Source organism: Pseudomonas sp. OG7, from assembly GCF_014192825.1.
Taxonomy (GTDB): domain Bacteria; phylum Pseudomonadota; class Gammaproteobacteria; order Pseudomonadales; family Pseudomonadaceae; genus Aquipseudomonas; species Aquipseudomonas monteilii.
In genome coordinates this window covers 457442-513066 of sequence record NZ_JACHYK010000004.1, presented here as the reverse complement: position 1 = coordinate 513066, position 55625 = coordinate 457442, and the positions used below count along the sequence as shown (strand labels likewise).

Below are 55625 nucleotides of genomic sequence, written 5' to 3'. Positions count from 1 at the left end.
ATTCGTCTGAGCGAAGCCGCTCGAAATGGACAATCGCTCAGCTCTCAACGCAGCGGTGGCCAGATTGCACGCTTTCTGGACCAGGCCTGGGCTGAAAGCCTGATGCAGGCAGACGGCAAGAAAAGTGACTTCTACAAGGTGCGGGCCGCCAGCTTGGTCTGCCTGCTGGAAGGCATGCTGATGGCGTTCAAGGCGCGGGAGCTGCCCGACAGTGATGCGCGAGTGAAGACCGAACTCCTGGCGGCTGCGATGACCACGGCAGCAGCTGGCTTTGAAATCGGCGCCAGCTATGTGGATCAGGTGGCAACCCGATATGGCGCGAAAAGTGTGACCGGGAGAGGGGCTGCGGCAACCTTGGGGAGGTTGAAGTTGTGGGGGGCTGGTCTGGCTGGTTCTGGGGGGCTGGTATTGGCGTGGTGGGACTTTGCTGACGCAGCCGAGAACTTTAAATACCGCCAGCAGGAACCTTCTGGACAGGGCACGAAAAAAACCAGAACGTTGGCGTTAGCATACGCAATGCGCGCGCTGGCAACCATCACGCTCTCCCTGGCAGAAGCAGGAACAGCAATTGCTATAGCAAAACCTTTGTTTGATCATCTCGCTCATAGCGCTAAAAGCAAAGTTGTGAGGATGCTCGCCACCTCGATGGGTGAGCTTGCAAAAAAATTGGGAACACAAGCAGCTCGCCTGCTACTTGCGCGTTTAGTACTTGGCGCCTTTTGGGTAGGCCTCGCACTCACACTCATCATTTACTTCTTTGAAGATGATGCTCTAGAAAAGTGGTGCAAACGCAGCATCTTTCGGATCGAAAAAAACTCCAAGCCCCACGAAGAACAGGATGAGCTGAGCGCCCTACATTCAGCTTTCAGGGAGGCTTTATAATGTATCTGATCGAATGGGGCTTCTGGCAAATGGCAACTGAGTCAGAGCATGCTCGGAACGCGTATGAAGCCGAGAAGACGCCGGCAGAGAAGCGCACAAGGAGTAATTTTTATGAGGCTGACTTGGACGAAGAAATACATTTCCGTCAAGTCAGCAAAAACCCTCTGGTACGCGGCCCTGTTTATGCATTCAATGAAACATTCATGGAGATGCGCTGTGGCGGCTCGGAAGAGAAACGTGGCCTTATTACATTAGTCACGCTAGGCGGAGTGCTCCCCGGTATAGCGTTCGGTACTATCATATCTGCCGGATCTATTTGGCTTGACTTCACCCAGCCAGAATCCAGCTCCTTTTTGACAGTCATACTGGCTATTGCGTTGGCCTTGGCTTCAGGGTCAGCACTGTATTTCTATTCAAAGTACGGCATAAAAATCAGCCGACTGGAAATGCTTACCAGCCGCCATCTGCTCATTCGATTCAACCGAAAAACTCAGCAGGTCCACCTCCACCGCCCCGGCTACTGCGGCGGCATCGTAACCTTCCCATGGAAAGCAACCGGAAGTACGGGCATCAATCCAGAAGATGACTCACTTAGCGTGGGCATGCGACTCGGCCTGGTCTGGCACCCCAGCCGTACCGGCTTACCGCACATGGAAATGGCCTTCATCGGCAAACAAGGCCAAGGCGGCAGTGAACTCCGCGACGAGTGGGAGTTCATCCGCCGCTACATGGAAGAAGGCCCGCACGCCGTCCCCCGCCCTCGCCTGAGCACCCAGCTGCCCTCACCCATCCAGGCCTTCAGCGCCCAGTTCGAAGGCCTTGGTCGCTTCTTCCGCAAAAGCAGCTGGCTGTTCAAAGTCGTCCTGCTCATGATCTGGCCCGCGTTCGTCATCATCGGCACAGGCCATTGGCTCAGCCTGCTGCTGTGCTGGCGACCGCACTGGCCGAAAGTGATCCGCGAGGCCGGCATGCCCGGCAAGCCCGTGCCATCAGTGACGACGCTCAGCGACTACCCGTCAGCCATCCAGGAGCGCCTGCTCGCCAACGCCGACCGCTGGCAACTCAAGCCTGGCAGGCGCCCGGCGAAAAAATCGCGCAAGCGCAGCGCCCACCCATAAACCCTTCATGCCATCGCGACAGGTTACCGGCCCTGCGCTAACCTGCCCGCTTTGCCACAGGAAGGCGTGAAATGCAGGCGAACTTGGACATCCCCTCCCGCTTCATCATCCACGAAACCCGGCACTGGGTGCTGAACCACCGCATGAACAGCGCCCTGCCCGGTTACCTGATGCTCAGCGCACGGGCGCCGGTCAACTCACTGGCGGCCCTGCCCGTTGAGGCCCAGGCCGAGCTCGGCATTCTCATGGCGCGCACGCAGCAGGTGATGGAAGCGCAGCTGCAACCGGCGCGGTTGTACATGGGCCGGTATGGCCATGACGCGGGGTATGCCATCCACTTCCATTTCATCCCTGTTTACCCTTGGGTCGAAGCGCTGTTCTGGGCAGACGAGCGATACCGGGCGCTGCAGGCATTGGGCTGGACCGATAGCGTGCAGCCGCAAACCGACGGCGCCGAGTTGACGCTATACGTCTGGCGTGAGTTTTGTGAGCGCCCTGAACCACCGGCGATACAAGGGTATTCAGTGGACGAAGCCATTCCCCTGTTGCGCAGCGCATTCTTGGACGGCTGCGCGCCGTATTGACTGAAATGGAAGCCTCCATGCGCCCCAACAAGGCTTGCCCCGTAGTCCTTTCATCCTCGCTGCCTGCAAAGATCCTGCTGTTTCGCCACCCTCAGGCCAGCGGCGACTCCACCACCTGCAGGCCATCCCCCGGCTGCACCAGGCAGCTGGGCAGTACACCGATCAGGTCACTGCTGCGCAACACCTCCAGCAGCATCAGAAAGCTCGGCACCGACAGGCATACCCGCCGCGCCCTGCCGATACGCGCGAGCGCTTCATCGCTGACGCCGTGAACGGCACCGCTGCCCAGCGAGACGATTGCGTGCGCCAGCGTACAGAAGGTGTCGAGGTCCAGGTGCCCGGTGGCCCGATCGACATGCGCCGAGCAGTAGTCTGATCCCGTGCGATGCTCGCCTGATTCTGCAAATGATCGCGGCTAGAGCCCAATGGCCACCTCACGCTCGCCGCCCATGTACTGCGCCAGGCGACTGCGCAACCAGCGTTCGGCAGGGTCGCTGTCGGTGGTGCTCAACCAGACCATGGCCAGTTCCAGTGCAGCCGTCTCGAACGGCAACGTCTCGGCCTGAAGGTTGCCCCAGCGCTCCATGCCTTGCGCGGCATAATCCGGGCAGCAGGCCAGCAGGTCGGTGCCGGCCAGAATCGCCGGCAATGAACTGAACTGCGGCACCGACAACACCACCTTGCGTTCACGGCCGATTTCTTTCAGCCAGTCGTCGACCACGCCCTGCGTATTGGCGGTGGGCGAGACCTGAACGTGCGGGCGGGCGCAAAACTCATCCAGTGTCAGTGGGGTGGCTGACTTGTCGGCCCGCACCACCCTGCCCTGCAGGGTGCGCAGCACCTTGCGCTTGGCATTGGCTGGCAGCCCTCTGGTCTGGCTGATGCCAACCGTCACATCGCCTGCTGCCAGCAAATCCGGTATGCGCCAGTAATCCACATGCTGCACAACCACCACCACGTTCGGCGCCTCCACCCGCAGGGCCCGCAGCAGTGGCGGCAGCAAGCCCGACTCCACGTCATCGGACAAACCGATGCGAAACGTCATGTTGCTGGTCGCCGGGTCGAAGTCATGGGACAGGCTGAGGGCGATGGACATCGCATCCAGCGCCGGGGTGAGGTACTGGATCACCTCTTCGGCCCTGGCCGACGGTTCCATGCGGTTGCCCACACGGATCAGCAACGGGTCGTTGAACATCGCCCGTAACCTGGCCAGCGCGGCGCTGACCGTGGGCTGGGCGATGAACAGTTTTTCTGCCGCACGGGTGAGGTTGCGCTCCTGCATCAGGGCTTCGAACACCACCATCAGGTTGATATCGGCTTTGCGCAGTTCGTTTCGGTTCATTGGCGCTCCCGGGGCCATGCTTGTTTTGCGGGTCAATTGCAGCATTGACAGTAATCCTGACCCAGTCAAAGGTGCAGACTTGTATCGCCAGTGCTGGCAACCTACTTTCCAAAGCCCGAATCAGGCTGCGTTGCCCCAGACAACCCAATCCGGGTACCCTTCCCACTCTTCCCTTCCGGCTTCCCCTGCCGTGCACCGCCCAGGCGTTGATTCGCGAAGCGGTCATTCATGATGCCGCCCCTTGCATGGCCGCCAATCCCCGGCGTGCCCACCCGCCATCAATACATTCAGGATGACCTCATGATCATTCGCCAAGGCAATGTTGCCGACTACCCGCAGCTGCTCGACATCTGGCTGCGCGCCGTGCCCGCGACGCACCACTTTCTACAACCCGCCGACATCGACGCGTTGCTGCCACAGCTGCGCGACATCTACTTCCCGGCCGTCGAGCTGTGGGTAGCAGTCGACACAGATGACCAGCCGCTGGGCTTCATCGGCTTCAACGAGCAGCATGTGGAAATGCTCTTCGTCGACCCCGACCTTCATGGGCAAGGCATCGGCCGCGCGCTGCTGGACTTCGGCCGCCAATCGCGCCATTCAATGAGTGTCGACGTCAACGAGCAAAACCCGCAGGCTGTGGGCTTCTACCGGCATTACGGTTTCATCCAGACAGGCCGTTCGCCGCTGGATGGCGAGGGCCGGCCATTTCCGTTGCTGCACATGAGCTTGCCCATAGGGAGTGATTGAGACGCACGCATGGCAATGGGTCACCAGGTGCTTGCCGTTAGATATGCAACGCCTTCGAAATCGAGCGCCGCGCGGGCGGCGCTCGATCTCACAGACGCCGCATCAATTACGTCGAACAATAAGAAAAACAAGAAAAGCCCTGAACACCCACAATTATGTTTCTTAATTAATGCCAAACACGCGATCTAGACTCACTAATTCTCCCTTTACCCGCTGGGGGCGAGCCTGAGCGCCGACAGTGCCGACAACGTGATCATCCCGTCCACGGTGGTGCGTGGCATTGGCCAGCCGTTCATCATGGTGGCGTTGTCGGTGCTGGCGGTGGCCGGGCTGGACAAGCGCGAGCCCGGCTCGGCTTCGGCGGTGTTCTCCATGCTGCGCGCCCAGCGGGCCGCGTGAGGGGGCTGGTACACTGTGCCTCCACACACTGTGCCCGACAGACCAACCGTATGAACCCGACGCGCTACGCCATCGTGGCAAAGGACTTGATGCAAGGCATCGCCAGCGGCCGCTATCCGGTGGGCAGCCTGCTGCCGACCGAGTTCGAGCTGTGCGACCTGTACGGCGTAAGCCGGCACACGGTGCGTGCGGCCATCGACCAACTGCTCGGACAAGGGCTGGTTTCGCGGCGCAAACGCGTGGGCACCCGGGTGGAGGCCAGCAGCCCGCTCGGTGGCTATTCACAGTCGCTGGCCAGCGTGGCCGACCTTGCACACCTGGCCGAAACCCAGCAGCGGGAAATCCAGGATGTGAGGCACTTCGTCGCCGACCTGAGCGAGGCGACACGGTTAGGGTTGGTACCGGGGGAGCATTACTTCTGCGTGTCCAGCATCCGCATCGACCGCCTGCACAGTGCCGCACCGCTGTGCTGGACCGACGTGTATGCGCAGCGCGACTATGCCCAGGTCATCGAACTCGCCCGCGAGCACCCCGACCAGCTGATTGCCGGGTTGATCGAACAGCACTATGGCCGGGCGATCGCGGTGGTCGACCAGCAGGTGCGGGCGGTGTTACTGAGCGCAGAAATGGCCTGCGCGCTGAAAGCCGAGGCGGGCTCACCGGGGCTGAAGATCATTCGCCATTATCGCGAGGAAAACGGCGATTTGATGGCGGTTTCAGAGACGGTGCATCCGGATGACCGCTTTACCCTGGTCACCCAGATGCGCCGGGATCGCTCGCCTGTCTGATCCCAGGCACGCAAGGCCGCTCCTAGAGGGGCCGCAATTGCTGCTCGGCCTCGATCAATTGCTTGCTGCGCACCGACACCACCCGATGATCCCGCGCCAGCCACCCATACACCGTCGGCAGCACGAACAACGTGAACAAGGTGCCCACCAGCATCCCGCACACAATCACCACCCCCAGCCCGAAGCGGCTGTTGGCCCCGGCACCACTGGCGAACAGCAGCGGCAGCACGCCAAAGGTCATCGCCGCCGTGGTCATCAGCACAGGCCGTAAACGTATCTGCGCAGCGCGGACGATAGCCGCCGCCCGATCAAGGTTGTCGCGCACCTGGATCTCGTTGGCGAACGCCACCATCAGGATGCCGTGCTTGCTGATCAGGCCAATCAACGTCACCAGTCCGATCTGCGTGTAGATGTTCAACGTGGCCCAGCCCAGCGCCAGCGGCAGCAGCGCACCGCAGATCGACAGCGGCACGGTCACCAGAATGATCAGCGGATCCACCAGGCTTTCGTACTGCGCCGCCAGCACCAGGTAGATCACCACCAACGCGGCAATAAACGCCCACATCAGGGCAAAGCCCTCCTGCACGTACTGCCGTGATTCCGATTGCCAGTCGTGGCTGAAGCCAGGCGGCAACTCACTGGCCAGCTGCTCAAGAAATGCCACGGCATTGCCCATCGACACACCCGGCGCCAGTATCGCCTGCAAGGTGCTGGCATTTTGCTGATCGAATTGCAGCAAGCGATTAGGCGCAACCTCGATATCCAGGTGCACCACCGTGGCCAGCGGCACCAGGCTGTCGTCCTCGGCGCGCACATATTGGCGGTTCAACGCTGCAGGCGTCAGGCGCTGGTCCTGAATGCTCTGCGGAATCACGTCGTAGGAGCGTCCGAACAGGGCGAAACGGTTGAGGTACTGCTCGCCCACCAGCACACCCAGCGACTCGCCGATGGCCTGCATGCTGATGCCCAGGCTGGCTGCCTTGGCCCGGTCGATGCGCACCTTCACCACCGGGTTGTTGTAGTCCAGGTCACTGTCCACCACGGCGAACAAACCACTGTCGCGGGCACGCTGCTTGAGGGCTTCCATGGTCTGGTACAGCTCGGGGTAGTCATGGGCACTGCGCAGCACCATCTGCACCGGCAAGCCTCCGCTGGAACCCGGTAGCGAGGCCACCTGGAAGGCGAAAATGCTGCTGCCTTCGATGTCCGCTACCGCCTGTTGAAGCTGCGCCTGCACCTGTGCAGCAGAGCGCTCGCGGGCCTGCCAGGCACTGAGGTTGATGCCGCCGAAACTGGCGGCCGGGCCGTCGGTGCCGTTGATGATCCAGGTGTCGGTGGTTTCGGCAATGGACTTCATCACCTGGTCGAGCTTCTGCGCAAAGCGTTCCGCATAGTCCAGGCTGGCATGCTGCGGCGATTTGATAGCCGTGAGCACCGCCGCCTGGTCCTCGGGGGGTGCCAGTTCGCGCTGTGGCAGCAGGTACAGCCAGGGCAGGCTCAGGCACACCAGCAGTCCCACGCCGCCACTGATCCAGCGATGAGACAGGGTGTAAGCCAGCACCCGCCCGTAAGCCCCGGTCAGCGCCCCGAACAACCGGTCCGCCAGGTTGGCCAATGCGCCGTGCTGCTGACCGGGTTGCAGCAGCAGCGAGCTCATCACCGGCGACAAGGTAAGCGCCACCACCCCAGACACGATCACCGCCCCCGCCAGGGTCAGGGCGAACTCGCGGAACAGCGTGCCGGTCAGCCCGCCCATCAGCCCGATTGGTGCATACACCGCCGCCAGCGTGAGGGTCATGGCAATCACCGGCCCGGCAATTTCCCGCGCCCCGGCCAATGCTGCAGCAACCGGCGACTTGCCCTCCTCGATATGGCGGTGCACGTTCTCCACCACCACGATGGCATCGTCCACCACCAGGCCGATGGCCAATACCATCGCCAGCAAGGTCAGCAAGTTGAGGCTGAAGCCGAACAGCAACATCAGGCCTGCGGCGCCGAGCATCGACAACGGGATGGCCACCACCGCGATCAACACGCTGCGCAGCGACCCCAGGCACAGCCAGATCACCAGCACCACGATCAGCATCGCTTCTACCAGGGTGCGCAGCACCTCGTGGATCGAGGCGTCGATGAAGCGTGCGGTCTCGTAGGCCAACGCCACATGCACGCCCGGTGGCAGGGTCTGCTGAATCTGCGGTAGCAGCTGGCGAATGCCCTCGACAATCACCAGCGGGTTGCCGGTTGGCGTGGGGAACAAGCCCAGGTGCACGGCCGGTTTGCCATCCATGGTGGCACTGGTCTGGGTGGCCGCCGCACTCAGCTCGACGGTGCCGACATCGCGCAGGCGTACCAGGTCGGTGCCCGCGTTACGGATGATCAGTTCGCGAAAGTCCTCGACCCGGGTGAGGTCGGTGTCCACCTGGATGTCGGCCAGCACGTACTGGCCGCGCACCTGGCCAGGCGTCGCCTGGTAGTTGTTGGCACGCACTGCCTGCGCCACATCGGCTGCCGTCACCCCGCGCCCGGCCATCCGCTCGCTGTCCAGCCACAGGCGCATCGCCAGGCGCTGCCCGCCGAACGACTGCACCTTGGCCACGCCGTCGATGCCGGAGAACTGCGGCTCCACCACCCGCGACAGGTAATCGCTCAGCTCGGGTATCGACAAGGTATCACTGGCAAAGCCTACGTAGGCCACGGCAGTGGAGTCACCTGCCGACAGCTCCACCACCGGGTCGTAGGCTTTTTCCGGCAGGCGATAGCGCACCTGATTGACCTTGGCCATGGTCTCGGCCAGCGCCTGGGTCGAGTCGCGGTTCAGCACCATGCGCAGGGTAATCAGGCTGCGCCCCTGCTGCGATGACGAGGACAGGTAGTCGATGCCCTCCACCGAAGACACCGCCTGGGTAATCGGTTGGGTCACGAAGCCTTGCATCAGCTCGGCAGAGGCCCCGGGATACTCGGTGCTGATGGTGATGGTCGAGCTTTCCAGCAACGGGTACTGGCGGATCGGCAGTTTGCCCATGGCAAACAGCCCCAGCAGGATGATCAGGCTGCTGACCACCAGCGCCAACACCGGGCGGCGCACGAAGACGTCGGTGAACTTCACGATTGCCGCCCTCCCTGGCTGGCCTGCAGGCTGTCCTGGGCCACCGGCTCGACAGACATGCCATCGTTCAGTTTCAGCTGGCCAGAGACCACCACCTGATCACCCGGCACAAGGCCAGAGATCACCTCCACCAGCCCCTGCCAGCGCTCACCGGTGGTGACCTGCACCCGTTTCACACGGGTGCCTTGCTCCGCGTGCCGGGTGGCGACGAACACCGTCTGCCCATAGGCGGTGTAGGTAATTGCGGTTTCTGGTACGGCCAGCACCGTCGACGGCTGTGCCGCGTCCAGGCGTACGCTGGCGTACATGCCCGGCTGCAACTGCCCGTCCGGGTTCACCAAGGCGGCCTGCACCTGCACCAGGCGCGCCTTGCTGACAACCGGGTCGACCGCCACTACCTGGGCCTTTACGCCTCGGCCGCGCACGGCATCCACATCCAGTACCAGCACCTGCCCCACCTGCACGTCGGGCGCAGCCTGCTCGCCCAAGGAGAAGTTGACGTGCAACTGGCGGGTATCTGCCAGGCTGACGATGGTCTCGCCAGCGCCCAGGTATTGGCCCTGATGTACCCGGCGAATGCCCAGCTTGCCGGCGAACGGCGCACGGATGGCCTTCTGCGCGATCAACGCCTCGACGTGCTGCAACTCGCCACTGGCCACATCCACGGCAGTGGCGGCGTTATCGAACAGCTCCTGCGATACAGCATGCATAGCCAACAGTTTGCGGCTGCGCTGCAACACCACTTCGGCGTTACGCAGTTTGGCCCGCAACTGCTGGCGCTGGGCCTGCTCCGGGGCGTCATTGAGCTGCACCAGCACCTGCCCGGCGGTGACGGTCTGCCCAGACTCGAACGCGATACGGGTAATGCGCCCCGCCACCTCGGCCGCCACCTGCACCTGGTTGACCGCCTCCAGCTCCCCCGAGGCAAAGTTCTGCCGCGCCACCTGCACCTGCTCGGCCGTGGCCAACGCCACCTTGGTTGCCGGCCATGCGGCAGCAGCGGGTTGCATCGAGCTGTTGCCCACCAGCGCATAGGCGCCCGCCAGCACACCTGCCACAACGCCGGCACAGGCCAGTAACGTCCTTTTGTTCATGCAGTGCTCCGATCAATCAGGAAAGCGGTTGCGGGGAAGATCGGGCAGGACTATAAGAGCTCAACTTAACTTGAGGTCAACAGGCATGGCAGCGGACAACACGCGGATGCTCACGGTAGGCGAAGTGTCCAGGCGCAGCGGCGTGGCGGTGTCTGCGCTGCACTTCTACGAGTCCAAGGGGCTGATCGCCAGTGTCCGCACCGCCGGCAATCAGCGCCGCTTTCCCGCGCTGGTGCTGCGTACGCTGGCGATCATCAAGGTGGCGCAGCGCACCGGTATTGCGCTGGAGGAAATCAAACAGGCCTTCAGCCGTTATGCACCCAACAGCAAGCTCACGGCGGCGCAATGGGGCGAGATGTCCACGGCCTGGCGCGAAGACCTGAACGCCCGCATCCGCACGCTGGAGGCACTGCGCGACAGCCTGGACAACTGCATTGGTTGCGGTTGCCTGTCGCTGGAAGACTGCCCGCTGCGTAACCCCGAGGATGTGCTGGGCAAGGAAGGTAGCGGGGCGCGGATTCTCGAAAAGAAGGCCCGCTAGCCGCACGCGTGTCAGTCGCCTTTGCCCAGCACAAAGCGGTCAAAGTGCTCGATGTGCTCATCCAGGTTGTCTTCGAGCATCATCCGGTACTGCTCGCAGAAGTACTTCAGAATCTCTTCCCGGGCGGCTGCCAGCTCCGCGCCGCTCTTGAAGCTGCGGGCGCTCATCCAGGCACTGAAACGGGTCGCGCTGAAGGTGAGCGAGGCGCTGACCTTGCCCAGGTCTTCGAATTTTTCGATCTGCTGGTTGGCCAGGTCGATGTGCGCATCGGCGCGGTCGTAAAAGGCCTGATCGGTAGCTTGGGTCATTGCGGTTCACCTGGTAACGGAAGCCCAAGCCTTGCATGGCGGCGCGCATACGTGCAAGGCTGAAAAAGGATCACCCGCAATGAAAAGGGAAGCAAAGCACCTCATGCCAGGAATCACACGTATCCATCGCTACTTGCGCCCACTGCCTGCAAACCGGACTGCAGCCAGTGGGCGTGACCTCAAAGGCAAACGCGTCATCCACCTCGCCTCCAAACTCGCAACACTGCTCTGCACGCCCCGCTCTGCCCCGCCTTACCTCTGTGTCACGCCCGAGCGTGCACCTGCCAAACGCCTGCCCCCGACCTGACTGCCAACGCTGCAGCGCACAACGCCGTTCTCGCTTGCTACAGGCGGGATGTCTGACGCACTTACAGGGGCAACACTCATGCTTTTATTTCAAGGCAAACAGATTCACAGCGCCATCTTCGACATGGATGGCACCCTCTTCGACACCGAGCGCCTGCGCTTCAGAACGCTCAAGCAAGCCTCGCTGGAAATCTTCGGCAAGGCACTGGGCGAACACACACTGATCGGCTCGCTGGGCCTGAGCGCGAAAAAAGCCGAAGCCCTCGCCAAGGCGCACAACGGTGAAGACTTCCCTTATGCTGAAATCCGCAAACGCGCGGATGAACTTGAGCTGGAGTACGTGCGCAATCACGGCGTACCGATCAAGGCAGGCCTGCTGGAAGTGCTGGAGCGCCTGCGCAAGTCGGGCCTGACCATGGCGGTAGCCACGTCCAGCCGCCGTGCCATCGCCGAGGAATACCTGATCAACGCCAATGTGCTGAAGTACTTCGATATCACCGTGTGCGGCGATGAAGTCAGCCAGGGTAAACCCCACCCCGAGATTTTCCTGAAAGCCGCCCGCGCGCTCAATTGCGAGCCGGGCCAATGCTTCATGGTCGAGGACTCGGAGAACGGCATGCTCTCGGCAATGCGCGCTCAGGGGCAGGCGATCCTTATCGAAGATATCAAACCGCCGGCCCCCGAGATCAAGGCAGGCGCGCTCAAGGCCTACCGCAGCATGACCGAGTTCCTGGCCGATTTGAGCGAGTGCGTTCCCGACCTGGGCATGCCCGAATTGAACGACACCTTCCCGGCCTCCATGAACCAGTTCCGCGTGGGCATTCATGGTTTCGGCGCCATCGGGGGTGGCTACCTGACGCAGGTCTTTTCCCATTGGGATGGCTACACCCGGCCTTGTGAGATCATTGCCGCGACCCGCTCGCGCATGCTGCGTGAAAGCGTCAATGCCTTCGGCCGTTACAGCGTGCGCTACGGGGCCACTTCGTTCGACCAGACCATCGACAATGTGCGCATGATCGACATGGACGATGATGATGCACTGGTCCACATGTACACCGCTGCCGAAATTGTCGGCCTCAGCCTGCCCGAGCAGGCCATCCGCAACCAGGCGCAGGTGATTGCCAAAGGCCTGTTGAAGCGCTTCGAACGCCGTGGCCGTGAGCTGACGTTGCTGATCGTGCTGAACAAGGTGGGCGGCGCTGCGTTTGTGCGCCGCCATGTGCAAGCGGAGCTGGCATTGCTGTGCCCGCCAGCAATCGGCGAGCAAGTGCTGGAAAAGACCCACTTCGCCGAAACGGTGGTCAGCCGCATCGTCTCCAAGCTCAGCAACGACGCTCTGGTACGGCAACTGCGCATCAAGTCGCAGATGTTCCAGAACAGCCTGGAAGACGAGCCGGCGGTCGCCACAAAGGCATCGACGCCAGTGCCTGAATACGAACGACTGATCGGGCGCTTCAGGCCCTTTGCCCAGCCCAGCAGTGCGATGAGCCAGTTGCACCTGATCCTGTTCAACAGCGAACCCGACATGCCGCTGTATGTAGAGCATGGCAGCGACCTGCTCGAACGCCTGCGCCAGGTGAAGACGGTGCCTGACATCACCCAGATCCAGGTCATCAAGAACCGCTTGTGGAATGGCCCGCATGCCATCGTTGCCTGGTACGCCAGCCTGCTGGGCCATGACTCGGTAGGCCAAGGTATGGGCGATGCACAGGTGAGCGAACTGGCCGAGCGCCTGATTCACCAGGAAGTCGGCCCCGCGCTGGTGGCGGAGTACCCACAGATGGCGGAAGTGGTCAGCCGTTTTGCCGATACCTTCCTGGAGCGTTGCAAAACCTCGTTCAAAGACCCTTGTGCCCGGGTGGGGCGCGACCCGTTGCGCAAGCTTCAGCGCAACGAACGCATTTTCAGCAGCATCGAGCTGGCCCACAAGCATGGTATTCAGACCCCCGGGCTTGCGTTGGGTGTGGCGCTGGCCCTGCATCACGCCCTGCATGGCAAAGAAACCAAGGACCTCGAAGCCCAGGCGATCAGGCAGGTGTACCAGGCCAAAGACGCCAGTGTAGAAGCCGTGCTTACCCATGAGGGCGACTACAACGGTAAGCGTTTTCCAGGGTTGGACCCGGTCAGGGATGCGCAACTGATCACAGCAATTTCTGGTGCTTTCCGGCAACACATGCCAAAGGAAGTGATAACCGGACTGGACCAACCAAGCGTAGGCACCTGATGCCGTGATGCATCAAGGGCGTTGGCACCGCCACCCTGTGCGAGCGACTTTCTCGAGTAACCCTTGAATGCTGGGCACGACCACTGTGGGAGCGGGCGAAGCCCGTGCCATCTGCCGCATCGCCTGATTCGCGGGCATGCCCGCTCCCACAGTCACCGCGCCACTTTCAGATCCTGTAAAGAACCCAGGGCATGACACATCGCTTGCATATGACACTTTGTGTCATTAATATCGCGCTGTGTCCTGATGACAACAACCTGTCCATCAGCAACCCATCGCTCTTTCCCATGCAGGTACCGCCCATGACGACCACCATGCAGGCTCCCAAGGACCAACTGGTCAAACTCGCCCAGCAGCAAATGCTGACCGCGCTGGCCGACAACACCTACACCGCCCGGCAAAAGCTCGCCCTCACCTGCCGCATCCTCTTCGACGGCGGCCACGACTCAGGCCTCGCCGGGCAGATCACCGCCCGCGCGCAGGAGCCCGGCACCTACTACACCCAACAACTGGGCCTGGGCTTCGACGAAATCGCCGCCTCCAACCTGCTGGTGGTGGACGAGGACCTCACCGTGCTGCAAGGCCGCGGCATGGCCAACCCGGCCAACCGCTTCCACAGCTGGGTGTACCGCGCCCGCCCCGACGTCAACTGCATCATCCACACCCACCCGCTGCACAGCGCCGCGCTGTCAATGCTGGAAGTGCCGCTGGCCATCTCGCACATGGACCTGTGCCCACTGTTCGACGACTGCGCCTTCCTCAAGGAATGGCCCGGCGTGCCGGTGGGCAACGAAGAAGGCGAAATCATCGCGAAGGCAATTGGCGACAAACGCGCCATCCTGCTTTCCCACCACGGCCTGCTGATCGCCGGTGGCTCGATTGAAGAAGCCTGCGTGCTCGCCCTGCTGTTCGAGCGCGCGGCAAAGATGCAACTGCTGGCCATGGGCGCCGGTGACATACGCCCTATCCCCGAAGCACTGGGCAAAGAGGCCCACGACTGGATCTCCACCCCCAAACGTCATGGCGCCGCGTTCAGCTACTACGCACGCCGTGCCTTGCGTGCCCATGGCGACTGCCTGGGCTGATCGAAGCTGTACTCTTTCCTCAACAACGGCAAAGGTGCCTGGTCATGTCTACACCTGTAATTCGCGGCGTTATCGGCTACACCATCACTCCCTTCACGGCAGACGGCACGCTCGACCTGGATGCATTGGGCACGTCCATCGACAGCTTGATTGCAGGCGGTGTGCACGCCATCGCACCGCTGGGCAGCACCGGCGAAGGGGCCTACCTGTCCGACAGCGAATGGGAAACCGTGGTGCGCTTCAGCCAGGCACGCATCGCCGGGCGTGTGCCCAGCGTGGTCAGCGTCTCTGACCTGACCACTGCCCGCACCGTGCAGCGTGCCCGCCTGGCACAGGCCTGCGGCGCCACGGCAGTGATGGTGCTGCCCATCTCTTACTGGAAGCTCACCGAAGCCGAAGTGGTCGCCCACTACAAGGCGGTCGGCGCCGCCATCGACATCCCGATCATGCTTTACAACAACCCGGGCACCAGCGGCACCGACCTGTCGGTGGAGCTGATCCTGCGCATCCTGGGTGAAGTACCCAATGTGACCATGGTCAAGGAAAGCACCGGTGACATTCAGCGCATGCATCGCCTGTTCACCGCTACCGATGGCCAAGTGGCGTTCTATAACGGTTGCAACCCGCTGACCCTGGAAGCCTTGGTGGCCGGCGCTACCGGCTGGTGCACCGCCGCCCCCAACCTGATCCCGGCACTGAACCTGGCGCTGTGGGACGCCGTGCAGCAAGGCCAGCTGGCCGAAGCCCGCACGCTGTTCTACCGCCAGTACGAGCTGCTGGAGTACATCACCCGCCGAGGCCTGCCCACCACCATCAAGGCCGGTTTGAAACTGCTCGGCCAGGATGTCGGCGCCCCGCGCCTGCCCCTGCAGCCGCTGGATGCACAAGGCAGCGCTTACCTGAAAAACCTGCTGGTAGCGCTGGCCAGCTGACCCTGAAACCTGTCCGTCAGCCTGTGGCTGGCGGGCAGCGCATTTCTATAGAAGCAGCCTTGCGCTGTTCTACCTGATCTATACCAGAGGCAACCATGGACGCGCCTGTACAAAGCCCTTCAACCCCGTTTCGGGTGGCAGACATCCTTCACCCCGTTGTGGCAGGAATCGTTTCGGTCATCGTCAACTACGGTGGCACCTTCATCCTGGTGTTCCAGGCGGCCAAGGTTGCCGGGCTGAGCCCCGAGCTAACGTCGTCGTGGGTCTGGGCCGTGTCGATAGGCGTCGGCCTCAGCGGCCTGGCGCTGTCCTGGTACAGCCGCGCGCCGGTGATCACGGCCTGGTCCACGCCAGCCGCTGCGTTCCTGGTCACCGCCCTGGCCAACGTGCCCTACAGTGAAGCCATCGGCGCCTACCTGCTGTCGGCCGTCGGCTTCGTGGTGCTGGGGATTACCGGGTGCTTCGAGCGCCTGGTGCGGGTCGTCCCTGGCGGTGTTGCAGCCGGGCTTCTGGCCGGCATCCTGTTGCAGTTCGGTATGGGTGCCTTTGCCAGCCTGTCGGTGGACCCGGCCCTCGCCGGGCTGCTGATTGCGGCCTACGTGGCATTCAAGCGTTTTACCGCCCGCTACGCCGTGGTCGGCATTCTGCTACTGGGCCTCGGCTACTTACTGCTGCAAGGGCAAGTGGGCCTGACCACGTTCAAGCTGGAATTCGCCTCTCCGGTATTCACCGCGCCCACTTTCTCCCTCAACGCTACCCTCAGCGTGGCCCTGCCATTGTTCCTGATCACCCTCACCGGCCAGTACATGCCTGGCATGCTGGTACTGCGCAACGATGGCTTCACGACCAGCGCCAACCCGATCGTCGCGGTCACGGGCCTGGGGTCATTGCTGATGGCGCCGTTCGGTTCGCATGCCTTCAACATCGCCGCCATTACCGCAGCCATCTGCACCGGCAAGGAAGCCCATGAAGACCCAGACAAACGCTGGGTGGCAGGGATCGCCGCCGGTGTCTGCTACATCCTCGTGGGGGTGTTCGGGGTTACCCTGGCGAGTGTGTTCATGGCGCTCCCAGGCACGTTCATCACCACCCTGGCCGGCCTTGCCTTACTGGGTACCATCAGTGCCAGCCTGGCCAGCGCAATGGCCGATGCCCGTGCCCGCGAGGCGGCATTGATCACCTTTCTGGCGGCAGCTGCCAACATCAGCCTGTTCGGCATTGGCGGGGCCTTCTGGGGCCTGGTCATTGGCCTGCTGGCCCATGCTGCACTGAACGGCCGCCTCCCCGCTTTCAGCGGCAACTCCCGCTGAGCGGGCTTCCCTTCACCTTGCCGTGCGCCAGCGGCGCACGCCGTACAACAGGTATCGACATGCCCCAAGCTGGCCCCAAGTTGCTTACCCAAGTGGCTGCCGTGCACTTCGTCAGCCATGTGCACATCATGCTGATCCCGGCGTTATTGCCCGTGCTTCCCGGCCTGCTGGGGGTGGGCTTCGTCGAGCTCGGCGTTGCCTTGGCAGTATTCAACATCGTCTGCGCCCTGGTGCAGGCCCCGCTGGGTTACGCCGTCGACCACTATGGGGCGCGTAAAGTGCTCAAGGCCGGGCTGTTGCTGGGCAGCCTCAGTTTCCTGCTGCTGGCGGCCAGCCCGGGGTATGCGGTACTGCTGGTGGCGATGGCCATGGCTGGCCTGGCCAATGGTGTGTACCACCCGGCCGACTACGCACTGCTGGCCAACGGCATCGAGCCCGCACGCCTGGGGCGGTCGTTCTCGATTCATACCTTTGCCGGGTTCCTTGGCTCGGCGGTCACGCCGGCCGTGTTCCTCGGTATCGCCGCTGTGTTCGGCACGCGGGCGGCCCTGACGGCGGGCGCGGTAGTCGGGGTAGCGGCATTGCTGCTGATCTCGATACCAGGCAGTGGCGTGTACCGGGTCGCAGGGCCTGGCAACCAAACGGGCGCTGGCCCGGTCGCAGCGACAAGCCGCGTGCGTTTGTTCACACCCATGATCGGCGTGCTGACGGTGTTGTTCATCCTGCTCAACCTGAGCACCAGCGCCATTGAAAAGTTTTCCGTCGCCGCACTCGTACAAGGCCAAGGTCTGACCCTGGCCTGGGCCAACACCGCGCTCACCGCCTTCCTGCTGTGCAGCGCAGCGGGCGTGCTGTGCGGTGGTGCCTTGGCCGACCGTACCCGGCGCCATGGCCTGGTGGCTGCACTGGCTTTCGCGGCGGCGGCCGCGCTGACCGCGCTGGTGGCCCTGGGGCTGCTGCAGGGCTGGGCACTGGTGGTAGTACTGGGTGCCATCGGCCTGCTGACCGGGATCATCGCCCCGTCGCGGGACATGCTGGTCAAGGCGGCTGCACCGAAAGGCGCCGAAGGCAAAACGTTCGGGCTGGTGTCGACCGGGTTCAACATTGGTGGCGCCATCGGGCCGGTGGCGTTCGGCTGGATGCTCGACCAGCGCCTGCCAAACGGGATTTTCGTTGCATCGGTCGTGTTCATGGTGCTGACGGTGCTGCTGACCCTGGCGCAAGAGGCGTACCTGGCCAGGGCCCGCAACGCAGAACGACTGGCGCGCGCCGTGTAGGTGCGGCCTGGGCCTGTCATTTGGGTCGTTCAGGATGCCGGGTTGGCATGTACCACGCGCCCGCCTGCGGCCGGCCGATTGACGAACAACACATCCAGCACGCTGTTGCGCAAGCCCTTCAGCGCATTCCAGTTCGCCGAGGCATGCACATACTTCTCGCACAGCAGCCGCTGTTCAGCCTCGCTCAACCCCGGCTGGTCCGTTTCTCCCAAGGCAAACGCATGCAACTTGCGGCTGATCTCCAGCAAATCCTCCGGCAGCCTGTGCTCAGGCTGCTCGCCCAACGGCGCAAATGGCACGCCAGCCCGCACCGCCAGCGCTCGCATCACGCTCAAGTACACCCGGGACAACTGCCCCGCCACTTCCCGTTCACGGTACAACGCCGCATACACCTGCTTTTGCGCTTCATCTGGCCGGCCACCGGCAAGGGGCGCCTCCCAGCTCACGACCTGCGGCCTGGGCTCGCGGCTATCGGGATACGCCGACGCCAACAAGGCGCTTACCGTGGCGTGCGCACGGCTTTGCTCGGCACGCATGCCCACCGGTACACGCTGGGACTGCGGCTTGCACAGCAGCACCTGCTCCAGCATGGTTTCCGGGTAACCGCCCCCGATATTCGAATGCACCCCCGGCAACACAATGTCGTGACCACTGCCCACCAGCGGAAAGTTATGCCGCTGCTCATCCCCCGCCACCAGTTGCACCACCTGCCGGGCAATGCCTGCCCTGAGGCCAAGGCGCAGGCCGCCCTGGCGGCTATCGGCGGGATCGAAGTCGCCCTGCAACGGCGCGATGATCGCTGCCACGGTGTCGAACAGGCCGATAAAGTTGATGGAAGTGTCGCACGCTATCGGCAACAACCCACCCGCGCCATCCTGTAGCAGATTGGCCAGATGCCGTGCCGCCGCCGCCCCGCGGCTGAAACCGAACAGGTCGAACTCGACCCGCGCCACGGCTGCCTGCGGATGCGCCCGGCACCAGCCACGCAGTTGTTCGGCCATCCCCTGCAAAGCCTCGGCGACCCTCGCCTCAACCCCCGTGCGCCCACGACCGGTGGCCGCGGCATAGGTATGGTCCGCCTCACCTGCCAGGGTACCCACGCCTTCCACGTAGCGTTTCAGAAACACCAGGGTGCCATCGGCATCAGCCTCACCCGCCGGATACAGGGCATGCAACAGGGCCACATTGCTCAGGGCATTGCCATAGCTGCCGCGCGGTTCATCCACGGCCATGGCATTGTGCAGGTTGTTACCGGTGCCATCGAAAAACACGCCAACACGCAGGGTGGCAGGTGTGGGGATTGGCGTGCTACCGCTGCTCATTTTCATCATCGTGCCTTCTGCTTGCCTGAAAAGCACAAGCAGGCGCCAGCACGCCTTCACCGACCATCAGACAATGGCCAGCCTTACCTGGGACATTTCTGTACCGGCGAGCCCCGTAACGATAAATTTACCCGCCGCCATTGGTCGCCGCCCCCCCGGATAGATTAAAGTATCAGCCCTTGCCAGGGCCGCTACCGTCAGCCGCCTCAGGCCCCACACCAGGAACCGTCGCCGATGGAACACCGTGAAGCGCTGATCGCGCTGCGCACCTTTCTTTCTTCCCAGATCCTAGGCCAGGAGAAACTGGTCGAGCGGCTGTTGATCGTGCTGCTGGCCGACGGCCACATGCTGGTGGAAGGCGCACCGGGCCTGGCCAAAACCAAGGCCATCAAAGAACTTGCCGAAGGCATCGAAGCGCAGTTCCATCGCATCCAGTTCACCCCCGACCTGCTCCCGGCCGACATCACCGGCACCGAAATCTATCGCCCGGAAACCGGCAGCTTCGTATTCCAGCAGGGGCCGATCTTCCACAACCTGGTGCTGGCCGACGAAATCAACCGCGCCCCGGCCAAGGTGCAATCGGCACTGCTCGAAGCCATGGCCGAGCGCCAGGTCAGCGTGGGCCGCAGCACCTACGACCTGTCGCCGCTGTTCCTGGTCATGGCCACGCAGAACCCCATCGAGCAGGAAGGCACCTACCCGCTGCCCGAAGCCCAGCTCGACCGGTTCCTGATGCATGTAAAAATCGGCTTCCCCGACGCGGCGGTGGAGCGGCGCATCCTGGCGCAAGCCCGTGGCGAAGCCCTTGGCGGCGAGACCAAGCCCGAGCGCCGGGTCAGCCAGCAGGCCATCTTCGCCGCGCGCAAGGAAATCCTTGGCCTGTACATGGCCGACGCGGTAGAGGAATACCTGGTGCAGCTGGTCATGGCCACCCGCACCCCGGCCAAGTTCGACGCCGAGCTGGCCGACTGGATCGCCTACGGCGCCAGCCCGCGCGGCTCCATCTCGCTGGACCGCTGCGCGCGTGCCCACGCCTGGCTGGCCGGGCGCGACTTCGTCAGCCCCGAAGACATCCAGGCGGTGCTGTTCGACGTGCTGCGCCACCGCATCATCCTCTCGTTCGAGGCCGAGGCGGCGGGGATCGACCAGGACCGCGTGGTCCAGCGCATCCTCGACGTCGTCGCCGTTGCCTGAGCCCATGCCCACCGCGCAGCTGGCCGAGCCCGGTATCCGCATCGGCCTTGCCGAGCTGATCGACATGCGTCACCGCGTGCGCGAAATCCAGCTGTTTTCCAAGCCCGGCCAGCGCAGCCCGCTGGTGGGCCTGCACCATTCCAAGCTGCGCGGGCGCGGGGTGGACTTCGACCAGGTGCGCGTGTACCAGGCCGGCGACGATGTGCGCAATATCGACTGGCGGGTGACCGCGCGCACCCAGGAGCCGCACACCAAGCTGTTCCACGAAGAGCGCGAGCGGCCGATCTTCATCCTCGTCGAGCAAAGCCAGCGGCTGTTTTTCGGCTCGGGGCTGATGTTCAAGTCAGTGTTGGCAGCCCAGGCCGCTGCCCTGTTCGGTTGGGCCGCGCTCGGCCACAACGACCGCATTGGTGGTTTGGTGTTCGGCGATAACGAACACCACGAAATCAAACCTCGGCGCAGCAAGCAAAGCCTGCTGCAACTGCTCAACCGCCTGGCCAAGGTCAACCAGGCACTGCACACCGAAGCCACGCCCGGGGCCGACAGCCTAGGCCTGGCCCTGCGCCGCGCCCGCGAAGTGCTGCGCCCCGGCAGCCTGGCCATCGTGATTTGCGATGAACGCTCGCTTAGCGCCCAGGTGGAACAGCACCTGGCCATGCTTTCTCGCCATTGCGACCTGCTGTTGCTACCCGTGTCCGATCCACTCGACCATGCCCTGCCGGCCGCCGGCCTGCTGCGCTTCGCCCAGCGCAGCGCCCAGCTGGAGCTCGACACCCTCGATGCCAACCTCCGCCAGGCCTACCGCCAGCAGGCCGAAGCCCGCATCGAGCGCTGGGAACTGATGGCACAGAAGCTGCGCGTGGTCCTGATGCCACTGAGCACGCAAAGCGAAATGATCGAGCAACTGCGCGAATACCTGAACGCACAGCGGCCACGGAGCGCGTCATGAATCCTCTCGACCAGTTGCACCCGCTGATCGACCCGGCACCCATCGGTTTATGGCCACCGGCACCGGGCTGGTGGCTGTTGCTGGCGCTACTGCCGCTGCTGGGCTGGGGCCTGTGGCGGCTGCGCCGCTGGCGCCCGGGCAAACGCCGCATCGTGCGTGCCGAGCAACCGCTCGACCCGGTGCGCGTGGCCGCCCTGGCCGAGCTGGCCCTCCTGCCACGCCCCTACGATGGCGCACCGGCCGGCGCCTGGCTGCAACAGATCAACGCCCTGCTCAAGCGCCTGTGCCGCAACCACTACCCCGGTGCCAACAGCCACACCCTCAACGGCCGCCAATGGCTGGCGTTTCTCGACAACCGCTGCCCGGCCGCCGGCCTGACCCGCTGGATGGTGCTGGTCGAAGGCGCCTACAAACCCGAGTGCAAGCTCGACGACAAAGCCATCGCCGGGCTCAGCCAGGCCGTGGAAACCTGGATCCGCAAGCATGTTTGAACTGGCCTGGCCGTGGGTCTTCGCCCTGTTACCGCTGCCATGGCTGGCACGCCTGCTGCTGCCTGCAGCCGACAGCGGCGAGCCGGTGCTCAAGGTGGGCTTCCTCAACGAACTGGAAGGCCTGGCCGGGCGACGCGCGCGGCTCAACCTGCCGACCTGGCGCCAGCAGGCACCGTTCGTGGTCATCTGGCTGTTGCTGCTGTGCGCAGCTGCCCGCCCGCAGTGGCTGGGCGATCCGGTGCCGGTGGCCGCCAGCGGCCGCGACCTGCTGGTGGCGGTTGACGTGTCCGGGTCGATGGACTTCCCCGACATGCAGTGGAAGAACGAAGACATCAGCCGCCTCGACCTGGTCAAGGCGCTGATGGGCGACTTTCTGCAGGACCGCGAAGGTGACCGCGTGGGCCTGATCCTGTTCGGCAGCCAGGCCTACCTGCAGGCGCCGCTCACCTTTGACCGGCGCACCGTGCGCACCTTCCTCGACGAAGCACAAATCGGCATCGCCGGTAAAAACACCGCCATCGGCGACGCCATTGGCCTGGCAGTCAAACGCCTGCGCCAGCGCCCGGCACAAAGCCGGGTGCTGGTGCTGATCACCGACGGTGCCAACAACGGTGGGCAGATCCACCCACTGACCGCCGCCCGCCTGGCGGCCCAGGAAGGCGTGCGCATCTACACCATCGGCATCGGCGCCAACCCCGAAGCCAGTGGCACCCCTGGCCTGCTGGGCCTCAACCCGAGCCTGGACCTGGACGAAGCCGCGCTCAAGGAGATTGCCGACATCACCCACGGCGCCTACTTCCGCGCCCATGACGGCGCCGAACTGGTCGCCATCGGCGACACCCTCGACCAGCTGGAACCGGTGGCCCAGCAACCGACCCAGGCACGCACGGCCCAGGCCCTGTACGCCTGGCCCCTGGCGCTGGCGCTACTGCTTAGCGTGCTGCTGGTGGTGGCCGTGCAATGGCCCGACAACCTGCTGCAACGCCTGCTGCGCAAGCCGCGCTTTCTGCAACCGCACCCGGAATGGCGCCAGCGCCTGAAGCGCCTGCGTTTAAGGAGGCGGCGATGATCGACCTGTGGCCCCAATGGCTACGGCCGCTCTGGCTGCTGGCCGTGCCCCTGCTCGGCTGGCTGTTGTACAAGCTGTGGCACCGGCGCAAACGCGCCGGGCGCTGGCAGATGATTCTGCCGCCGGCGTTCCATGGCGTCTTGCTGGGCGGCGGTAGCGGCAGCACCAGCAAACTGCCATGGGTGGCGCTGGGCCTGGCCTGGGCGCTGGTGATCCTGGCCCTGCTCGGGCCCAGCTGGCAACGCGTCGAAGAAAACCGCCAACGCCCGGCCGACCCGCTGGTGATCCTGCTGGAGCTGACCCCGCAGATGCTTGCCGAAGACAGCCCGCCCAACCGCCTGGAGCAGGCTCGGCGCAAAATCCTCGACCTGCTCGAACACCGGCGCGACAGCCAGACGGCGCTGGTGGTGTATGCCGGTTCGGCACACACGCTGGTGCCGCTGTCCGATGACCTGGCCACCACCCGCAACCTGCTGGAGGCCATCGACCCGTCGATCATGCCGCAAGCGGGCCAACGCGCCGACCTGGCCGTGCAAAAGGGCCTGGCGCTGCTCGCCCAGAGTGGTTTGGGCCAAGGCCGTCTGCTGCTGATCGGCTCGTCGCTCAGTGCGCCGGAGCGCCAGGGCATCAGCCAGGCCCTCGGCCGCCAAGGCCCCAGCCTGTTGATGCTGGGCATCGGCAGCCGCGAAGGTGCCCCGGTGCGCCAGGCCAACGGCGAATTCCTGAAAGACAACCAAGGTGGCATCCTCTTGCCACGTCTGGAAAGCGCCAGTCTCAAGGGTTTCATCAGCGGTACCGGCGGGCGCTACCGGCATGCCCGCATCGACGACCTCGACCTGCGCGGCCTGGGCCTGTTCGACAACCCGCGTACCGCGCGCAATGACGGCCAGACCCTGCAACTGGACAGCTGGGCAGACCAAGGCTACTGGCTGCTGATCCCGCTGTTGCTGCTGGCAGCCTGCGCCGGCCGGCGAGGCTGGCTGTTCTGCCTGCCGCTGCTGCTGGCCTTGCCGCAGCCCAGCCAGGCCTTCGAGTTCAACGACCTGTGGCTGCGCCCCGACCAGCAAGGCCGGCGCCTGCTGGAACAAAACCGCCCGGCCAGCGCCGCGCGTCACTTCCAGGACCCACAGTGGCGCGGCATGGCGCTGTACCAGGCCGGCGACTATGCCGGTGCCGCCGAAGCGTTTTCTCAGGGCGACACGGCAGCTGCCCACTACAATCGAGGCAATGCCCTGGCCCGCAGCGGTGAACTGGAGGCCGCCCTGGACGCCTACGAGCAAGCCCTGGAGCGCCAGCCCGACCTGCAAGCGGCGCTGGACAACCAGGCGCTGGTGCAACAACTGTTGCAACAGCGCGAGGCCAAAGCCGAGGAACAACCGGCCAGCAGCGACGACCAAGGCACACCTGGCAGCGAAACCGAGGGCAACAGCAGCTCGGCCAGCAGCCCGGCCCAAGGCACGCCCGGCAACAACGAACAAGCCAGCGCCGAACAACCCGGCGAAGGCAGCAACAACAGCCAGGCCACGCCCGGTAACCAGGCGGGCAGTGACGACAGCGTGATCCAGCCGCCCCAGCGCCCGGTATCGACAAATCTCGATGCCGAGCAACGCCAGGCCCTGGAACAATGGCTGCGGGAGATCCCCGACAACCCGGCGGAGCTGCTGCGGCGCAAATTCTGGTATGAACAGCAATTGCATCAGGAAACCCCACGATGAGTCGCTTCGGCGTCTTGCTTCTCACCCTGCTGTGGGCCGTGCTGGCCCAGGCCGAACCGCTGCTGCAAGCCAGCGTCGACCGTACCCGCCTGGAAGCTGGCGAAAGCCTGGAACTGACCCTAGAAAGCCAGGACGTGACCCAGTTCGGCAAACCCGACCTGCGCGCCCTGGAAGGTGACTTCGAGGTACGCGGCACGCGCCAGCTGAACAGCCTGCACACCCTCGATGGCGAAACCCGCGCCAGCACCCGCTGGATCATTACCCTGCTGCCACGGCGCAGCGGCAGCCTGCGCATTCCTGAGCTGCAACTGGGCCAGTCGCACAGCCAGCCCATCGAGCTGCAAGTGCTGCAGGCTGATGCCAGCCGGCCCGACAGCGCCTCTCAGGTATTCATCGAGGCAACCCTCGACAGCACCGACGTCTATGTCCAGGCCCAGGCCATGCTGACCCTGCGCATCTACCACTCGGTAGCGCTGTACGACGACAGCAGCCTGAGCCCGTTGCAACTGGATAACGCCAAGGTCGAGCCGCTAGGCGAATCGCGCACCTATGAAAAGGAAATCAACGGCGTACGCCACGGCGTGATCGAAACCCGCTATGCCGTGTATGCCCAGCAAAGCGGCACCCTCGACATCCCGCCGTTGACCTTCACCGCCACGGCCGCTGCCAGCAGCGACGATAGCGCGCAGGCCAATGCCACGGCCCGCGCCGGCCACCAGGTGCAGGTGAGTTCACTGCCGCTGCGCCTGACCGTGCGCCCCATTCCGACAGCCTGGCCCGCCGGCGTACCTTGGTTGCCGGCGCGCAGCCTGACGCTGGAAGAGCACTGGAACCCCGACCCCGGCAACCAGCAGGTACAGATTGGCGACTCGCTGACCCGCAACATCACCTTGCGTGCCGAAGGTTTGTCCAGCACCCAGCTGCCGCCACTGCCGGCCACCGAAATCACCGGTTTGCGCCGCTACCCCGACCAGCCACTGCTACGCAACGAAATCAGCGACCGTGGCATGACCGCCAACCGCGAAGAGCGCGAAGCCTTGGTGCCCACCCACGCCGGCACGCTGGCCCTGCCGGCGCTGGAAGTGGCCTGGTGGAACACCCGCGAAGACCACCTGGAGCACACCAGCCTGCCAGCGCGCACCCTGAACGTGCAGGATAACCCGGCATTGGGCGCCGACACCCCGGTAGGTGACAACAGCAGCGCCAGTACCCTGCTGTGGCCCTGGCAGCTGGCCACCTTGGTGTTCGCCCTCACCACCGTGCTGGGCTTCGCCCTGTGGTGGCGCGCCCGCTCACAACCGGCGGTGCTGCGCGCCGCGCAGAACGGGCCAAGCCCACGCACCCTGCTGGACGACCTCAAGCGCGCCTGCCAGGCCAACGACCCTCAGGCCACGCGTCAGGCACTGGACGCCTGGGCCCGGCAGCAGCCGGAGACATTGGCCGAAATGGCGGCGCGCTTCGTGCCGTTGTCGGATGCGCTGGACGGGTTGAACGGGGCGCTGTACAGCGAGAGTGGCCAGTATTGGCAGGGTGAGGAATTGTGGCGGGCAATCGGCACCATCCCTCCGGCCGAGCAAGTGTTGTTGCCGGCCGGGGAGAATGGCGGGTTGCCGCCGCTTTATCCCAAGTAATGGGCTGCCTGAGCCGGCCTCTTCGCGGGTAAACCCGAGCCCACAGCTGCCCCGCGCTTGGGTTACCATACCGCCCTTTCCCCGCTTGCCCGACTCGACACCAACAGGTCATCCATGCGTCTGTTTCATACCTCCGACTGGCACCTGGGCCAAAGCCTGCACGGCCAGGAACGCGACTTCGAACACGCCTGCTTCCTCGACTGGTTGCTCGGCCAACTGCGCCTGCGCCAGCCCGATGCGCTGCTGATCGCCGGCGATATCTTCGACACGGTCAACCCGCCGGTCAAAGCCCAGGAACGCCTCTACGACTTCATCGTCCAGGCCCACGAGCAGCAGCCCAAGCTGGATATCGTGATGATCGCCGGCAACCACGACTCGGGCTCGCGCATCGAGTTGCCCGCCGCGTTGATGCGCCGCCTGCGTACCCATGCGCTGGGCCGTGTGCATTGGCTGGACGAAGGCCAGCTGGATGCCGAGCGCCTGTTGATTCCACTGACCAATGGCCGTGGCAAGGTCGCCGCCTGGTGCCTGGCCCTGCCCTTCCTGCGCCCGGCCGAAGTGACTGGCCCGCACCTGGGTGACGACTACCTGCAAGGCATTACTCAGGTACATCAGCAACTGATCGCCGCCGCGCAAAAAAAGCGCAAGAAAGACCAGGCGCTGATTGCCATCAGCCATGCGCACATGGCCGGTGGCGCGGTGTCGGAGGACTCCGAGCGCAGCCTGATCATCGGCAACGCCGAGGCGCTGCCGGCCAAGCTGTTCGACAAGGCCATCAGCTACGTTGCCTTGGGCCACCTGCACAAGCCGCAGAAGGTCAACCGCGAAGAACGTATCCGCTACAGCGGCTCGCCGATCCCGCTGTCGTTCGCTGAAATCAACTACCCGCACCAAGTGCTGGAAGTGGAGCTGGACGGTAGCGACCTGGTCAGCGTCGAGCCGCGGCCGGTACCGCGCGCCGTGGCCCTGCAACGGGTTGGCCCGGCACCGTTGGGCGAACTGCTGCAGCAACTGGCTGACTTGCCGGTAGTCGACCTGCTCGAAGACCCCAACCGTCAGCCCTGGCTGGAGGTGCGGGTGGTACTGGACGAGCCGCAACCCGACTTGCGCCAGCAGATCGAAACCGCCCTGGAAGGCAAAGCCGTGCGGCTGATCCGCATCAGCGCCGAATACGCCGGCCGCACCAACGCCGAAGACGATGACCTGGCCTTTGTCGAACTGGCCCAAATGACCCCGCAAGACCTGTTCAGCCGAGCCTGGGAACAGGCCTACGGCAACCCCGCCGACGAACAGGCCCTGGCCGACTTTGCCCTGCTGTTGCAGGACGTGCAGCAGGAAGAAGAGCAGCCATGAAGATTCTCGCCATCCGCCTGAAAAACCTGGCATCGCTGGCCGGCCCGATAGACATCGATTTCACCGCAGAACCCTTGGCCAGTGCCGGCCTGTTCGCCATCACCGGGCCGACCGGGGCCGGCAAAAGCACCCTGCTCGATGCCCTGTGCCTGGCGCTGTTCGGCACCGTGCCACGGCTCAATGACATCGGCCGCGAGGCCAAGGTGCCGGACGCTGAGGGCGAAATTCCCACGTCTGACCCGCGCAACCTGCTGCGCCGTGGCACCGGCAGTGGCTTTGCCGAGGTCGATTTCGTCGGCATCGATGGCCGCCGCTACCGCGCCCGCTGGGAAGCCAACCGCGCCCGCGACAAAGCCAACGGCAAACTTCAGCTTAGCCGCCAGAGTTTCTATGACCTGGACAGCGAGCAAGTGCTGGCAAGCGCCAAGAACGAGTACAAGCAACTGATCGAAGCCCGCCTCGGCCTGAACTTCGAGCAGTTCACCCGCGCCGTGATGCTGGCCCAGAGCGAGTTTGGCGCCTTCCTCAAGGCTGACGACAGAGAGCGCAGCGAACTGCTGGAAAAGCTCACCAACACCGCCATCTACACCCGCTTGGGCCAACGCGCCTTTAGCAAGGCCCGTGAAGCCGGTGAAGCCCACAACGCCCTGAAGGACCGCGCCAGCCACCTGCTGCCAATGGCCGCCGAAGCACGCGCCGAGCTAGACCAGCGCTTGGCGCAAGCCCAGCAGCAGTTCAAGGCCGACCAGGCCGACGAGCGCCAGCTGGAGCAGCAACGCAACTGGCTGAATGAACAACGCCAGCTGCAGGCCCAGTACGCCGAAGCCGGCACCGCGCTGCAGGCCGCCGAGCAGGACTGGCAGCAACTGGCCGAACCTCGCCTGGACCTCGTTCGCCTGGAGCGTTTGGCGCCGCAGCGTCACCAGTTCCATCGCCAGCAAACGCTGACCGCTCAACTGGCGCCAGTCGCAGCGACGATCGCTGAACAGCAACAGCAACAAACTGAGTTGCAACTGCGTACCCGTGAACTTGAACAGGCACTGGACAATGTCCGCCAAGCGCTGGTCGACAACCAGGCACGGCACGGTGAAAACGCCCCGCGCCTGCGCCAGGCCTTTGCCGCACAGGACAACCTGGCCCGCCTGGACCAGGAGCTGGCCGCGCAGCGCAGCAGCAGCGAACAGGCCGCACAGCACGTCGCCGACGGCCAGCAACAGTTGCAGCAGCTGGAGCACAACCAGCAACGCAGCGTGCAACAACTGGCCCAGATCGACACCGCGCTCGCCGACAGCCAGCACTTGGCGGGCCTGGCCGATGCCTGGCATGCCTACCTGCCGCAACTGAAGCAGGTGATGCTGATTGGCGGCCGTCTGGCCAAGGGCCGTGAGGAACTGCCTGGCCTGCAAGCCCTGGCCAGCCAGGCCAATGCGCACTTGCAGGCCGAACGCGACACCTACGACCTGCTGTTCCGCGAAGCCAAGGCCGAACCGCACGCCCTGGCGGAACAGATCGACCTGCTGGGCGGCATGCTGCAGGACAACCGCAAGCAGCAACGCGCCATTGAACAACTGTCGCGCCTGCATGGCCGCGAAATGGAGCTGCGCCAGCAGCTGGATGCCGTGCGCGAGCGGCAACAGCAAGCCATGCAGCAGCGCCAGCAACTGATTACCGAAGGCACCGCCGCCAAGGCCGAGCTGGAAACCGCCGAACAGGCACTTGACCTCACCCGTCAGCTGCTGGAGCGCCAGCGTCTGGCGCGCAATACCAGCGTTGAAGAATTGCGCGGCCAATTGCGCGATGGCGAACCCTGCCCGGTATGCGGCAGCGCCGAGCACCCGTTTCATCAACCCGAAGCGCTGCTGCAAAGCCTGGGACGTCACGACCAGGCTGAGGTAGACGCCGCGCAGAAGCAGGTGGAAACCCTCAACAGCAAACTGGTGGAGCTGCGCACCCAGTTGGGTGTGGTCAACGCCCAGCTCAAAGACTATCAGCAGCAACAACTGCACCTGGGCGAACAACTGCACGCCCAGGTGGCCGAAGTGCAGGCACATAGCCTGTGGCCTGCCCTCGCCCCGCAAGACGACAAGGCCCGCAGCACCTGGCTCGACAGCCAGTTGCGACGCCTGGACGAAGAAATCGGCCGGGACGAGAAGCGTCAGAGCGCCCTCCTCGCCCTGCAAAAAGATGCAGCCCGCCTCAATCAGCAACTGCAGGCCGCCCACGAAGCGCAACAGCAAGCCCAGCGCCACCTGGAGCAACAGCACCAGGCCCTGGCCAACGACGAGCAGCAACTGCAGCAAGGCCTCGACGACCTGGCCGGCGTATTGCCCGAAGAAGCCGTCAAGGCCTTGAACGACGACCCGGCCAATGCCTTCCTTGCCCTGGACCAGCAGATCGCCCAGCGCCTGCAACACCTGGAACAACGCAAGGACGAGCTGGAGGAACAGCAAGCCCGTCAGGCCCAACTGGACAAGCTGCGCGACCAGCAACAGGCACGTATACAAGGCCAGCAGCAGTTGCAGCAGAAGCTGGCCGCCCTCGACGAGCAACGCCAGCAGGCCCAGGCCTCCCTCGGCGAACTGCTTGGCGAGCACACCAGTGCCGAAGCCTGGCAGCAGCACATGGACACCACGCTGGAACAGGCCCGCGCCCTCGACGCCGACACCGCCCAACGCCTGCAAGCGCTGCGCACCCAGGGCGTGCAGCTGGCCAGCGAACTCAAAGCCAACATCCAGCAGCAACAGGCACTGAACACCGAGTGCCAGCAGCTACAGGGCCAGATCAGCCAGTGGCGCAGCGAGCACCCGGAGCTGGATGATGACGGGCTGGATCGCCTGCTGGCCATGGATGACGCGTACGTCCATGAGTTGCGCCAACGCCTGCAAGGCGCGGAAAAGGCCATCGAACAAGGCCGCGTACTGCTGCAGGAACGTGAGCAACGCCTGCAACAGCACGCCGCGCAGATGACCGTGGACACTTCGGCCGAAGCTCTGGAGCAAGCCCTGACCGAGCTGCGCGAACGCCTGGCCAACCACGAACAGCAGTGCGCCGAACTGCGCGCCCAGCAGGCTGACGACCAACGTCGCCAGCAGGCCCATCAGGCACTGGCGGCCGAAATCGAACAGGCTCACCAGCAGTGGCAACGCTGGGCCCGCCTGAACGCGTTGATCGGTTCGGCCTCGGGCGATGTGTTCCGCAAGATCGCCCAAGGCTACAACCTCGACTTGCTGCTGCACCACGCCAACGCCCAACTGCGTCAACTGGCCCGCCGTTACCGCCTCAAGCGTGGCGGCAGCGCCCTCGGCCTGCTGGTGCTGGACACCGAGATGGGCGATGAGCTGCGCTCGGTGCATTCGCTGTCGGGCGGGGAAACCTTCCTGGTGTCGCTGGCCCTGGCCTTGGGCCTGGCATCGATGGCCTCCAGCACCCTGCGCATCGAGTCGTTGTTCATCGACGAAGGCTTCGGCAGCCTGGACCCCGAGTCGCTGCAACTGGCGATGGATGCGCTCGACGGCCTGCAGGCCCAAGGCCGCAAGGTGGCAGTGATCTCCCATGTGCAGGAAATGCACGAGCGCATTCCGGTACAGATCCAGGTGCGGCGCCAAGGCAATGGCCTGAGTGACGTGGAGGTGTGCGGGTGATCCTCTACTCGTTCCGCCGCTGCCCGTGGGCCATGCGTGCGCGCCTGGCCCTGCGCTATGCCGGCTGTGAGGTAGACATCTGCGAGGTGGCGATGAAGAACAAGCCGGCAGAGCTGCTGGCCTTGTCGCCCAAGGGCACGGTGCCGGTGCTGGATACCGGTGCCGGGGTGCTGGAAGAGAGCCTGGACATCATGCGCTGGGCGCTGGCGCAAAACGACCCGCAGGACTGGCGCTTGCAGGCAGACCCTGCGGCGGCGCAGGTGGCTGACGGGCTGATTGCGCGTAACGACAGCACGTTCAAGGCGCAGGTGAACCTGTACAAGTATGCCGAGCGTTACCCGGAGTATTCCCGCGAGCATTACCGCCAGCAGGCCGAGGCCTGGCTGGCGGAGCTCGAAGGCCTGCTTGAAGGCCGGCCTTACCTGCTGGCTGATCACCCGAGCCTTGCCGATGCTGCGTTACTGCCCCTGATGCGCCAGTTTGCCGGGGTCGAACCACAGTGGTTCGCCGAGGCGGCTTATCCGCGGGTGCGGAGCTGGCTGGAGGGGTGGTTGGCTTCGGAACTCTTCAAATCGATAATGGCCAAGTGATCGGATCGAGTCAGGCTTGACTCAGTGATGCTGCTTGCCGCTAAGGGCCGCATGGAAGTTCGCGCTCTGGCGCAGGTACTGCTCGGTGTAGCTGTGGGTGGCAGCAGCCTTGCCGCTGCTGTCGGCATGGGCATGGGTCGGCAGTACGACCGAAGCGGAAATGGCGGATGCGGCAATGACCGGGAAGAGATTGAAGTTCATCTGGGCTGACCTCGACGGCGGTGGTTTGACGGTGGCCCGTTTGGGCCTTGGGTCAAACTTACGCCGCCAAGGCCGAACGCAAAAATTCATTGCGGCAGTATCGATTATCACGCCGATCGATATCACTCGATGAACTTCAGGTCCGATGGGGCATCCTGTTTCAGTGTCTGCACCGTCTCCAGCAGCTTGCCGCTGCGCGGATCGCGGCGTATGACCACGATCTGGTTGCTCTTCTGGTTGGCCACCAGCAGGAAGTTGTCACTCGGGTCCAGGGCAAACTCACGTGGGTGATCGCCCTCCACCGAGCGCCGCTGCAGGAAGGCCAGCTGGCCGTCCTGCTTGCCCACGCTGAACGCAACGACCTCGTTGGCCGTGCCACGGTTGCTCACGTACAAGAAGCGCCCGTCTGCCGACAAGTGCAAAGCACCCGCCGCCTTCGCTGCTGCCTCGTGACGTTCGGTCAGTGGCAGGCGCTGGCGTTCCACCAGGTTGCCATCCTGCACATCGAACACCACCACCTCGGCACTCATTTCCAGGGTGAGATAGGCGTGCAGGCCCTTGGCGTCAAACAGCAGGTGACGCGGCCCACTGCCCGGCGGCAACGCCACCGACGCGGGTATCGCCGGGGTCAGCGGGTGGTCCGCGCTGGCGCCGTCGTAGCGGTAGATGAACACCTTGTCGGCACCCAGGTCGCTGGCGTACAGGTGCCGGCCGTCCGGCGACAGCACCAGCGAATGCACATGGGCACCGGCCTGTCGCTCCGGGTTGACCCCGCTCGGCTTGTGCCGGGTCTGTTGCACCACGGGCTTGAGCTTGCCGTCCTTGGCCACCGGGATCACCACCAGGCTGCCCCCGGGCTCGGGGTTGACCGCGTAATTGGCCACGAACAGGAAGCGCTGGTCGCGGCTGAGGCTGGCGTGGGTTGGCTCGTCGCCCTGGCTGGCCACTTGGTTAAGTGGTTTGATTTCGCCTTTGGTGCTGATGCTGAAACTGCTGGCATGCCCCTGCGGGGTTTCATTTACCGCGAACAGCTGGCGCTGGTCAGCCGACAGCACCAGCCACGAAGGGCTGACGCTTTTCACCACTTGCAGGGGTGTGGGGTCGATATGGCCGGCCTTGTCGTCGAACTGATAACGGTAGATGCCCTGGCTGGCGCCATCGGTGTAGCTGCCCACCAGCAAGGTAGCGGCGTGGGCATGGAGTGTCAGGCTCATCAGGCTAGCGGTCAGCAGGCTCGTCCAGATCCGGTTCATCTTGGTCGTCGTCCGGGGCACGAAAGGCACTCATACAGACTAGACGATGCTCGCCATCGGCATCGTTGAGTTGCCATTCATCACCCGTGGCGATGGCGGCGGCGACTTGCTCGGGAGTGAAGGACCAGCGGCGCAGTTGGCGACCATCCATACATTCGACGGTGAGGCCGGACTCATCAGCGGTGAAGTCGAAGGCGTGCAGGCCGTCGATCAGGAGCATGTCGCAGGTTTGCAGGGCGGTGGCGAGGGGGGACATGGGGGTACCAATTTGAAATGAACCGGCATTATAGCTTGGGGCCGCCAAGCGGCCCCCAACTATTCAATGGGCGAAAATCGACCCACCCTCCTTGCCCACCATCTTCTCCGGTTTGATCAGGAACCGCGCCAGCGCCGGCAGCAACCACAACGCACCAAACATGTTCCACAACAACATGAAGGTCAGCATCAACCCCATGTCGGCCTGGAACTTGATCGCCGAGAAGATCCAGGTGCACACGCCAATGGCCAGGCACAGGCCGGTGAACAACACGGCTTTACCGGTCGAGCGCAGGGTCTGGTAATAGGCTTCCTGCAACGGCAGGCCGGCCCGCAAGAAGCTTTCCAGGCGGCTGTAGATGTAGATGCCGTAGTCCACGCCAATGCCCACGCCCAGCGCCACCACCGGCAAGGTCGCCACCTTCACCCCGATGCCCATGTAGGCCATCAGCGCGTTGCCCAGCACCGAGGTCAGCACCAGTGGCAGCACGATGCACAGGGTGGCGGCGAACGAGCGGAAGGTGATCAGGCACATCACCGCCACGCAGATGTACACCAGAATCAGGATGGTCAGCTCGGCCGACTTGATCACTTCGTTGGTCGCCGCCTCGATCCCGGCGTTACCCGCCGCCAGCAGGAACTGCAGGCCTTCCTTGTTGTGGCTGTCGGCAAACGCCTTGGCCACGGCAGTGACCCGCTCCAGGGTCTCGGCCTTGTGATCGTTGAGGAACACCAGCACCGGCGCCAGCGAGCAGTCGCCGTTGTACAGGCCGTCGGCACGGGCAATGGAGTTGTTGAGGATGTCCGGGTTACGCGACAGGGTCTCCCATTTCAGGCTGCCCTCGTTCATGCCCTTGATCACCTGCTTGGACACGGTCACCAGGGAAATCGCCGACTGCACGCCCGGGGTGTTCTGCATGGTCCACATCAGCTCGTCGATCGGTGCCATGGTCGAGTGGATCGAGCACTGCTCCGGTGGGGTCTTGACCATGATCACCAGCACGTCGGAGCTGGTGGAGTAGTTGCTGATGATGAAGCTGTTGTCCTGGTTGTAGCGCGAATCGGGGCGTAGCTCTGGCGCGCCCTGGTCGAGGTCGCCGATTTTCAGGTTCTGGCTGTACCACAGGCCACCGGCAAAGGCGACCAGCGCGAGTACCACCGACACCGGCGCCACCTTGGCACTGGCAAAGTTCGACAGCAGCCGCCAGAACGGGTGTTCGCGGGTGGCGTCCTTCTTGCTGCGCTCGATGGCCTTCTTGCTGATGCCAACGTAGGAAATGGCCACCGGCAGCAGGATCAGGTTGGTGAACACGATCACCGCCACGCCGATGGAGGCGCCGATGGCCAGCTCGCGGATCACGCCAATGTCGATGATCAGCAGGGTGATGAAGCCTACGGCGTCGGCGAGGATGGCGATCATGCCCGGCAGGAACAGCTGGCGGAAGGTGCGACGCGCCGCCGTAAGGGCGTTATCCGCGTCACTCGACTGCAAGGCGATGCCATTGATCTTCTGCACGCCGTGGGAAATCCCGATGGCGAAGATCAGGAACGGCACCAGCATCGAGTACGGGTCCAGGCCAAAGCCCACCGCATGCATCAACCCCAGCTGCCAGACCACTGCCACCAGGGTAGTGATGAGCACGGCGATGGTGCTGCGGATGCACCAGGTGAACCAGTACAACAGCACCCACGTGATCACCAGAGCGACGCCGAAGAACATTGCCACCATCACCAGGCCGTCGATCAGGTCGCCAACCTTCTTGGCGAAGCCGACGATGTGTACCTTCACGTTGGGGTTCTGGGCCTGGAACTTGTCACGGATCTTTTCTTCCAGCAGGTGCGAGAACTGCTGGTAGTCCAGCTTCACCTGCTTGCCTGGGTCTTGCGGGTCGGGGTAGCTCTCCAGCAGCGGCACATCGACGATGCTGGACTTGAAGTTGTTGCCCACCAGCCGCCCTACCTGGCCCGACTTGAGCACGTTGTCGCGCAGGGTGTCGAGGCTGTCCTGCGAACCGTTGTAGGTGTTGGGGATTACCTCGCCACCGGAAAAGCCCTCTTCGGTGACCTCACTCCAGCGCACGCTGGGGCTCCACAGCGATTTGAGCCCGGCACGGTCGACACCCGGGATGTAGAACACCTCGTCATGGACCTGGCGCAGGGTCTCCATGTAGTCCTTGTCGAAGATGTCGCCGTTCACTGCCTCGACCGAGATGCGCACGGTGTTGCCGAGGTTGGCCAGGTCGTTGCGGTGTTCCATCATCTGCTCGATGAACGGGTGTTGCAGCGGGATCATCTTCTCGAAGCTGGTGGACGGGCGAATCTGCGTGGCCTGCCAGAACAGGAAAATGCTCACCAGCACGCACAGGGCGATGACCACGGGGCGGTTGTTGAAGATCAGGCGTTCGAGCAGCGTGGCCTTGTCCTGGTGATGCGGGTGCATGGTAATGCTCTCCCTGCTGGTCATCGGCTTGCCCCCTCGGCCCCTTGGGCATCCGCCAGGTGTACACCGCCCTGCCCTACCAGCAGCAGCCCACCGTTGGCCAGGCCGCTGACGCCGGCCAGGGCGATACGGTCGGCACGGTTGTACACGCTGAAGGCCTGGCCGCCATCGGTACTGCGCAGCACGCTGCCGCCGTTGCCCACCAGCACCAAGGTGCCATCATCGAGAAGCGTAGCGCTTGCCAGGCCGAATTCGAGGTTGCCGCGCGCGGCCTTGAGTTCGATCGGCTGCCAGCTATCACCAAAATCGGTGGAACGGAACAGGTTGCCGCGCAGGCCGTAGGCCAGCAGGGTGTGCGGCTGGGCGGTGCCGATCACGCCGAACAGCGAGCCTTCGTAGGGGCCTTCGACCTTGGCCCAGGTCTGGCCGTTGTCGGCGGAGCGGAACATGCCGCCCTGCTCGCCCACGATGAACAGGCCGGCGTCACGCACTCGGGTAATGCCGTTCAGGTGAAGCTGGTCGGGGTTGTCCAGGCGCTCGGCCACGTCCTGCCAGTGCTGGCCGCCGTCGGTGGTTTCCAACAAGGCGCCGTAGGCCCCCACGGCAAAGCCGTGCCGCGCGTCGAGGAAAGCGACGTCAAGCAAGGGCGCTTCGCGGGCGAGATCTTCGAACTGCTTGGTCCAGGTCGCGCCGCCGTCGTTGCTGGCGAGGATTTGCGAATCGTGGCCGACGGCCCAGCCGCGCTTGTCGTCGAGGAAGAACACGGCGGTGAGCAGTTGCCGGGTGGGCACGCGGGCCTGGGTCCAGGTGCTGCCCTGGTCGTCGGAGAACAGGATGTGACCCCGATCGCCCACCACCACCAGGCGGCTGCCGGCATGGGTGGCGCCGATCAACAGGCTTTGGCTGGCCTTGGCCGATTCGGTGGAGTATTCGTCGGCGGCGGCGGCCTGGGCGCTGTCGGCCCACACCCCCAATGCCAGTGCCAGCACTGCGCTGGCTGCCCATGGCCAGGCACCGCGCCTGGCTGGCGCCTGTAGCTGTTCCCTCATGACTGCCCCCTGTTGTGTTCTTCTTGGTGGGTCAATGCACTGCAGGCACTGCGAGATGCCTGATCTAGAGGCCTGCAATAGCTTGAGGGGATCGTAGCGGGGATGTTTGCGGGATTACAACGGGCGGGGTGTTATGTTTTGTTGTCGGCTTGAAAAAGCAGGGGGCCGCTGTGCGGCCCCACTGGCCCTCAAGCCAGGCTCTTGCTCACCACTTCATACACATCACTGGACAGCTCACCCGAAGCCAGAATCCGCTCCAGCTCACCCTTCATCAGGGCCTGACGCGCGTCATCATACTTGCGCCAGCGGGTCAGCGGCGCCAGCTGGCGCGAGGCAATCTGCGGGTTCAGCGCATTCAGTTCGATCACCAGGTCCGCCAGGAAGCGATAACCCGAGCCATCCGCCGCATGGAAGTTGACCAGGTTCTGCCCGGCAAAGGCACCCACCAGCGCACGGACCTTGTTCGGGTTCTTCAGGGTGAACGCCGGGTGCTGCATCAGCGCCTTGACCCGCGCCAGCCCGCCCGGTAGCGCGCTGGCCGCCTGCACGCTGAACCACTGGTCCATGACCAGCGGGTTGTCCTTGAAGTGCTCGGCAAAGGTGTCCAGCGCCTTGGCGCGTTCAGCCTCGAACGGCGAATTGACCAGCACCGCCAACGCCGTCAGGCGCTCGGTCATGTTGTCGCACTGGTCAAACTGCTCAAGGGTCGCTTCCAGCACTTGCGGCTTGCCGCTCTGCATCAGGTACGACAGGGCGATGTTCTGCAGGCTACGGCGGGCAAAGTGTTCGGCAGAGGCCACGTAAGCGGTGCTGCGCGACACTTCGCGGTTGGCCTGGTAACGCGCCCACAGGGCGTCGAACAGCTGTTCGGCGATCTGCTGGCGGGCGAACTCGCGAGCGGCGTGGATGGCATCCACGTCGGCCACCTGGCTGATCTCGGTGAGGTAGGCCTCACCCGGCAGCGAAAGCATTTCGGCCACCATGGCCGGGTCCAGCGCTTCGTTACCCAGCACGGTGCCCAGAGCGGTGATCAGGCGCTGGTCGAGTTTGAGCGCCTCGCCGCGCTGGTGCTGGCCAATCAGCTCCTGCAACACTTGCACCGACAATTGCTGCCCCGCTTCCCAGCGGTTGAAGCCGTCGCTGTCGTGCTGCATCAGGAACATCAGCTGGTCGCGGTCGTACGGGAAGCTCAGCTTCACCGGGGCGCTGAAGCCTCGCAGCAGCGAGGGCAGCGGCTTGGCCGGAATGCCCTGGAAGGTGAAGGTTTGCTCGGCCTCGATCACCGACAGCACACGGCTGGTACCGCCAGCAGCCGCTTCACCGACAAGGCGCAGCGGCAGGTCATTGCCTTCGGCGTCCAGCAGGCCCAGTTCCACCGGGATCACGAACGGCAGTTTTTCGGCCTTGTCCGGCGTTTGCGGGCAGCTCTGGCGGAAGGTCAGGCTGTAGGTCTGCGCGGCAGCATCATAGGCTTCGCTGACCTCCAGGCGCGGGGTGCCGGCCTGGTTGTACCAGCGCTTGAACTGGGTGAAGTCGACACCGTTGGCGTCTTCCATGGCCTTGATGAAGTCGTCGGTGGTCACCGCCTGGCCATCATGGCGTTCGAAGTACAGGTCGCTGCCCTTGCGGAAACCTTCGGCGCCCAGCAGGGTGCGGACCATGCGCACCACTTCGGCGCCCTTCTCGTACACGGTCAGGGTGTAGAAGTTGGAGATTTCGATGAAGCTGTCCGGGCGCACCGGGTGGGCCATAGGGCCGGCGTCTTCGGCGAACTGGTGGGTACGCAGGTAGGCGACGTCTTCGATACGCTTGACCGTGCGCGAGTTCATGTCGGCACTGAACTCGGCATCGCGGAACACCGTGAAGCCTTCCTTCAACGACAGCTGGAACCAGTCACGGCAGGTGACGCGGTTGCCCGACCAGTTGTGGAAATACTCGTGGGCAACCACGCCTTCGACACGCTGGTGCGCGGCATCGGTGGCGGTTTCGGCACGGGCCAGCACACAGCTGGAGTTGAAAATGTTCAGGCCCTTGTTTTCCATGGCGCCCATGTTGAAGTCGTTGACCGCAACAATCATGAAGATGTCCAGGTCGTACTCACGGCCATAGACTTCTTCGTCCCAGCGCATGGACTTCTTCAGGCTGACCATGGCGTGGTCGCACTTGTCGATATTCTCGGGCTCGACGTAGATACGCAGGGTCACATCCCGGCCAGACTGGCGGGTAAAGGTGTCCTCGACGCACCACAAGTCACCGGCCACCAGCGCGAACAGGTAGGCCGGCTTCATGAACGGGTCTTCCCAGGTCGCCCAGTGGCGGCCATCTTCTGCCGGCCCGCTGCCGATCGGGTTACCGTTGGACAACAGCACCGGGTAACGATGCTGCTCGGCGATCACCGTGGTGGTGAAGGTGCTCATGACGTCCGGGCGGTCGAGGTAGTAGGTGATCTTGCGGAAGCCCTCAGCCTCGCACTGGGTGCAGAACATCTTGCCCGACTTGTACAGGCCCTCCAGCGCAGTGTTGCTTTCGGGGTGGATCTTCACGCTGGTGTCGAGGGTGAAGCGCTCGGCCTTGGGGTGCACGGTCAGGCTGTCGACGTCCAGCTGATAGTCAGCCGCGTGCAGTTCCTGGTCATCCAGCGAAGCGCGCAGCAACTCAAGTTGCTGGCCATCGAGCACCAGTGGCGGCAGCCCGGCACCGCGCGCCGGGTTGCGGCGCATCACCAGTTGCGCGTGAACCAGGGTGTGGTCCTCGAACAGCTCGAAGGTCAGGTGCGTCTCGTCGATCAGGTACTCGGGCGCCTGGTAATCCTTGAGGTAGATCACTTGCGGTTGTTCGGTACGCATGTAGAGGTCCTTTTACTGGAGCACGGCCAGCTGGTAGGCCGTGTACTTGCGAATATTGATCACACCGGTATCGAAGATCAGGTACTGGCCCTTTATACCCAGTAGCGTGCCTTCGGCCACCGGGTCTTTGTCGAGGTTGAAGCTGACGATCTTTTTCGGGTAGGCCTCGACCGGGTAATTCATCTGTACCACTTCGGCGTCGGGCAGCGGCTGAATCGCCTGCAAGCCGAAACGCGCTTGCAGCGCGCTCAAACCGTCGGCACAGGCATCGAAAATCTGCTCACGAATGGCCGGCAGGTCGAGCACTTCGGCATCGCCCTTGAGCAGCGCACGCCAGTTGGTGCGGTCCGGCACCTGGCTGCGCAGCACGTCTTCGACCAGGCCGGACTGCTGGCGGGTGGCCACGCGCATGATCGGCAGGGCCTGGCTGGCGCCCTGGTCGAGCCAACGGGTAGGCAGCTGGGTGGCGCGGGTGATGCCGACCTTGATCCCCGACGAGTTGGCCAGGTAGACCACATGGTCGGTCATGCAGAACTGTTCGCCCCACGAAGGCTCACGGCAGGTGCCGGCGTCGTAGTGGCATTTTTCCGGGGCCATGATGCACACGTCGCACTGGGCCAGCCTGGTCATGCACGGGTAGCAGTAACCTTGGCTGAAGCTGGTCTTGGTGCGCTTGCCGCAATGGCTGCAATGAATGGCGCCGAGGTATTCCAGGCGCAGGCGCTGGCCGATCAGCGGGTTGACCGGGACCTGCGTGTCATCAAGGCGGAAGCTGTACTGCACCACGGGTGCCTGCAGGCTTACCGCCATTTTGCTCAACGAGCCACGAGCGAGTTCGATCAATGTACCGAGTCCGACTTGAACAGAATGTTGGGGATCGGCGCGGACTTCGACGCACACTCTTGCGGGCCCATGTAGCCGGTGCGCTGGTCTTCAGGCAGGTTCTTGATCTCCCAGGCGATAACGGCCTGCAGCGACAGCTCTTTCTGCTCGGCGGTGAGCTTGCGGCCATCCGACCATTTGCCGATTTCCACGGCCAGTTTCAGGCTCTCGTAGATTTCCGGGGTAATGTTTTCGATCATTTGCGCGAAAGTGGACATAGTGTCTCCTGATTCAAGCCGACAGTTTACGCCGGGCCAGCGCCCCGCCCAAGAGCCCGGTCAGGCATCCGATGAGCAGCCCGCCCACGTGGGCGGCGTTGGCGATCTGGCCAAGGCCCAGGGTGCCGACCACGCCGGTGAGGCATACCACCAGCCAGATCAGCATCATTACCAGCACGCCCCTGGGCAGGTTGAAGTAACGGTTGGGCGCCAGCCACTGGAACAGCCATACATGCCCGAGCAGGCCATACAGCACGCCGGACAGGCCGCCGAACAGGCTCGGCCCGCTGGTGTAGTGCTGGGCCACGTTGGACACCAGGCTGAACAGCAGGGTCAGGCCCAGCAACATCCAGGGGCCTTGGCGCAATTCGATGCGTTTGCCCAGCTCCCAGTACCACAGGCTGTTCATGGCCAGGTGCAGTACACCGAAGTGCAGCAGCATGGGCGAAACCAGCCGCCACCATTGGCCTGCGTCCAGGGTTTGCGCCAGCGGGCTGAAGTACAGGTAATCGCCCTGGACGCGGAAGTCGAGGAAGGTGAACCAGCTGATGGTGGTGAAGTTGTCGCCCAGACTGGTGAGGCCGGCGACGATGAAGCACAGCAGCAGGGTGAGGGTGGTGACCTTGCAGGCTTTGGCTTGTTCTACCAGGGAGGGTTGTGTGGGGCTGTTCGCGGCGGTTCGGCGCCCCGACAAGCCCGCGCCCTCAGGTTCGTCGGTTGCCTGGATGTCTGCGTTGCCGTCAGGGTAGCGCTGGTAGAGTTGCAGCACGTCTTCGGCGAGGGTGTCGGGGGCCCAGAGCACCTGGGCATCGCCCTCCTCGCTCACCCGATGCGGCACCTGCAGGCGCTGCAACAGGTGGACGAAGCCGCTGAGGTCGACCGACAGCGGCAGGCGCATCACTTCGATAATGTTCATTGGTTGGCCTGTGGGCGGTCGACGTCGACCCAGACGAACTTGTGCGGGTCGATGCGGGTTTCATCATCCAGCCGGTAGGCGACCAGCTTGCCGTAGAGCACGGCGCTGTAGTCCAGGCAGGCCAGGTTGGCGCGGATCGGCGCCGGGCGGCCGCTACGCCAGTAATGGCCGACGAACAGCAGAGGCTCGTCTTCGTCGTAGCGCAACAAGGCGTTCTTCTGGCTGTGGCTGAGCGGGGTGCTGGCCACCTCTTCGGGCAGGGCATCGGGCTGGAACACGATGTCACCGTAGGTTTGCGGGTCTTCTTCCCAGAACTTGGTGCGGAAGAAGGCGCGTGTCAGGCCATCACCGCCCGTCAGGGTCAGGCCGTCCGGCAGGCGCATGTCGGTGCCGCGCAACAGGCGGTTGCACACGGTAGCAGCAAAGCTGTTGCTCACCGCCGAAGCCTGGATGAAGTGTTCATCGATGCGCCCGTCGGGGTACTGCTGGCGCAACGGCTCGATCAGTCGCGGGTCCCAGCAGGCATGCACCAGGCGGAAGCGCCCGGCATCGACGAACAGTGGCAGCTCGTAGAACCAGTTGACGAAGTCGTGCCAGTCGCCGGGGTGGTGAGCGAACTGGGTCAGGGTTTCGTCGATCAGCCGGGCGTGGCGTGGCGTGTGCTCGCGCACGTAGGCCTTGCCACTGCCGGGCAGCGCCGGGGTAACCCAACCCAGGGCGTTGTACTCGTGGTTGCCCATGATGCACAACGCCTGGCCGGCCTCGACCATGTCGTGGACGATATGCAGCGCCTCGCGGATGCGTGGCCCGCGGTCGACGATATCGCCCAGGAACAGCGCCATGCGCCGCGGGTGGCGCCATACGCCGGCCACGCGCTTGTAACCGAGGGCGTCGAGCAGGCGTTCAAGGGTCAGCGCACAACCGTGCACGTCACCGATGATGTCGAAACTTCGCGCCGGATCGAACATCAGTCGTCCCTGCTCCCCAGGCGGCTGCCCCAACCGAGCTTGGTGCGGCAGACCTCGTAGTAGTTGTGGTCCAGCGGGTGGATCAGGCGCAGCTTCTGCGGCTTCTTGCTGACCGTGATGGTGTCGCCGGGGGCGCAGGTGAAGTGGTTCTGGCCGTCACAGGACACTTGTGGGTAGATCTGCAGATCCTTCGACACCACGATCTTCAGCTCGCTGTTGCCATCGACCACGATCGGCCGGCCCGACAGGGTGTGCGGGTACATCGGCACGATGACGATGGCGTCCAGCTTGGGGTGCATGATCGGGCCACCGGCCGAGAGCGCATAGGCGGTGGAGCCGGTGGGGGTGGCGACGATCAGGCCGTCGGCCTTCTGGCTGCAGACGAACTGGCCGTCGATGTAGATCTCGAACTCGATCATGCGCGTGGACTTGCCGGGGTGCAGCACCACGTCGTTCAGCGCATCGCCCTGGCCAATGGCTTCGTGGTGGCGGCGCACTTCGGCCTGCAGCAGAAAACGGTTTTCCACCAGGTAGTGGCCGTCGAGCACCTCGGCGACTTTTTCTTCCAGTTCGTCGGGGCGGATGTCGGTGAGGAAGCCCAGGTTGCCACGGTTGATGCCCAGCACCGGAATGTTGTGACGGGCCAGGGCGCGGGCAGCGCCCAGCAGGCTGCCGTCGCCGCCGACCACGATGACCAGGTCGCAGACTTCGCCCAGCAGCTTGCGGGTGGAGGTTTGCAGACCATGACCGGGCAGCACCTCGGCGATGGTGTCCTCAAGGATCACATGCAGGTGGCGCTCGAGGAGGAATTTTTTCAGTCGGCGAATGGTGTCGAGCACCTGCGAGCTGCCAAGGCGACCGATGATACCGATATTGCGAAATTGCTCCATGGGGCTCCTGCAAGGCTCTGCGGCGGGTGACGATGGGCCGATTATGGGCGAAACCACCGGGTAGCGGCAAACCGGCTATGCTCGCTGCATGACGCCTTTCATGCATCTACATGACCTGCCCCGGCACCTGCGCCGCCCTGCGGTACGCGACTTGGCCTGGGCCCTACTGTCGCCGCCCCTGCTCAGCGCCCCGCCCTGCCCCCAGCGCCACCCGCTGGCGGGTAGCCTGTGGGCGCAGCAGCCGCAGCACCTTGAGCAGTGGTTGCGGGCGCTGGATGAAGATGACCGGCCATTGCAAGACTGGCTGGCGAAGCTGGGCAGCGGGCGGCTGGGGCATTACTACGAACGCCTGTGGCAATTCGCCCTGGGCCAGGCGCCGGGCATCGAGCTGCTGGCAGCCAACCTGGCGATCCGAGATGCCGGGCGCACGCTGGGCGAACTGGATATGGTGTTGCGCGACCGTGACGGCGTGCACCACCTGGAACTGGCGATCAAGCTGTACCTGGGGCCGGAAGGCGCCGGGCACGACCCGCATGCCTGGTTGGGGCCTGGGTGCCATGACCGGCTGGGGAGCAAGCTTGCGCACTTGGCGGGGCATCAGTTGCCCATGTCGAACGGGGCCCACAGCCGCGAGCTGTTGACCGGGTTGGGGGTTGGGCAGGTGCAGGCCCATGTATGGCTGGGGGGTTATCTGTTCTACCCATGGCCGGGGCATGCCGAGCCACCGACGGGCGCGAACCCGCAGCACTTGCGTGGGCGCTGGGTACGGAGGCGGGACTGGGTCATGGCTGAGGGTGAGCATTGGCAGCCATTGCAGCGGCATGCCTGGCTGGCACCGGCGCGGGTGGAGGCAGGTGAATGCTGGGCGGTGGAGCAGTTTGCGGCCTGGTTGCATGTGTTGGAGCGCCAGGCCCCGGCGCAGTTGCTGGTGAGGTTGGAGCCTGATGCTGATGGCGCCTGGCAGGAAAAGGAGCGGGTGTTTCTGGTGGCTGATAGTTGGCCATTTTCCCCCGAAGCATGAAGTCGCCCGCGAAAGGACCGGCACAGGCAACACAATTTTCACAGACCTAGCGCAAAGATTCGTTCCCGGTAGCCATTAAAGTAATACCTGAGCGCCAAAAAGAGCGCCATTCCGACCTGATGACGAGGACCGATCATGGTTTCATCCCCCCCCGCGAACCACTACGCGCGCCTGTCCATCGCCCTGCATTGGCTGATGCTGGTGCTGCTGGCCGCTGTCTACGCCCTTATCGAACTGCGCGGCCTGTTCCCTAAAGACAGCGTTGAACGCAACCTGATGAAAGACCTGCACTTCATGCTCGGGCTCAGTGTGTTCGTGCTGGTCTGGCTGCGCCTGGCCGTGCGCCTGAGCCGCCCGACCCCGCCGATCGTGCCCAAGCCGCCGGCTTGGCAAACCGGCCTTGCGCACCTGATGCACCTGGCGCTGTACTTGCTGATGATCGGCCTGCCGCTGGCCGGCTGGCTGATCCTCAGCGCCGCCGACAAACCGGTGCCGTTCTTCGGCCTGGAGCTGCCCCACCTGATTGGCCCGGACCCAGACCAGGCCAAGTTCATCAAGGGCTGGCATGAACGGGTTGGCAGCTGGGGTTACTGGCTGATCGGCCTGCACGCGCTGGCCGGGCTATACCACCACTATGTGCAGCGCGACAACACGCTGCTGCGCATGCTGCCTTACAAGTAACCGCGCCGGCCCTGCAGGCCACCGGTGTGCACGACGATCAGGCGGGTGCCGGGCGCGAACAGCCCGGCCCCGACCTGCTCACGCAAGGCCAGCAGGGCCTTGCCGGTGTACAGGGCTTCGAACGGTACGCCGCTGTGTTGCTCGCACTCGGCGATAAAGGCCAGCAGGTCATCGTCGAACTTGCCGAAGCCGCCACGGCAGGCATCGTGAAGCTGGTAGCCGTGGCCGCCAGCCAAGGCTGCCACCGTCTCGGGTACACCGTGGTCCCGGGGTACGGCCAACGCGCCATGCACGGCATGTGCGCCCGCCTCCGCCAGCACCAGGCCGGCCAACGTGGTACCGGTGCCAGCAGCCAGCCACCAGGCGTCATAATCCGACCAGCCCAGTACCGTGATTTGTGAGCGCGCCTGCTCCATGATCAGGGCACAACCTTGTGCACCGGCCAGCCCGCCGCCACCTTCGGGGATGCAGTGCCAGCCGGGGTAGCGTGCCTGCCACGGGGTCCAGAAGACTGGTTCGTTGCGCGCGCGGTAGCCACCATAGCCCAACCAGTGCAGTTCCATGCCCAATGCCTTCACGTCACGCACAGTGGGTGTGTCCTGGGCGTGACCCCGTAGCAGGCCGGCGGTGGCGAAGCCGAAGCGCTTGCCGGCGGCGGCCAGGGCATGCAGGTGGTTGGAATGGTTGCCACCTAGGCTGATAAGGCCCGGGGCTTTGCTGGTTCTGGCGTGCTGCAGGTGATGGCGCAGCTTGAACCACTTGTTACCGCTGATCAGTGGGTCGATCAGGTCCAGGCGCAGGATGGCGGCTTTGACCTGAGCTTGTTGCAGCCAAGGGAGGTTCAGGGGTTGCAGAGGGGCTTGGGGGAGGTCGAAGAACATGTTGCGAGTTTACCAGTGAAACCCCGGGGCCGCTGTGCGGCCCCGGAGATTTTCAGAGCTCAGCCGCCAACCTTGAGCCTTGGTTGATCGCCCGCTTGGCATCCAGCTCGGCGGCCACATCGGCGCCGCCAATCAGGTGCACCGACTGCCCTGCCGCCACCAACCCGTCCTGCAACTCACGCAGCGGATCCTGTCCGGCGCAGATCACCACGTTATCCACCGGCAACACCTGCGGCTCGCCATCCGCCACACGAATGTGCAGGCCGGCATCGTCGATACCCAGGTACTCAACGCTATTGAGCATCTGCACCCGCTTGTTCTTCAGCCCGGTGCGGTGAATCCAGCCGGTAGTCTTGCCCAGGCCATCACCCACCTTGGACTTCTTGCGCTGCAACAGGTACACCTGCCGCGCCGGGGCATGCGGCTCGGCCTTGACCCCGGCCACACCACCGCGTGCTTCCAGGTGGGTATCGATGCCCCATTCCCTCCAGAACGCCTCACGGTCCTGGCTGGTGGCCACCCCCTGATGCACCAGGTACTCGGACACATCGAAGCCGATGCCACCCGCGCCAATCACCGCAACCGATTGGCCCACCGGCTTGCGCTCAAGCAGTACGTCGAGATAGCTGAGCACCTTGGCATGTTCGACACCGGGAATGGCCGGGGTGCGTGGGGCAATACCGGTGGCCAGGATGATGTCGTCGTAGCCACCGTCCACCAATGCCTGCACATCGACACGGGTATTCAGGCGCAGGTCCACGCCTGTGCTTTTCACCTTGTTGCGGAAGTAGCGCAGGGTTTCATGGAACTCCTCCTTGCCTGGCACCCGCTTGGCGACGTTGAACTGCCCGCCAATCTCGCTGGCAGCGTCGAACAGGGTGACCGAATGGCCACGCTCAGCTGCCACGGTGGCCGCTGCCAGACCCGCCGGGCCGGCCCCCACCACGGCAATGCGCTTCACGGCCCGTACAGGCAGGTAATTGAGCTCGGTTTCGTGGCAGGCACGGGGGTTGACCAGGCAGCTGGTCAGCTTGCCACCAAAGGTGTGGTCCAGGCAGGCCTGGTTGCAACCGATGCAGGTGTTGATCTCGTCGGCACGCCCGGCTGCCGCCTTGTTGACGAAATCCGGGTCGGCGAGGAATGGCCGGGCCATCGAGACCATGTCGGCATCGCCCTCGGCCAATACGGCCTCGGCCACCTCCGGGGTATTGATACGGTTGGTGGTGATCAGCGGAATGCTCACCGCACCACGTAGCTTGGCGGTGACCTTGCTGAAGGCTGCACGCGGCACCTTGGTGGCGATGGTCGGGATACGCGCTTCGTGCCAGCCGATGCCGGTGTTGATCAGGGTCGCGCCAGCCTGCTCGATGGCCTTGGCCAATAGTTCGATCTCGTCCCAGGTGCTGCCACCTTCCACCAGGTCGAGCATCGACAGGCGGAAGATGATGATGAAGTTCGGCCCTACCGCACCACGCACCCGGCTGACGATGTCCACCGCCAGGCGCATACGGTTTTCATAACTCCCCCCCCAACGGTCGGTACGGTGGTTGGTATGGGCAGCGAGGAACTGGTTGATGAAGTAGCCTTCCGAACCCATGATTTCGACGCCGTCGTAACCGGCACGCTGGGCCAGTACCGCGCAGTTGACGAAGTCTGCGATCTGCTTCTCGATGCCCGCCTCGTCCAGCTCTTTGGGCTTGAACGGGTTGATCGGCGCCTGGATCGCACTGGGTGCCACTTGCCGTGGGCTGTAGGCATAGCGCCCGGCATGCAGGATCTGCAGGCAGATCTTGCCCCCCGCGGCATGTACCGCTTCGGTGACGATACGGTGCTTGTCGGCCTCCTCCTCGGTGCTGAGCTTGGCCGCACCGGAGTACACCCCGCCTTCATCGTTGGGCGCAATGCCGCCCGTTACCATCAGGCCAACGCCACCACGGGCGCGCTCGGCAAAGTACGCCGCCATTCGCTCGAACCCCCCGGGACGCTCTTCGAGGCCGGTGTGCATCGAGCCCATCAGGGTGCGGTTGCGCAAGGTGGTGAAGCCTAGGTCCAGCGGGGCAAGCAGGTGCGGGTAGCGGTCGGCGGCCATGGAAAGGTCCCCTGGTGGCGTGATCACGGTATGCAGGCACCTCACCGGTCAGCGGGGCCTGTCGTTTGTCTGTCAGCGACATTAAACAGCCGTTTGAATTGGCTCAATGATCGAAACTGACAAGTTATTGATCCTGGCATACAGCGGGACTACCCTAAGGAACCCTCGTAACCAAGGCGCAGCCCTGCTTCATGCGAAAACTGCTTGCTGGCGCCCTGGCGCTGGTCTTCCTCGCCGCCCTCTGTGGTTATGGCTTCTGGACCCAACAGCGCCCGGAAGGCCACTACCTGTCCGACCTGCGCATCGAGCTGGCACTGAACCATGGCGTGCCAGGCGAACACGGCAACCTGCTGGGCGTCGAGCCGCTGCTGTACCCCGGTGACTACCAGAACCTGCAGCGCCTGCACCGCAAGCTCGCCGCTTACCTCGAACAGGCCCGCGCACAAGGACTGATAAACCCGCGCACGGTAGTGGTGCTGCCGGAGCACATCGGCACCTGGCTGTGGGCGCGCGGTGAGAAAAACGAACTGTATCAGGTGACCCAGAGCCGCGAGGCCCTGCAATGGCTGGAGCTGAGCAACCCGCTACGCTATGGCCTGGCCATGCTCGGCGCCGACGGCGATGACTGGCGCGCCGATGCGCACCTGCGCATGAAGGCTGAGCAAATGGCCGCAGACTATCAGCAGTTGTTCGGCGGCCTGGCCAAGGAATTCGGCGTTACCCTGGTGGCCGGCTCCATCGTGCTGCCTGCACCTTACGTGAAACAGGGCGTGCTGCACGCCGGTAGTGGCCCGCTGTTCAATAGCAGCATGGTGTTTGCTGGCGACGGCTCGCTACTGAGCGAGCCACAACACCAGCAGTTCCCTGACAGCGAAATGCGCCGCTATGTGCACAATGGGCGCAAGCACCCGTTGCAGGTCGTGCAAACACCTGCCGGGCGGCTGGGGGTGCTGATAGGCAGTGACAGCTGGTACCCGGAAAACCATCGGCAATTGGCGCAACAAGCGGTACAACTGGTCGCCAACCCGGCGTTTCTCAGCGGCAAGAGCAGCTGGGAAGCGCCATGGCGTGGCAACCGCCACCAGCACGCCGCCGCCGGTCTGCCCTTGAAGCGTGGCGAAGTCAGCGAACAGACCGCCTGGCAACGCCTGACCGAGGCGGCCGGGGCCAGTGTCAGCAGCATGAGCGTGTTCATGCGTGGGCAGTTCTGGGAGCAAGGCAGTGATGGCCAAGGCTTCGCCCACCAGGCGGGTGAGTTGCTGGTGGGCACCCCAAGCCCAGGTGCCCGCCTGCTGAACCTGTGGCTGTAACACCATGGCCCGCCCCCGCGTGCGCCTGGGTGACCTGTCGGTTGGCTTTGTTCAACCGCTGAGCGAGGCCCTGCGCGAGCTTGGCCACGCCCCCGAACCGCTGCTGCTGCGCTATGGCCTGGATGGGCCGCGCCTGGCTGAAGCCGGCGCGCGCTTGTCGATCTCCCGCTACATGCACCTTGGCCACGCCGCCATCGAACTGTGCGGCGAGCCCGCCCTGGGCCTGCACATGGGGCGCCTGAGCCGCCTGGCTCATGCCGGCCTGGCCGGGGTCACCGCCGCCCAGGCCCCTACCCTGGGCGAGGCAGCGCGCACCCTGCTGCACTTCGAACCGCTGTACGCGGCCAACTACCGTGGCCACTCCAGCTTTCACGAAGACGCCCAGGGCGCCTGGCTGCGCTTCTACTCCATCAGCCCCTATAACGCCTACAACCGCTTTGTGGTCGACTCGCTGCTCGCGGGTTGGCTAGCCCAGCTAGCCGACCTTGCAGGCACCCCGGTGCAGGCCGAACGCCTGGACATCGAATTTGCCGCACCCGCGTATGCCGCGCGCTACCAACCACTTTGCAGCACACCCGTGCAGTTCGCCGCCGACGGCAACCGTCTGCGCCTGAGCCGCGCCACCCTGCAACTGGCCAACCCCAGGCATTGCCCAAGCACCTGGCAGCACCTGCTGCAGCTGTGTGAGGCAGAGATGCAGCAGCGCACGCGGGTGCGCAGCCTGGGTGAGCGCATCACCCATCTGCTGGGACCACTGCTCAATGGCGGCCGCGAACCCGACCTGGAAGAAGTGGCGCTGCACCTGCAGTTGCCAACCTGGACACTGCGCCGCAAGCTGGCCGAGGAAGGCACACGCTTTCGCGACTTGCTCAATGAAACACGGCGCGACCTGGCCGAGACCTACATCCGCGATACGGAGCTGGCCTTTGGCGAGATTGCCTATCTGTTGGGGTTTGCATCGGCAGAGGCCTTCCAGCGCGCGTTCAAGCGCTGGACGGGCCTAACACCGGGGGAGTTCCGCCGCAGCCAGCGGCGGGCGGGCTAAAGCTCGGTGGCGTCGTCAGCCGGTTCCGGGGTGTCCAGTTCGTAAGCCTGGGTTTCGAGTAGTTCTTCCTGGTATTCGTCCATAGCCCTGCGTCCTCTTTACTCATTTTGTATTCGTCGGTGTCACCTTCAACCTAAGCAGGTTGGATGAAGGAATCATGACAAGCTTATGAGTGGTAAACGTAGCAGGTGTTCAGGAAGTTATCGCAGTGCGTCTGTAACAGGGGATGTGCACGGCCTGTACCTGCGAAAGGGCCGGTACAGGCGACCATTCAAAGGGAAGGCGAAGCGGCCTCGGCAGGCTGTGCATCCTGCTGCACCTGAATCGGCGCAGCCTCCACCGGCGGTGCCACCGGCTGCGAGCCCTGGCTGTCATTCACCACTGGTGCTGCCACCGCCTCATTGGCCGGGGCAACGGCCTCAGGCGCGGGCGCAACCTCAGCCGCCGGTGCGGGTGTCGGGGCCACAGGATTAGCCGCAGCCTGCTCCGGCAACCCCAGGTCAACCGCCGGCTTTTCAACCTTGGGCGCTTCGGCCTTGGCCTTGCTCACCTTCTTCGGCTTGGGCAGGTAACTCTCCACCAGGGCAAAGTAGCGGTCATAGAACTGCGCTGCCGTCACCGTCTCGCTGGCCACTTTGACCATTGAATCGTCACTGGAGCCAATCGGCATCGACACCGAACCCAGCACGCCCACCCCCAGGCTGGCAGAGGTGTTGGATTTTTTCAGCGCATAACGGTCCTGCAGGGCGTTGGCGAACATGGTCGAGCGCTGCTCGTCGCTCACATCCGGTGCACAGGTAACGTTGAAACTGATTTGCAGGTGGTTCTCGCTGTTCTGCTGGAAGCTCTTGTTACCCACCACCTGGTTGGCGCCACTGCTGGTGATGATATACCCCTGGCTGAGCAAGGCACGCCGGGCGGCCTCGCAAGAGCCGGCATCGCTCACAGGGAAGCTGCGCGAGAAAGTGCCCGAGTCGTCGAAGTTCTCGTGCTCGTAGATGGCGGCCTTTTTCGAGGAACAACCGGTCACGCCCGCCAGCACCAGGGCCAGCCCGAGCGCACCAAAGACGGAAGATCTGGTCATTGCGAATTCCGGGTATGTCGAGAAGGTGCCTATTGTGCAACACAGCAGGCAGGCACAGGAACCACTGGTCGGTGAAGAACCTGTCAGGTTGGTGTAAATGTGGGTAAAGGTCGGAATTCTTGCCCGCAGAAACGAAAAAAGCGACCCGAAGGTCGCTTTTCTGTACTTCAAGGCGTTCAAGGGGCCTTGAGGCGAAGATGGCGCAGCGGACGGGACTCGAACCCGCGACCCCCGGCGTGACAGGCCGGTATTCTAACCGACTGAACTACCGCTGCGTATCATTCAGGCTTGCGCCCGATTGAAACCTGGGTCTACCCTTCCGGCGCATTGGCCTCAGGGCAGGCACAAAAAAAGCGATAACATGATCGCTTCTCTTGTGTTGCTTCAAGGTGTTCTAGGGACCTTGAAACGAAGATGGCGCAGCGGACGGGACTCGAACCCGCGACCCCCGGCGTGACAGGCCGGTATTCTAACCGACTGAACTACCGCTGCGTATCGTTCAGGCTTGCGCCCGATTGAAACTGGGATCAGCCCAAGGTTTTTGCCTTGTGGCTTCAGACCGGTGCCAGGCACCCATCTGTTACTGAAAAATGGCGCAGCGGACGGGACTCGAACCCGCGACCCCCGGCGTGACAGGCCGGTATTCTAACCGACTGAACTACCGCTGCGCAGTGCGCTCCTCTCTGGCTTTTGGCTTCTTGCGAAACCTGAAGCGTCAGGAACATCTCAGGAAGTGGTGGGTGATGACGGGATCGAACCGCCGACCCTCTGCTTGTAAGGCAGATGCTCTCCCGGCTGAGCTAATCACCCTCGCGATGTTGCTTGTTGCGTTTGCTTCGCTGAGGCCGCGAAATTTACGCAGATGGCGAAGCTAAGTCAATAGCCCCATTGAATTTTTTTCAAAAAAGGTAAAAACAGAAAAGAGACCTTTCGGTCCCCGTTCCTGGAACACCGGTCTCAGGTGTAGATCATCTTGCGAGTCATACCGCCATCGACCACAAACTCCTGGCCAGTCACGAACGCCGCCTGGCGTGACAGCAGCCAGGCAACCATTGCCGCCACATCTTCTACCGTCCCTACCCTGCCCGTCGGGTGCTGGGCATGGTCGGCTTCGGTCAGCGGTTCGGCACGGCGCTGCGACGGGTCACGGGCATCGATCCAGCCCGGGCTCACCGCATTGACGCGAATCTCCGGGCCCAGGCTCATGGCCAAGGCATGGGTCAAGGCCACCAGGCCACCCTTGCTCGCGGCGTAGGCCTCGGTATCGGGCTCGGACTGCCGCGCCCGGGTAGAGGTGAGGTTGACGATCGCCCCATTGTGCGCACGCAAGTACGGCGCGCAATGCTTGGCCAGCAGCATCGGCCCGTTGAGGTTGACCGCCAGTACCCGATTCCACTGCGCCAGGCTCAGGCTTTCCAGCGTCTGGTTGTGCGGATTGGCAATCGCCGCATTGCACACCAATGCGTCCAGCCGACCAAACTGCCCCAACACCTCGGACACCCCGGCACTGACCTGAGCCTCGTCGGCAACGTCCATTGTGATGAACCAGGCGTTGTCACCCAGGGCCTTGGCCACCTTTGCACCGCGCTGGCGGTCAAGGTCGCTGAGTACCACCTGCCAACCTTCGCAGATCAGCCAGGCGGCAATGCCCAGGCCGATGCCGCGCGCGGCACCGGTTACCAGGGCTACCCGGCCGTTGTGGCCTGGCACACTGCCGCCGATTTCGATCACAGCGCCGCCAGCCCGCGCGCCAGGTCTGCCTGCAGGTCGGCCACGTCTTCCAGGCCCACGGCAACGCGGATCAGGCTGTCGCGGATGCCTGCAGCTTCACGCTCCTGCGGCGACAGGCGGCCGTGGGAGGTGGTGGCCGGATGGGCGATGGTAGTCTTGCTGTCCCCCAGGTTGGTGGTGATGGAAATCACCCGGGTCGCATCGATGAAGCGCCAGGCGCCCTCTTTGCCGCCCTTGACCTCGAAGCTGACCACCGCACCAAAGCCGCTCATCTGACGCTTGGCCAGTGCGTGCTGCGGGTGGCTAGGCAGGCCGGCGTAATGCACCTTCTCCACGCCATCCTGCTGCTCCAGCCATTCGGCCAGGGCCTGGGCGCTTTCACAGTGCGCACGCATACGCAGGCGCAGCGTTTCCAGGCCTTTGGTGAAGATCCAGGCGTTGAATGGGCTGAGGGTCGGGCCTGCAGTCCGCAGGAAGCCCACCACTTCCTTCATCTGCTCGGCGCGGCCGGCCACCACGCCCCCCATGCAACGACCCTGGCCGTCGATGAACTTGGTGGCCGAGTGGAACACGATGTCGGCACCCAGCTTCAGCGGCTGCTGCAGCGCGGGGGTGCTGAAGCAGTTGTCCACCACCAGCATGGCACCGTGGGCATGGGCGATTTCGCTGAGCGCGGTGATATCGACCAGCTCGGCCAGCGGGTTGGACGGCGATTCGACGATCAGCAACCTGGTATTGGCCTTGATGGCCTTTTCCCAGCCAGCAAGGTCGACCAGTGGCACGTAGTCCACCTGAACGCCAAAGCGCTTGAAGTACTTCTCGAACAGGCTGATGGTCGAGCCGAATACGCTCTGCGACACCAGCACATGGTCACCGGCGCTGCACAGCGACATCACCACGGCCAGGATCGCCGCCATGCCGGTGGACGTACCCACGGCCTGCTCGGCACCTTCCATCGCCGCCAGGCGCTCCTCGAAGGCACGTACCGACGGGTTGGTGTAGCGCGAGTAAACGTTACCCGGCGTTTCACCGGCAAAGCGCGCAGCAGCATCGGCCGCCGTGCGGAACACGTAGCTGGAGGTCAGGAACAGCGCTTCGCTGTGCTCGCCCTCGGGTGTACGGTGTTGACCGGCGCGAACCGCCAGGGTGTCGAAACCGACACCCTCGAGGTCACTGTCCAGTCGTCCGGCATCCCATTGATCCGTCATGCCGTCGCTCCCTGAATCAGTTGTTGTAGAGGTCGATGATCGCGCTGACGGCCTGGTTCTTGACCTTGGCCAGGTCATTACGGGCCTGCTCGATGCGGTCGAGGTAGGCCGCGTCGATATCGCCGGTGACGTACTCACCGTTGAATACCGCGCAATCGAAGTGATCGATCTTGATCTTGCCGCCACCGACCGAATCGATCAGGTCAGGCAGGTCCTGATAGACCAACCAGTCGGCGCCAATCAACTCGGCCACCTGTTCGGTGGTACGGTTGTGGGCGATCAGCTCGTGAACACTCGGCATGTCGATGCCGTAGACGTTGGGGTAGCGCACTGCAGGGGCTGCGGAGCAGAAATAGACATTCTTGGCACCGGCTTCGCGGGCCATCTGGATGATCTGCTTGCAGGTGGTGCCGCGCACGATCGAGTCGTCCACCAGCATCACGTTCTTGCCGCGGAACTCCAGCTCGATGGCGTTGAGCTTCTGGCGAACCGACTTCTTGCGCGCAGCCTGGCCGGGCATGATGAAGGTACGGCCGATGTAACGGTTCTTGACGAAACCTTCGCGGAACTTGACGCCCAGACGGTTGGCCAGCTCCAGCGCGGCGGTACGGCTGGTGTCCGGAATCGGGATGACCACGTCGATATCGTGCTCAGGGCGC

General features: G+C 63.9%; 45 protein-coding genes, 4 tRNA genes and 2 pseudogenes (1 of these 51 cut by a window edge). 25 read left to right on the top strand and 26 right to left on the bottom strand.

Features of this window, described 5'->3' with window-relative positions; translation table 11 throughout:
- The 3 genes and pseudogenes from FHW75_RS13150 to FHW75_RS13140 form a co-directional block, all read left to right on the top strand.
- Nucleotides 1-882: pseudogene (locus tag FHW75_RS13150) on the top strand (hypothetical protein); the annotation flags it as partial.
- Nucleotides 882-2000, top strand: a complete 1119-nt coding sequence (locus FHW75_RS13145; protein ID WP_159266041.1) for a DUF6708 domain-containing protein — start codon at nt 882-884, stop codon at nt 1998-2000. The pseudogene FHW75_RS13150 and the gene FHW75_RS13145, both read left to right, overlap by 1 nt.
- A gap of 71 nt (nt 2001-2071) precedes the next feature.
- Nucleotides 2072-2584 carry an HIT family protein gene (locus FHW75_RS13140; protein WP_174244668.1) on the top strand — a complete coding sequence of 171 codons (513 nt, stop codon included), beginning with the start codon at nt 2072-2074 and terminating at the stop codon, nt 2582-2584.
- Between the two features lie 415 nt (nt 2585-2999).
- Here the strand turns inward: FHW75_RS13140 and FHW75_RS13135 are convergent, their stop codons facing one another.
- Nucleotides 3000-3926 carry a LysR substrate-binding domain-containing protein gene (locus FHW75_RS13135; RefSeq protein ID WP_159266040.1) on the bottom strand — a complete coding sequence of 309 codons (927 nt, stop codon included), beginning with the start codon at nt 3924-3926 and terminating at the stop codon, nt 3000-3002.
- 300 nt (nt 3927-4226) lie between these two features.
- Between FHW75_RS13135 and FHW75_RS13130 the strand changes: the two genes are divergently transcribed.
- The 3 genes and pseudogenes from FHW75_RS13130 to FHW75_RS13120 all read left to right on the top strand — a co-directional run bounded on the left by FHW75_RS13130 (nt 4227) and on the right by FHW75_RS13120 (nt 5860).
- A complete protein-coding gene (locus FHW75_RS13130; RefSeq protein ID WP_183673855.1) occupies nt 4227-4673 on the top strand; it encodes an acetyltransferase in 447 nt (148 codons plus the stop codon).
- A 213-nt stretch (nt 4674-4886) separates the two neighbouring features.
- Nucleotides 4887-5054 (top strand): annotated as a pseudogene (locus tag FHW75_RS13125) (EmrB/QacA family drug resistance transporter); the annotation flags it as partial.
- A gap of 68 nt (nt 5055-5122) precedes the next feature.
- A complete protein-coding gene (locus FHW75_RS13120; protein ID WP_027609526.1) occupies nt 5123-5860 on the top strand; it encodes a GntR family transcriptional regulator in 738 nt (245 codons plus the stop codon).
- A 22-nt stretch (nt 5861-5882) separates the two neighbouring features.
- Here the strand turns inward: FHW75_RS13120 and FHW75_RS13115 are convergent, their stop codons facing one another.
- Nucleotides 5883-8966 carry a MexW/MexI family multidrug efflux RND transporter permease subunit gene (locus tag FHW75_RS13115; protein ID WP_025754930.1) on the bottom strand — a complete coding sequence of 1028 codons (3084 nt, stop codon included), beginning with the start codon at nt 8964-8966 and terminating at the stop codon, nt 5883-5885.
- On the bottom strand, nt 8963-10060 hold the full coding sequence (locus FHW75_RS13110; RefSeq protein WP_159266039.1) for an efflux RND transporter periplasmic adaptor subunit: 1098 nt from the start codon (nt 10058-10060) through the stop codon (nt 8963-8965). Before FHW75_RS13110 ends, FHW75_RS13115 begins: the two co-directional genes overlap by 4 nt.
- Before the next feature lie 85 nt (nt 10061-10145).
- Here FHW75_RS13110 and soxR point away from each other — a divergent pair, with 85 nt between their 5' ends.
- Nucleotides 10146-10601 (top strand): redox-sensitive transcriptional activator SoxR, encoded by a 456-nt coding sequence (gene soxR / locus FHW75_RS13105; protein ID WP_019097014.1) that lies wholly within the window; start codon nt 10146-10148, stop codon nt 10599-10601.
- 11 nt (nt 10602-10612) lie between these two features.
- On the opposite strand, the gene FHW75_RS13100 is transcribed toward soxR, so the two are convergent.
- Nucleotides 10613-10909: a DUF3144 domain-containing protein gene (locus tag FHW75_RS13100; protein ID WP_019097013.1), complete on the bottom strand. Its 297-nt coding sequence runs from the start codon at nt 10907-10909 to the stop codon at nt 10613-10615.
- Between the two features lie 385 nt (nt 10910-11294).
- On the opposite strand from FHW75_RS13100, the gene mtlD reads away from it, so the two are divergent.
- From mtlD to FHW75_RS13075, 5 genes are all read left to right on the top strand, one after another.
- Nucleotides 11295-13439, top strand: a complete 2145-nt coding sequence (gene mtlD / locus FHW75_RS13095) for a bifunctional mannitol-1-phosphate dehydrogenase/phosphatase (protein WP_159266038.1) — start codon at nt 11295-11297, stop codon at nt 13437-13439.
- 302 nt (nt 13440-13741) lie between these two features.
- Nucleotides 13742-14524, top strand: a complete 783-nt coding sequence (locus FHW75_RS13090) for an aldolase (RefSeq protein ID WP_159266037.1) — start codon at nt 13742-13744, stop codon at nt 14522-14524.
- Between the two features lie 44 nt (nt 14525-14568).
- Nucleotides 14569-15456 carry a dihydrodipicolinate synthase family protein gene (locus tag FHW75_RS13085; protein WP_019097009.1) on the top strand — a complete coding sequence of 296 codons (888 nt, stop codon included), beginning with the start codon at nt 14569-14571 and terminating at the stop codon, nt 15454-15456.
- Between the two features lie 95 nt (nt 15457-15551).
- Entirely contained in the window at nt 15552-16766 is a 1215-nt protein-coding gene (locus FHW75_RS13080; RefSeq protein WP_019097008.1) for a benzoate/H(+) symporter BenE family transporter, read from the top strand.
- Between the two features lie 59 nt (nt 16767-16825).
- Nucleotides 16826-18043, top strand: coding sequence for an MFS transporter (locus FHW75_RS13075; RefSeq protein ID WP_016714826.1), 1218 nt, complete (start codon nt 16826-16828; stop codon nt 18041-18043).
- A gap of 29 nt (nt 18044-18072) precedes the next feature.
- Here FHW75_RS13075 and FHW75_RS13070 read toward each other — a convergent pair whose 3' ends face one another.
- Nucleotides 18073-19374, bottom strand: a complete 1302-nt coding sequence (locus FHW75_RS13070; RefSeq protein ID WP_016714825.1) for a DUF2235 domain-containing protein — start codon at nt 19372-19374, stop codon at nt 18073-18075.
- Between the two features lie 225 nt (nt 19375-19599).
- On the opposite strand from FHW75_RS13070, the gene FHW75_RS13065 reads away from it, so the two are divergent.
- From FHW75_RS13065 to FHW75_RS13025, 9 genes are all read left to right on the top strand, one after another.
- Complete coding sequence (locus tag FHW75_RS13065; RefSeq protein WP_016714824.1) at nt 19600-20559, top strand: MoxR family ATPase; 960 nt, start codon at nt 19600-19602, stop codon at nt 20557-20559.
- Nucleotides 20560-20563: 4 nt separating this feature from the next.
- A complete protein-coding gene (locus FHW75_RS13060) occupies nt 20564-21508 on the top strand; it encodes a DUF58 domain-containing protein (protein WP_016714823.1) in 945 nt (314 codons plus the stop codon).
- Nucleotides 21505-21999 carry a DUF4381 domain-containing protein gene (locus FHW75_RS13055; protein ID WP_016714822.1) on the top strand — a complete coding sequence of 165 codons (495 nt, stop codon included), beginning with the start codon at nt 21505-21507 and terminating at the stop codon, nt 21997-21999. Before FHW75_RS13060 ends, FHW75_RS13055 begins: the two co-directional genes overlap by 4 nt.
- Entirely contained in the window at nt 21992-23068 is a 1077-nt protein-coding gene (locus FHW75_RS13050) for a VWA domain-containing protein (RefSeq protein WP_016714821.1), read from the top strand. The genes FHW75_RS13055 and FHW75_RS13050 overlap by 8 nt, the downstream gene beginning before the upstream one ends.
- Nucleotides 23065-24783, top strand: a complete 1719-nt coding sequence (locus FHW75_RS13045; RefSeq protein WP_025754924.1) for a tetratricopeptide repeat protein — start codon at nt 23065-23067, stop codon at nt 24781-24783. Before FHW75_RS13050 ends, FHW75_RS13045 begins: the two co-directional genes overlap by 4 nt.
- Nucleotides 24780-26414: a BatD family protein gene (locus FHW75_RS13040; RefSeq protein WP_159266035.1), complete on the top strand. Its 1635-nt coding sequence runs from the start codon at nt 24780-24782 to the stop codon at nt 26412-26414. The genes FHW75_RS13045 and FHW75_RS13040 overlap by 4 nt, the downstream gene beginning before the upstream one ends.
- A gap of 114 nt (nt 26415-26528) precedes the next feature.
- Nucleotides 26529-27767 (top strand): exonuclease SbcCD subunit D C-terminal domain-containing protein, encoded by a 1239-nt coding sequence (locus FHW75_RS13035; protein ID WP_019098168.1) that lies wholly within the window; start codon nt 26529-26531, stop codon nt 27765-27767.
- The gene (locus FHW75_RS13030) at nt 27764-31408 is read left to right on the top strand and encodes an AAA family ATPase (protein ID WP_183673853.1); all 3645 of its coding nucleotides are present in this window, start codon (nt 27764-27766) and stop codon (nt 31406-31408) included. Before FHW75_RS13035 ends, FHW75_RS13030 begins: the two co-directional genes overlap by 4 nt.
- Nucleotides 31405-31998: a glutathione S-transferase gene (locus tag FHW75_RS13025; RefSeq protein WP_025754922.1), complete on the top strand. Its 594-nt coding sequence runs from the start codon at nt 31405-31407 to the stop codon at nt 31996-31998. The genes FHW75_RS13030 and FHW75_RS13025 overlap by 4 nt, the downstream gene beginning before the upstream one ends.
- A 21-nt stretch (nt 31999-32019) precedes the next feature.
- On the opposite strand, the gene FHW75_RS13020 is transcribed toward FHW75_RS13025, so the two are convergent.
- The 11 genes from FHW75_RS13020 to FHW75_RS12970 all read right to left on the bottom strand — a co-directional run bounded on the left by FHW75_RS13020 (nt 32020) and on the right by FHW75_RS12970 (nt 43916).
- A complete protein-coding gene (locus FHW75_RS13020; protein ID WP_019098170.1) occupies nt 32020-32199 on the bottom strand; it encodes a hypothetical protein in 180 nt (59 codons plus the stop codon).
- Nucleotides 32200-32321: 122 nt separating this feature from the next.
- A complete protein-coding gene (locus FHW75_RS13015; protein WP_183673850.1) occupies nt 32322-33452 on the bottom strand; it encodes a lactonase family protein in 1131 nt (376 codons plus the stop codon).
- Nucleotides 33418-33708, bottom strand: a complete 291-nt coding sequence (locus tag FHW75_RS13010) for a DUF5629 family protein (RefSeq protein ID WP_016714876.1) — start codon at nt 33706-33708, stop codon at nt 33418-33420. Before FHW75_RS13010 ends, FHW75_RS13015 begins: the two co-directional genes overlap by 35 nt.
- Before the next feature lie 63 nt (nt 33709-33771).
- Nucleotides 33772-36147 (bottom strand): RND family transporter, encoded by a 2376-nt coding sequence (locus tag FHW75_RS13005; protein ID WP_027615857.1) that lies wholly within the window; start codon nt 36145-36147, stop codon nt 33772-33774.
- Nucleotides 36148-36167: 20 nt separating this feature from the next.
- The gene (locus FHW75_RS13000) at nt 36168-37196 is read right to left on the bottom strand and encodes a YCF48-related protein (protein ID WP_019098173.1); all 1029 of its coding nucleotides are present in this window, start codon (nt 37194-37196) and stop codon (nt 36168-36170) included.
- 188 nt (nt 37197-37384) lie between these two features.
- Nucleotides 37385-40042 (bottom strand): aminopeptidase N, encoded by a 2658-nt coding sequence (pepN, locus tag FHW75_RS12995; RefSeq protein ID WP_016714811.1) that lies wholly within the window; start codon nt 40040-40042, stop codon nt 37385-37387.
- Nucleotides 40043-40054: 12 nt separating this feature from the next.
- Entirely contained in the window at nt 40055-40885 is an 831-nt protein-coding gene (locus FHW75_RS12990; RefSeq protein ID WP_019098175.1) for a DUF2797 domain-containing protein, read from the bottom strand.
- A complete protein-coding gene (locus FHW75_RS12985; RefSeq protein ID WP_016714809.1) occupies nt 40882-41142 on the bottom strand; it encodes a YeaC family protein in 261 nt (86 codons plus the stop codon). Before FHW75_RS12985 ends, FHW75_RS12990 begins: the two co-directional genes overlap by 4 nt.
- Nucleotides 41143-41155: 13 nt before the next feature.
- Nucleotides 41156-42058: a rhomboid family intramembrane serine protease gene (locus FHW75_RS12980; RefSeq protein WP_025754917.1), complete on the bottom strand. Its 903-nt coding sequence runs from the start codon at nt 42056-42058 to the stop codon at nt 41156-41158.
- Nucleotides 42055-43026, bottom strand: coding sequence for a metallophosphoesterase (locus tag FHW75_RS12975; RefSeq protein WP_016714807.1), 972 nt, complete (start codon nt 43024-43026; stop codon nt 42055-42057). The genes FHW75_RS12980 and FHW75_RS12975 overlap by 4 nt, the downstream gene beginning before the upstream one ends.
- Nucleotides 43026-43916, bottom strand: coding sequence for an NAD(+) kinase (locus FHW75_RS12970; protein ID WP_008090067.1), 891 nt, complete (start codon nt 43914-43916; stop codon nt 43026-43028). Before FHW75_RS12970 ends, FHW75_RS12975 begins: the two co-directional genes overlap by 1 nt.
- A gap of 88 nt (nt 43917-44004) precedes the next feature.
- Here FHW75_RS12970 and FHW75_RS12965 point away from each other — a divergent pair, with 88 nt between their 5' ends.
- Entirely contained in the window at nt 44005-44937 is a 933-nt protein-coding gene (locus tag FHW75_RS12965; RefSeq protein ID WP_025754916.1) for a DUF1853 family protein, read from the top strand.
- Between the two features lie 135 nt (nt 44938-45072).
- A complete protein-coding gene (locus tag FHW75_RS12960) occupies nt 45073-45618 on the top strand; it encodes a cytochrome b (RefSeq protein ID WP_025754915.1) in 546 nt (181 codons plus the stop codon).
- Here the strand turns inward: FHW75_RS12960 and FHW75_RS12955 are convergent.
- Together FHW75_RS12955 and FHW75_RS12950 are read right to left on the bottom strand one after the other, a co-directional pair.
- Nucleotides 45609-46499 carry a 1-aminocyclopropane-1-carboxylate deaminase/D-cysteine desulfhydrase gene (locus FHW75_RS12955; protein WP_183673848.1) on the bottom strand — a complete coding sequence of 297 codons (891 nt, stop codon included), beginning with the start codon at nt 46497-46499 and terminating at the stop codon, nt 45609-45611. The genes FHW75_RS12960 and FHW75_RS12955 overlap by 10 nt on opposite strands.
- 52 nt (nt 46500-46551) lie before the next feature.
- Nucleotides 46552-48588, bottom strand: a complete 2037-nt coding sequence (locus tag FHW75_RS12950; protein ID WP_016714804.1) for an NADPH-dependent 2,4-dienoyl-CoA reductase — start codon at nt 48586-48588, stop codon at nt 46552-46554.
- 191 nt (nt 48589-48779) lie between these two features.
- On the opposite strand from FHW75_RS12950, the gene FHW75_RS12945 reads away from it, so the two are divergent.
- Nucleotides 48780-49898, top strand: coding sequence for a carbon-nitrogen hydrolase family protein (locus tag FHW75_RS12945; protein ID WP_016714803.1), 1119 nt, complete (start codon nt 48780-48782; stop codon nt 49896-49898).
- Between the two features lie 4 nt (nt 49899-49902).
- On the top strand, nt 49903-50943 hold the full coding sequence (locus FHW75_RS12940) for an AraC family transcriptional regulator (RefSeq protein ID WP_025754913.1): 1041 nt from the start codon (nt 49903-49905) through the stop codon (nt 50941-50943).
- 271 nt (nt 50944-51214) lie between these two features.
- Here the strand turns inward: FHW75_RS12940 and FHW75_RS12935 are convergent, their stop codons facing one another.
- From FHW75_RS12935 to purF, 8 genes are all read right to left on the bottom strand, one after another.
- Nucleotides 51215-52027: a DUF2242 domain-containing protein gene (locus FHW75_RS12935; protein WP_025755062.1), complete on the bottom strand. Its 813-nt coding sequence runs from the start codon at nt 52025-52027 to the stop codon at nt 51215-51217.
- 198 nt (nt 52028-52225) lie between these two features.
- A tRNA-Asp gene (locus FHW75_RS12930) sits at nt 52226-52302 on the bottom strand.
- Nucleotides 52303-52442: 140 nt separating this feature from the next.
- Nucleotides 52443-52519: transfer RNA gene (locus tag FHW75_RS12925), tRNA-Asp, on the bottom strand.
- Nucleotides 52520-52618: 99 nt separating this feature from the next.
- Nucleotides 52619-52695 (bottom strand) — tRNA-Asp (locus tag FHW75_RS12920).
- Between the two features lie 66 nt (nt 52696-52761).
- Nucleotides 52762-52837, bottom strand: a tRNA-Val gene (locus FHW75_RS12915).
- A gap of 147 nt (nt 52838-52984) precedes the next feature.
- A complete protein-coding gene (locus FHW75_RS12910) occupies nt 52985-53758 on the bottom strand; it encodes an SDR family oxidoreductase (RefSeq protein ID WP_019096779.1) in 774 nt (257 codons plus the stop codon).
- Nucleotides 53755-54966, bottom strand: a complete 1212-nt coding sequence (locus FHW75_RS12905) for an O-succinylhomoserine sulfhydrylase (protein WP_016715902.1) — start codon at nt 54964-54966, stop codon at nt 53755-53757. The genes FHW75_RS12910 and FHW75_RS12905 overlap by 4 nt, the downstream gene beginning before the upstream one ends.
- 16 nt (nt 54967-54982) lie before the next feature.
- Nucleotides 54983-55625: the 3' end of an amidophosphoribosyltransferase gene (purF, locus tag FHW75_RS12900; protein WP_016715903.1), read on the bottom strand. 863 nt of this gene lie beyond the right edge of the window; the window shows 643 of its 1506 coding nt (coding positions 864-1506); its start codon lies off the right edge, out of view — the gene reads right to left on this strand; its stop codon occupies nt 54983-54985.

What these genes read in the sequence shown, in the direction of transcription:
- FHW75_RS12935 (WP_025755062.1), bottom strand. Translation starts at nt 52,027, where the DNA reads ATGACCAGATCTTCCGTCTTTGGTGCGCTCGGGCTGGCCCTGGTGCTG.
- FHW75_RS12965 (WP_025754916.1), top strand. Translation starts at nt 44,005, where the DNA reads ATGACGCCTTTCATGCATCTACATGACCTGCCCCGGCACCTGCGCCGC.
- soxR (WP_019097014.1), top strand. Translation starts at nt 10,146, where the DNA reads ATGGCAGCGGACAACACGCGGATGCTCACGGTAGGCGAAGTGTCCAGG.
- FHW75_RS13100 (WP_019097013.1), bottom strand. Translation starts at nt 10,909, where the DNA reads ATGACCCAAGCTACCGATCAGGCCTTTTACGACCGCGCCGATGCGCAC.
- FHW75_RS13065 (WP_016714824.1), top strand. Translation starts at nt 19,600, where the DNA reads ATGGAACACCGTGAAGCGCTGATCGCGCTGCGCACCTTTCTTTCTTCC.
- pepN (WP_016714811.1), bottom strand. Translation starts at nt 40,042, where the DNA reads ATGCGTACCGAACAACCGCAAGTGATCTACCTCAAGGATTACCAGGCG.
- FHW75_RS13140 (WP_174244668.1), top strand. Translation starts at nt 2,072, where the DNA reads ATGCAGGCGAACTTGGACATCCCCTCCCGCTTCATCATCCACGAAACC.
- FHW75_RS13050 (WP_016714821.1), top strand. Translation starts at nt 21,992, where the DNA reads ATGTTTGAACTGGCCTGGCCGTGGGTCTTCGCCCTGTTACCGCTGCCA.
- FHW75_RS12945 (WP_016714803.1), top strand. Translation starts at nt 48,780, where the DNA reads ATGCGAAAACTGCTTGCTGGCGCCCTGGCGCTGGTCTTCCTCGCCGCC.
- FHW75_RS12955 (WP_183673848.1), bottom strand. Translation starts at nt 46,499, where the DNA reads ATGTTCTTCGACCTCCCCCAAGCCCCTCTGCAACCCCTGAACCTCCCT.
- FHW75_RS13000 (WP_019098173.1), bottom strand. Translation starts at nt 37,196, where the DNA reads ATGAGGGAACAGCTACAGGCGCCAGCCAGGCGCGGTGCCTGGCCATGG.
- FHW75_RS13015 (WP_183673850.1), bottom strand. Translation starts at nt 33,452, where the DNA reads ATGAACCGGATCTGGACGAGCCTGCTGACCGCTAGCCTGATGAGCCTG.
- FHW75_RS12980 (WP_025754917.1), bottom strand. Translation starts at nt 42,058, where the DNA reads ATGAACATTATCGAAGTGATGCGCCTGCCGCTGTCGGTCGACCTCAGC.
- FHW75_RS13035 (WP_019098168.1), top strand. Translation starts at nt 26,529, where the DNA reads ATGCGTCTGTTTCATACCTCCGACTGGCACCTGGGCCAAAGCCTGCAC.
- FHW75_RS13055 (WP_016714822.1), top strand. Translation starts at nt 21,505, where the DNA reads ATGAATCCTCTCGACCAGTTGCACCCGCTGATCGACCCGGCACCCATC.
- FHW75_RS13020 (WP_019098170.1), bottom strand. Translation starts at nt 32,199, where the DNA reads ATGAACTTCAATCTCTTCCCGGTCATTGCCGCATCCGCCATTTCCGCT.
- FHW75_RS12975 (WP_016714807.1), bottom strand. Translation starts at nt 43,026, where the DNA reads ATGTTCGATCCGGCGCGAAGTTTCGACATCATCGGTGACGTGCACGGT.
- FHW75_RS13110 (WP_159266039.1), bottom strand. Translation starts at nt 10,060, where the DNA reads ATGAACAAAAGGACGTTACTGGCCTGTGCCGGCGTTGTGGCAGGTGTG.
- FHW75_RS13090 (WP_159266037.1), top strand. Translation starts at nt 13,742, where the DNA reads ATGACGACCACCATGCAGGCTCCCAAGGACCAACTGGTCAAACTCGCC.
- FHW75_RS12985 (WP_016714809.1), bottom strand. Translation starts at nt 41,142, where the DNA reads ATGTCCACTTTCGCGCAAATGATCGAAAACATTACCCCGGAAATCTAC.
- FHW75_RS12970 (WP_008090067.1), bottom strand. Translation starts at nt 43,916, where the DNA reads ATGGAGCAATTTCGCAATATCGGTATCATCGGTCGCCTTGGCAGCTCG.
- FHW75_RS13130 (WP_183673855.1), top strand. Translation starts at nt 4,227, where the DNA reads ATGATCATTCGCCAAGGCAATGTTGCCGACTACCCGCAGCTGCTCGAC.
- FHW75_RS13085 (WP_019097009.1), top strand. Translation starts at nt 14,569, where the DNA reads ATGTCTACACCTGTAATTCGCGGCGTTATCGGCTACACCATCACTCCC.
- FHW75_RS13120 (WP_027609526.1), top strand. Translation starts at nt 5,123, where the DNA reads ATGAACCCGACGCGCTACGCCATCGTGGCAAAGGACTTGATGCAAGGC.
- mtlD (WP_159266038.1), top strand. Translation starts at nt 11,295, where the DNA reads ATGCTTTTATTTCAAGGCAAACAGATTCACAGCGCCATCTTCGACATG.
- FHW75_RS13060 (WP_016714823.1), top strand. Translation starts at nt 20,564, where the DNA reads ATGCCCACCGCGCAGCTGGCCGAGCCCGGTATCCGCATCGGCCTTGCC.
- FHW75_RS13135 (WP_159266040.1), bottom strand. Translation starts at nt 3,926, where the DNA reads ATGAACCGAAACGAACTGCGCAAAGCCGATATCAACCTGATGGTGGTG.
- FHW75_RS12940 (WP_025754913.1), top strand. Translation starts at nt 49,903, where the DNA reads ATGGCCCGCCCCCGCGTGCGCCTGGGTGACCTGTCGGTTGGCTTTGTT.
- FHW75_RS13030 (WP_183673853.1), top strand. Translation starts at nt 27,764, where the DNA reads ATGAAGATTCTCGCCATCCGCCTGAAAAACCTGGCATCGCTGGCCGGC.
- FHW75_RS12960 (WP_025754915.1), top strand. Translation starts at nt 45,073, where the DNA reads ATGGTTTCATCCCCCCCCGCGAACCACTACGCGCGCCTGTCCATCGCC.
- FHW75_RS13040 (WP_159266035.1), top strand. Translation starts at nt 24,780, where the DNA reads ATGAGTCGCTTCGGCGTCTTGCTTCTCACCCTGCTGTGGGCCGTGCTG.
- FHW75_RS12950 (WP_016714804.1), bottom strand. Translation starts at nt 48,588, where the DNA reads ATGGCCGCCGACCGCTACCCGCACCTGCTTGCCCCGCTGGACCTAGGC.
- FHW75_RS13010 (WP_016714876.1), bottom strand. Translation starts at nt 33,708, where the DNA reads ATGTCCCCCCTCGCCACCGCCCTGCAAACCTGCGACATGCTCCTGATC.
- FHW75_RS13145 (WP_159266041.1), top strand. Translation starts at nt 882, where the DNA reads ATGTATCTGATCGAATGGGGCTTCTGGCAAATGGCAACTGAGTCAGAG.
- FHW75_RS12905 (WP_016715902.1), bottom strand. Translation starts at nt 54,966, where the DNA reads ATGACGGATCAATGGGATGCCGGACGACTGGACAGTGACCTCGAGGGT.
- FHW75_RS13045 (WP_025754924.1), top strand. Translation starts at nt 23,065, where the DNA reads ATGATCGACCTGTGGCCCCAATGGCTACGGCCGCTCTGGCTGCTGGCC.
- FHW75_RS13075 (WP_016714826.1), top strand. Translation starts at nt 16,826, where the DNA reads ATGCCCCAAGCTGGCCCCAAGTTGCTTACCCAAGTGGCTGCCGTGCAC.
- FHW75_RS13005 (WP_027615857.1), bottom strand. Translation starts at nt 36,147, where the DNA reads ATGCACCCGCATCACCAGGACAAGGCCACGCTGCTCGAACGCCTGATC.
- FHW75_RS13080 (WP_019097008.1), top strand. Translation starts at nt 15,552, where the DNA reads ATGGACGCGCCTGTACAAAGCCCTTCAACCCCGTTTCGGGTGGCAGAC.
- FHW75_RS13070 (WP_016714825.1), bottom strand. Translation starts at nt 19,374, where the DNA reads ATGATGAAAATGAGCAGCGGTAGCACGCCAATCCCCACACCTGCCACC.